Consider the following 53,740-nt stretch of genomic DNA (forward strand, 5'->3'; position numbering starts at 1 on the left):
TAACGATGGTTCAGGTTTCGTTAGACAAGATACAACAAACGGTTCAGGCGGCCTTGCTTGCCCATGGAGCTGACGGGTTTCCCGCTGCTGAGGTCGCGCGGGCCGTGGCAGAAGCCGAAGCCATCGGGAACAAGATTTGCGGGCTTTACTATGTTGAAAGCTATTGCCTGCAACTCAAGTCCGGTCGCGTGGATGGCAGCGTCACGCCAACGGTCAACAAGGTGCGCAGTGCCAGCATTCATGTGGACGCGCATTTTGGCTTTGCACAGCCTGCCTTTGCCTATGGCCTACCGGTTGCTCTGGATGCGGCGCGTCAATCGGGGATCGCCTCACTTGCGGTGGGTCATGCCCATACCTGCACCTCACTGGGCTATTTTACCGAACAAATCGCCCGTGCAGGTTTTATCGGCCTTGGCTTCACCAATGCTTCGCCCATTGTGGCCGCACCGGGGGGCAAGACCCGTGTGATCGGAACCAATCCGATTGCGTTTTCCGTCCCCGATGGCGCGGGCGGCATTGCAATGCAGTTTGATCAATCTACCTCGACCGTGGCGCTGGGCAAGATCACCATGGCCAAAGCCGCAGGCGAAAGCATCCCAGAAGGCTGGGCGGTGGATGCACAGGGCAATTCCACAACAGACCCTGCCAAAGCCATAGAAGGTTCGCTGGTTTCGATGGGCGGATACAAGGGCTGGGGGTTCGGTTTGATGGCCGAAATTCTGGCGGCTGGTTTGACCGGCGGTGTGCTTTCGCGCGATGTCAAACCGCTGAAGACCCCCGAGGGCAAACCACATGATCTGGGGCAATATTACATTGTGATCGACCCCGCCAATGCGCCTGATTTTGCCGACAAACTCGAGATATTGAGTGCCGAGGCCAGCGCCGATGAAGGTGCGCGGATGCCCGGCCAGAACAAGCAACGAATGGATCCGGTAGAGGTGCCGGATGCGCTTTGGGATCAGATGTTGGCGCTGGCCGGTTAAACTTGGCGTGGCCTGCTGGTTCTTCCTGCCGGTTCGGCAATGCCTGTTACAGCACCCGGTTCCGAATGTACTGCGAGCTTGCGACACATCCGGTAAACCGTCACCAACGCCCCGCGCAGCACACTACCGGTGAGTTGCCTTATTGCGCGATTTTTCGGCATCGTATTGATGTGGATCATGGACCTAGTCACCGCACCGGCAGAATGTGACCGGAATAGCAACTTAGGAGAATTTGCCATGCCCGTCCTTCGCACATCTCTGGGTGCCGGTATCGGTCTTGTCCTGCTGGCGGCCTGTGCACCGAATTCCATGCCCGACGCGCCTGAAGGGGCGGCGTTTTTTGCGGCAAATTGCGTGGCCTGCCATGGTGGCGATGCGCGTGGTGCGGGGGCTGCGGATACCTGGCTGACTGCGCGGCCACCGGATCTGACGGTTCTGGCGCGCGACAATGGCGGTGTGTTCCCGACGGCGCGGACACTCAGCACGATTTGGGGGGATCCCGAGCAAAGCCATCTGGCCCGCGTGATGCCCCAATTCGGCGGTGCGATGGCGGATGATCTTGTGCCGGTCGAGGTCGACGGTGTGCTGACGCCGACACCGCGTGCCCTGGCCGGTGTGCTGGCCTATCTCGAAAGCCTGCAACGCTAGCCACAAATCCCGCGCGGATCGACCCCGTCCCAGGGCAGGCGCAGATTCCATTCTCGCGACTGGGGCAGGGGCGTCACCGGCATGACCTGGGCGATCAGCCCGTGCAGGCGCTCGGTGCGCGGTGCTGTCGGTGCCATGGCACGGCAGCAGACATATTCCTCGACAATCGACCCTTGCTGTTCATAGGCAAAATCGCTGAATTTGCGGTCGTCGTCGATTTCAAACAGATAGGGATCGGCGCTGCCGCTGTGTTCGGATGCGGCGCGCAGCGGTGAATATCCAGTTGTGGCGCGGTTCTGCCATTGCCAGACATGGGTCAGCTCATGCGCGAACAGCATCGCGGCGATCAACCCGATGGTGTCAGGATAGTCGGGCAGATAGTCCTCGATATACCAGTCCTTGTCGAACAGGATGCGGTTATATAGCGCCACAGCGGCGGGCTTGCTTGTCACGATTTCATCTGTGGGGGGCGGCAGGATCAGCTCACGGCAGGTGGTGCGCGGACGCGGCTTGCGCCGGAACGTCACGGCGCGGGTCGGTGCCCCGTCATGCAGCCGAACCCGATCATAGTTCAGCGTGTCACCGTGTATCGTGCCGAGGAAGGCGCGTTCATTCTCGGTCAGAGGGCGGCTGCAGGCAGTCAGCAGCAGACAGACCAGCATTATTAGCGCAGTCGTCCTCATCACCGTGCAAAGGTAGCCGTGGCCATGGCAACGGCTTTGCCCGAAGGTTCGGCGATCAGGGTGCAACGGGTAAACATCATGGACTTCCCCGCCCGGGTGACTTCGGCCTCACAGCGGATGCTGTCGCCCGTTGCCGGGCGCAGAAACTGTGTGTCCAGCGTGACGGTGCCCACGGGCTCGGGCGCGTCCAGATGCCCGAAACAGGCCAAGACCATCGCGGTATCGGCCAGCGCGGTGAGGGCCTGTCCACAGACAATGTCGCCAATGCGTTTGATGTCGGGCGTGATCGGAATGGTCATGACGGTGCGCGCGGCGGAGATTTCGCTGATCACGGGGGACAGGGCCTTGATCCAAGGGGCGAACCCCTGATCAAGGATGGTCTGGGCGGTTTCGGGTGTCATGTCTGCGGTTTCCGTTATGCGTGGGTTGCACCCACCCTACGGCGTCATTTCGGGGATTGGTAGGGTGGTGCAACCCACGCTGCGCGACACTTGCCCACATGGGGAGGGGCTTTAGGCAGGACGATAGTTTGGGATGCAAAGCCAATCAAGAGCCATCAACTGGCTTAGAGGCGTTCTGACTCATCAAGTTTAATCTATCGCGAAAGGCACGAATATCAGCTTGATGGCCAATATGAGAAATACTCTTTGGTCTGATGCATAGCCCTCGTTCAGCGACTTGAAGCACGCCGTCATGGCCTCTTACTCCCCACATCAATTTCCCCAATAGACCTACAAGTACAGTGCCAACCTTATCTTTATCAGGCTCGTTAGCTACGAACCGGAACGCCCCCACTACGATGTCTGTTATTGATGAAAGATGTGAGTGATTTGTTCCTGTGTTATCGATTGAAACGATGTGCTCCAATCGTTTCCTAGTTTCTTTGAATTCCATTCCGAACTGGAAAATCTCTCTGAAATACTGAAGCTGCTTAAAGTCAGTGGTTTGATCGAAAAATGCTATCCCTCCAACCTTTCCATTTTCCCGCAAGAATTGGTCAAACTTCAACAATAATGTGTTCGTGCCGAATTTCATTCGATCGCTATGTTCTTGGCCCTTTGCTATCGCGTGTGGGACGACATAGCAGCAAATTTTGCAACCTTGATCTCCCGCAAGTCTGAGAACCTCGTTCTTAATTTCGGCGTGAGCTGAACGCTCGACAATTTTTGGGTTTGGTGCTCGGGTTAGATTTTAAATCGTCTGCGTCTTCGAAACCATACTTTTTCCGCAAGTCGGCTATGCCACGATGTAGATTAAGGACCTTGTCGGTATCATAGAAAACACCTGCAAAAACTATGAACTGCTTTGAGCCGTCTTGGTCAGCCTCGTCCGCAACCATCAGATACAATACAGGCCCCCCTCAAACATCCAGTTCCTCCATATCCGCAAACTTCGCGTTCTCCTGAATGTACTGGAACCGCAACTCCGGCTTCTTCCCCATCAGCCGCTCTACCAGATCACCGGTCTCGCCGGGTACATCCTCCTGCACTGACACGCGGATCAGCTTGCGTGTGGCGGGGTCCATGGTGGTTTCTTTCAGGTCCTTCGCGTCCATCTCGCCCAGCCCCTTGAAACGTTGCAAGTCGATCTTGCCCTTGCCGCCCAGGCCTTTTTCCAGCCAGTAGTCCTTCTCTGCGTCATCGGCGACATAAAGCCGCTTGGCCCCCTGTGTCAGGCGGAACAGCGGCGGGCAGGCGAGGTAGAGGTGGCCGCCATCAATCAATGGCCGCATCTGGGTGAAAAAGAATGTCATCAGCAAAGCGGCGATATGCGCACCGTCGACATCGGCATCGGTCATGATGATGATCTTGTCATAGCGCAGATCATCAAGGTTGAATTTGGTGCCCATGCCTACGCCCAGGGCCTCGCACAGGTCATTGATTTCGGCATTTGTCGTCAACTTGTTTGACGCCGCCCCCAGCACGTTAAGGATCTTGCCTTTCAGGGGCAACAGCGCCTGCGTCTTGCGATCGCGCGCGCCCTTGCCAGACCCCCCCGCGGAATCGCCCTCCACGATGAATAATTCCGTGCCGACGCGGTCCTTTGAGGTGCAGTCGGTCAGCTTGCCGGGCAGGCGGAGCTTCTTGGTTGCGGATTTGCGTGCGGTTTCCTTTTCCTGACGCCGGCGCAGGCGTTCCTCGGCCCGCAGCACCAGAAAATCAAGGATCGCACCGGCGGATTTGGTGTCGGAGGCCAGCCAGTTGTCAAAGTGGTCGCGCACCGCGTTTTCCACCATGCGTTGCGCTTCGACCGTGGCCAGTCGGTCCTTGGTTTGGCCCACAAATTCCGGCTCTCGGATAAAGCAGGAGACCAGCGCGCAGCCCCCTGTAATCAGGTCCTCGCGGGTGATCGTGCCCGCCTTGCGGTTGCCTGCCAGTTCGCCATACGCCTTGATGCCCTTGAGGATCGCGGCCCAAAAACCGGCCTCATGGGTGCCGCCCTCGGGCGTGGGGATGGTGTTGCAATAGGATTGGATAAATCCGTCCCGCGAGGGGGTCCAGTTGATCGCCCATTCCACCTTGCCCGGCGTGTTGAACTTGTCCTTGAAGTCAACCATGCCTGCAAAGGGTTCTTCGGCATAAGCCATTGCACTGCCAAGGCTTTCCTTCAGATAATCCGACAGGCCACCGGGAAAATGGAACTTGGCCTCTAGCGGTGTATCGCCGTCATTCTGCGCGGTTTTCCAACGGATTTCGATGCCCGAGAACAAATAGGCCTTGGAGCGGGCCATCGCAAACAAACGCGCCGGTTTCAACCGCAAGGGACCAAAGATTTCTGCATCCGGATGAAAGGTGACGGAGGTGCCGCGCCGGTTGGGGGCGGCCCCGACCTTTTCCAGCGGCCCCTGCGGAATCCCGCGCGAAAATTCCATTGCGAATAATTCACGGTTGCGCGCCACTTCGACGCGCAGATGGTCTGACAGGGCATTCACAACCGAGGATCCGACCCCGTGCAGACCGCCCGAGGTCTCATAGGAATCGCCCGAGAATTTGCCACCTGCGTTCAGGGTGCAAAAGATGATTTCAAGCGCGGATTTGGACGGATCCTTCGGGTGCGGTCCTGTGGGAATGCCGCGCCCGTTGTCCCGCACGGTGACATGGCCGTTTTCGTGCAATTCAAGCTCGATCCATGTGGCATGACCTGCCACTGCTTCGTCCATCGAGTTGTCAATGATTTCGGCGACCATGTGATGCAGGGCGCGGTCGTCCTTGCCACCGATATACATGCCGGGACGCAGGCGAACATGCTCCATATCCTCCAGCACTTCGATAGAAGAAGCGTCATAGTCACTGGGGTCTTGGCCGGACAAAAGATCGGTCATTAAATCGCCTGTATGTTATTGCTCACCGTCGTCTGGGATTATGTCAGAGCGCGCAGCCATGGGAAAGGGGGACAAGGGTGATCCCGTCAGGGAGTTTCCGGGGGTTTCCAGCACGGTTCCAACCTTAACAGCGCTTTGAATACTGCGGCTTTCCAGAGCCTGATCAAACTGCGTAGAGGATCCATTAACTAAATTCGGGCTACTTCTGAGCGATGGATGTTCAAGATCTCCAGATTTCTATCGCCGGAAAGGTTGCTCATTGTCGTTGATCGAAAAGTACCGGCTTGCTTTCGGGATCTCACCCGTTCCAATGCTTCTGGTTGCGCAGGACGGCAAGATATTGTTGGCCAATGCCGATTTCGAAGCGCTTTTTGAATATGATCTGGATGAATTGACGGGCATGGATGTCGAGGTGCTGATGCCTGTACGCCATCGCAACCATCAGGCGGCGCTGCACAGTGCCTATGTACAGGCTTTCACGCAACGGCACCCGGGGACCAGCCGCGATCTGCATGGGGTGACGAAAACCGGGGCCTTGATCCCGCTCGAACTCAACCTCGAATATATATCCGAAGGCAGCGAAACCATGATGCTTGTCGTGGCCATTGATCTGCGTCATCGCAAGTTTCACGAGGAATTGTTGCACAGTGCCATGGATGCTGCCGCCAGCGCCATGATCATGGTCAATGAACGGGGGGAGATTGTCTTTGTGAACCGCTCCGCCACCTCGCTGTTCGGATATGAAGAAAACGACATGCTTGGCCAACGGGTTGAAATGCTGGTCCCCAAGGAATTCCAGCGTGTGCATCAGATCTATAGCGGCAATTTTATGGACAACAGGACGGCCCGTGCCATGGGACTGGGACGCGATCTTTATGCCTGCCGTCAGGACGGCAGCCGTTTCCCTGTCGAAATCGTGCTGACCCCGGTGGATGCGCCAACGGGGAAAATGGTGATGAGCACCATCGTTGATCTTACCGAACGCTTTGCTGCAGCCAAGGCCGTGGCGCAAAAGAACGCGGAATTGGCCGCGTTGAACATCGAGCTTTCGCATTATGCCTATAGTGCCAGTCATGATCTCAAGGCTCCCTTGCTATCCATCACCGGCCTGTTGAGCCTGAGCATCGAAGCGATGGAAGAAGGACAGATTGATGAGCTGCGTGAAAATCTGACCCGGGCCATCGAAATCAGCCGCCGCAGCGCACATAAGGTCGAAGGGGTGTTGCAAATCGCGCGTGTCGGCCGTGATGGCATGCCGAAAACGCCAGTGTTGCTTGAACCGACGATTCAGGAAATCTGGCTGGATCTGACCGGAGGCAACAGCCGCGCCAGGCTTGCATTGGATTTGCGGCACAGGGATCCGGTGGTGACCGAACTGCCGACCCTGAAAGTGATCATCGAAAACATGCTGTCCAACGCATTGCGCTATGTTGACACGGCAAAATGCGAACATCTGATAGGTATCACCAGCACAACAGAGGGCGGCCATGTCCGCATCACCATTTCAGACAATGGAATCGGCATCCCCGCCAGAAATGTGCAACAGGTTTTTCAGATGTTCAAAAGGCTGGATGAACGCAGCGGCGACGGCTTGGGGCTTTCATTGGTCCAGAAACAGATTGAACGGTTGGGAGGACGGATTGCAGTGGAAAGCACTGAAGGAGAGGGCACAAGATTCACCTTTACCCTGCCTTCGGAGGAGAACGGGCATGTGTAGGGTTTCCGTCATGATCGTCGATGATAACGAAGCCGACCGTTTCATCGTCAGAAAAAGACTATCGAAAGCCGGCGTATTCGAAGAGCTGCGTGAAGCCACCAATGGGGAGGAATTCCTGCAAAAGGTGTCGCGCGATGCAGGAGAATTGCATGTCGCGGATCCACCACTGGTTATCCTGATGGACGTCAACATGCCGCGCATGGATGGGTTTCAAACCATTGAGGAATTACAGCGTCGCGTCGCGAAGGGTACAGCACATGCCTGCGTGGTTGTCATGATGTTCACCTCGTCCAGCAACCCTGAAGATCTGGCGCGGGCCGAACAGATCGACATTGTCAAAGGCTATCTTCATAAGCCCCTGGAAAAAGAGGGGGTGGAGAAGATACTGGAAATCTATCATTCCTGACATTTCGCAATCATGCCATTGCATCCGCAGCGATTTGGGACAGGTGCGAAACCGATGTTTCTTTGAATCAGGTTTTACCCTGTACTGGATCGGCCATGGTTTGTGCATGCGGTTTAGGGCAGACTTTGCCCATGCGCCGCGTCAGGCGCGAAACTGCCCGTTTCCTCCAGATCAGAAAGCCACCGATATGCCCTGGATCAAAACCATCCCCTTTGACGCCGCCACAGGCAAACTACAGGCGCTCTACAAGCGTGTCACCGGACCTGGCAATAACGTCGACAACATCATGATGATGCATTCCCTGCGCCCCCACAGCATGGAGGGACATATGGCGTTATACAAATATGTGCTACATCACCGCGACAATACCGTGCCAAAATGGTTTCTGGAAACGCTGGGCGTTTGGGTGTCTTCGCTGAATCACTGTGACTACTGCATCGCGCACCATTTTGCCGGTCTCAAACGCCTGATGCGCGATGATGCGCGTGCAGATGCCCTGCGGCATGCCATTGACGCGGGTGACATCGATGCTGCGCCGCTTGACGCGCGTGAGCAGGCGGCATTGACCTATGCAAGGAAGCTTACCATCGCGCCGCAGGAGATGGTTGAGGGTGACGTGCAAAAGTTGCGCGCAGCAGGCTGGGATGATGGCGAGATACTTGAGATCAATCAGGTTTCTGCCTATTTCGCCTATGCCAATCGAACAGTGTTGGGGTTAGGTTGTTCCACCAGCGGTGACGTGATCGGCCTGAGCCCCGGCAATAACGATGACCCCGACGATTGGGGCCATGCCTAGGGCGCTGTGCATCTGGTTTCAATCGACCCAACCCAGAATGGCATCTGCAACGGCCTGTGGTTTCTGGTGGTGCAGCCAGTGATCTGCTCCGGGGAACTCGACCCGGGTCAGATCCTTTGCAAATGCCTCAAGTCCCTCGGTCGCCTCGGGCAGCAATGCAGTGTCCTCGCGCCCCCAGATCAGCAAATGCCGACAGTGCACATGCAGCCTGTCCAGCGGCAAATCAGGCAGGGTCGCGGTCTCGCCGCTCTTGGGTACAACCAGCGGCGACGCACGATACCAATTGAGCATGCCCCGCATCCTGCCCTCACGTCCCCATTCGCGTTTGTAGGCCGCAGCGGTCGCGGCATCAGACCAGGCGTGATCCATATTGGCCGAAAACAACGCGGTCAGTTTGGCGAAGTCATCTGCCATCAGCCTGTCCTCGGCACCTTCGGCACGAAGATAATGAATATATTGCGAGGCGTCGGTCTGTGGTCCCCCGGCCGCCAGTGCGCGTTGGAAAGGCACAGGATGCACGCCGTTCAGGATAATCAGATCTGACACCAGTTCGGGGCGGAACATGGCGAGCCCATAAGCCACTGCCGCCCCCCAATCATGTCCCAGAACATGCACCGGCCCTTCCCCGATCAATGTCGCCATATCACCGATGAGCCTTGAGGTGGCATAGGCAGAGACCTCGGAGGGGGCCCAGCTTTGACCAAAACCGCGCTGGTCGGGGGCAATACAATGAAAACGTTGCGAGAGCAGCGGGGCCAATTGCGCCCATGCCCCTCCGTATTCGGGAAACCCGTGCAACAACAGAAGCCTGGGGAGGTCTTCATTCCCCCAGTGACGCACAAAAAACGGACGGCCATCCAGGTCCACAAACTCTGATTTTGGCTCGGTCATCACGGCTCCTTTCGCCTACATCACGGCTGGCAGGTGGGTTTTCAGGTGGTCAAATACCCGTCTGATACGCGCCACATGGGCCTGATCTTCGTGGACCACCAGCCAAATCGGCATCTTGTATGATATTTCGGGCAACACCCGCACCAACCCCAGTCGCGCAGCCAGTTTGGCCTGGCAAACGCCAACACCCAGACCCTCCACAATATGTGCGATCTGCGCCAGAGGATCGTCACAGCGCACCACGAGGCAGCCAGGCGGCGCCACCCCGGCCGCGATCAATCCTGGCAGGATCAGATCCTCGCGGTCGTCGGCGATAAAGGGGATGGTGGTGATCTCTTCCACTGTTTGCGGCGCGGGGAAGCCCGGCGCGGCAAACAGGCCGATGTCAACCGGGGACAGGGATTGGGCTACCATCATCTGTTGGCGCGGCGGCGTAAACCGGATGGCAATGTCGGCGGCACGCTGGGCCAGGTTTTCCGCCTGATCGGTTGCGGCAATTTCAAATCTCAAACCGGGCGTGCGCGTGCGCAGGGTGGCCAGTACGGGTGGCAGGACATGGGTGGCAACGATGCGGCTGGTGGTGATACGTACAACGCCGCCCAGGGTATCGGCGGTGGTGGTCGCCGCGCGATGCATTGCGGCAGCCTGTTCCAGCACGGCTTGCGCCATCGGGTACAGGGTTTGTGCCAGCTCTGTCGGGGTCAACCCATTGGCGGCGCGCGTAAAAAGTGCCGCGCCGATGTCGGATTCGAGGGCTTCGATATGGCGGCGCACCGTGGGCTGGGCCAGCCTCAGCGCACGTGCCGCCGCGCTGAGAGAGCCGTGACGCATCACAGCGTGAAAGGCGGGGATATGATCCATCGCAGGTACGCTCATCAAAATATGTTAGCTGACTGAACTCAAATAGACAATTTCATTCGACCGATGGCTTTGCAAAGATGCCCCGTAAGTGCAAAAAGGACAGTCACATGACGGCATCACTCTCGACCCTGACACCCCATCAAACCGGTCCCATTGCCCTGACGCTAAGAGCAGAGGGGCTGGTCATTGCATTCGCGGCACTGGCAGCGTTTTCCCAGACCTCCGCATCCTGGGTGCTGTGCGCAGTGCTCTTCTTTGCACCGGATCTGGCCATGATGGCCTATTTCGCAGGCAACCGGTACGGTGCATTCTGCTATAATCTGTTTCACAGCTATATTGGGCCGATCGTCTTGTTGGGCATATCGATGATAGCACAAACTTTGTGGCTTGCTCCCGTTGCTTTGGTCTGGATCGCCCACATCGGCTTTGACCGTGCGCTTGGGTATGGTTTGAAATATGGCTCGGGATTCAAACAAACCCATCTCGGACGGGTCTGATCCCCTCTTTTCCTCTGCATCTTCCCGGCGTAAGGCTGAAGCATGAGTATTCCCATGACCAAAAGCAGCCATGTTCGCGCCATTCTGACCCTTGGCCTCCCCTTGATCGGGGGGCATCTGGCGCAGATTGCGATTACCGTGACCGATACGGTCATGGTGGGCTGGTATTCCATCGAAGGCCTGGCGGCGGTGACGCTGGCGGGCACCTATTTTTTCGTGCTGTTCATTTTCGGATCCGGCTTTGCTTTTGCGGTGATGCCCATGGTCGCCGCCTTTGCCGCCGAAGAAGACGAAGTCGCCATCCGTCGCACCACGCGCATGGGTTTGTGGTTGTCGCTGGCATTTGGCGCTATTGCGCTGCCATTGTTGTTGTTTGCGCAACCCGTCTTGCGGCTTTTGGGGCAGGGCGAAGCGGTTGCACAACAGGCCGCATCCTATCTGTCGGTTGCGGGCTGGGGCATATTGCCGGCGCTTCTGGTGATGGTGCTGAAATCCTATCTGGCAGCGCTTGAACGGACGCAGGTGGTTTTGTGGATCACGCTACTGGCTGCAGCGGTGAATGCGCTGGCCAATTATGCCTTCATCTTCGGCAATTGGGGCGCGCCGGAACTGGGCGTTGTCGGTGCCGCCCTTGCCTCGCTCAGCACGCAAATCGTCTCGCTGGTGGGGGTAATCCTTTACATCCTGATTGTCGTGCCGCAACACCAGTTGTTTGTCCGTTTCTGGCGGGCGGATTGGCAAATGCTGGCGCGGGTGTTCCGACTGGGCCTTCCAATCGGCCTGACCACCCTTAGCGAAGTAGGGTTGTTTGCCGCATCGGCAGTGATGATGGGCTGGCTGGGCACAATCCCGCTGGCGGCGCATGGGATTGTGATGCAGTTGGCGTCGATGACCTTCATGGTGCATCTGGGGTTCAGCAATGTGGCAACGATCCGTGCAGGCAATGCGCTGGGGCGTCGTGACGCGCCGCATATGGCACGTGGGGCATTGATCGTGACAGCAATGTCAATCGTGTTTGCCGCTGTCACCATTTGTATCTTTGTGATCTGGCCAGAACCGCTGATCCTCCTTTTCATGCAGAATGATGAACCTGCGCGCGCTGAAATTCTTGCTGTTGGCGTCGGCCTTCTGGCCGCTGCTGCACTGTTTCAATTGATGGATGGCACACAGGTCATTGCCCTGGGGTTGTTGCGTGGGGTGCAGGATACAACGGTGCCCATGTGGATGGCCGCGTTCAGCTATTGGGTTGTTGGAGTCCCATGCTCCTACTTGCTGGGCTTTGTGCTGGGCTGGGACGGCATCGGCGTCTGGGCCGGTTTGGTAATCGGGTTGGGCGTGGCTGCTGTATTGCTGAATTTGCGGTTCTGGCGTGTGACAATGCCCGGGATGCAGCGGCTGCAGCAGCAAAGCTGACAGGTCATTTCTTTTTCAACAGCCTGTCGGCTTTCTTGCGCACCAATGTACTGCGCAGGTCGTGCATCGCCAGCAACAACTGATCTGTCACCGCCTCCAATTGCGCGTCACTGGCTTTGGATTGGGCCCATTGCGTGGTCAGGTTCATATAATCCACCGCACGATAGATATCGTCTATGTCGCGATGGGCAAGCACTCGCATGCGCTCTTCCATCCAGTCCTGGATGGTGGCGCGGTCCTCTTCGGACAGGGTGCGATCGCCATGCGGCTTGATTTCGCCGTTCTTGATGTTGACCACCGCAATCTGGTCCATCTCGATCCGGCGCTGGCGGTTTTCCGTATCGACACGAAACACCGCCGCGCCATTCTCGCGCACCCGGAAGTAATATTCAGGCAGTTCTGCGGACATGATCGTTCCTTATTATGTCAAACCGGCACAGAATGACTGAATTCTCTCGCACGCCTCCTTCAGGGCGGCATCTGACGTAGCGTAACTCACCCTAAAGTTTGGGGAAAGCCCGAAAGCGGCCCCAAATACCACCGCAACACCTGTCTCCTCCAGCAAGGCGGTGGCGAATACTTCGTCATCGGTGATCCTGGTCCCAGCCGCCGAAGTCTTGCCAATACATCCCGCGATAGAGGGATAAACATAAAATGCGCCGTCGGGAACCGGGCACCGGATGCCTTCGGCGGCGTTCAGCATCTCGACCACCAGATCGCGACGTCGCGCAAACATCTTGTTGTTGGCGGCGATGAAATCCTGTGGCCCGTTCAGCGCCTCAACAGCCGCCCATTGACTGATGGAGCAAGGGTTTGATGTTGATTGCGATTGCACCTTGCGCATCGCGCCAATCAACTTTTCCGGTCCTGCCGCATAACCAATCCGCCAGCCAGTCATCGCATAGGCCTTGCTGACGCCATTCATGGTCAACGTGCGATCATACAGGCGCGGTTCGACTTCAGCAGGGGTGCAGAATTCGAAATCATCATAGACCAGATGTTCGTACATATCGTCGGTCAGCACCCAGACATGAGGATGACGCATCAGCACATCGGTCAGTTGTTTCAACTCATCCCAAGTATATCCGGCCCCCGTCGGATTGGACGGCGAATTGAAGATCAGCCATTTCGTCTTGTCCGTGATTGCCGCTTCCAGCTGGTCGGCGGTCAGCTTGAACCCAGTCTGCAAGGAGGCCTCGGCAATGACCGGCGTGCCCCCGGCCAGCAACACCATATCAGGGTAGCTGACCCAATAGGGTGCCGGAATGATCACTTCATCGCCTTCGTTCAGGGTGGCGACCAGCGCATTGAACAGGATTTGCTTGCCGCCCGTGCCGACGCTGACCTGTGAGGGTACATAGGCCAGTTTGTTGTCGCGTTTGAACTTGGCGCAAATCGCCTGCTTCAGTTCAAGTATCCCGTCGACATTGGTATATTTCGTGCGCCCTTCGGTGATGGCTGCGATACCGGCATCCTTGATGTTCTGCGGGGTGTCAAAATCCGGCTCGCCTGCGCCGAGACCGATTATATCCTGCCCTGCCGCCTTCATTTCTGCGGCCTTGTTGGATACGGCGATGGTTGGTGACGGTTTGACACGAGCGAGAGTCGCGGACAGCAGTTCCATTTTGGGCCTCGGAGCGTTATGAGTTCGTGCATACTCATACGGTCCGTCCCTGCGTCGGGCAAGCCTATAGCGGCGCATCCAAAAGGAGAGAGAGTGCAATGACAGACGAAACCGACTGGTACAGCCCTGATGCAGCAACCTTTGGTGACCGCGTGGCCGCTGCGCGCGAAACAGCAGGCATGACACAGGGCGTGCTGGCCAAAAGACTGGGCGTGCAACTGTCGACCCTGCGCGCCTGGGAAGAAGACCGTTCAGAGCCGCGTGCAAACCGGCTGTCCATGTTGGCGGGACTGCTGAATGTCTCGATGATGTGGTTGATCAACGGTGAGGGAGAAGGTCTTGACCCGCCACAGGATGCCCAGGGTGTGAGCGAGGACATGCAGGCGATCCTGTCGGATATGCGTGTATTGCGCGCTGAAATGTTAAAAAATGTTGAAAAGATGGGACGCCTTGAGAAACGCCTGCGTCTGGCGACCGAGGCCCCCCGGCATGTCTGAAGAACTGCGCGAACATAAGATCAAACGCCTTTACATGCGTTCGATCCGTCGCGGAATCAAGGAAATGGACCTGATCCTGAAATCCTATGCGGACAGGCATCTGGCACAGATGGACGATGCAGCCCTCGATCTTTATGCGGTGATGTTGGATGAAAACGACCATGACCTGTATCAGTGGATCACGGGTCAGCAGACAGCGCCGGATCGTTTTGCCGCCTTGATGGCTGATATTGCTGCGGATTTTCCACCTGTGAAGTGACCCCCGGTAGATCGGGAGGGTTTAACGAAATATTCTGTTTTGTTCTTCAGGTTCAGGCTCATTAGATGAGTCGGAGACCTCGCATGAGCATTCAAGACACAATTGGGCAGGGCGTCCGAAACAAGGACTTCATGATCGGCTATCTCGAAGCCCTGTCATTGGTTGAACGGTTGCACCGTCTGTTGTTGGACGTGATCAAGGATGAATTCGAACGGGTCGGCGTGTTGGAAATCAACGCGGTGCAGGCGCTTTTGCTTTTTAACATTGGTGACAACGAAGTGACCGCAGGCGAATTGAAAAGCCGCGGCTATTATCAGGGAAGCAACGTCAGCTATAATCTCAAGAAACTGGTCGAAATGGGGTATATGCACCACCAGCGTTGCGAGATCGACCGCAGGTCGGTGCGCGTGCGCCTCACGGAAAAGGGCCGAAATATCCGCGACGTGGTCTCGGACCTTTTTGCCCGCCATGCGGATGCCCTGAAAGACAAGGGTGTGCTGGGTGTTGATGGTGTCGCCGACATCACAGGCTCTCTTAAACGGATGGAACGGTATTGGACCGATCAGATCCGGTATATTTATTAGACAGGCTACGAATGAACATATCTTTGAACGCGGAATGCGACCTGCACATTGGTCAGTTCTTTATCCGGAAATGCGTCGTCAAAGTCGTGAAAGCACCAATCCGTCCAATTCCCGGATCAGTTTTTCCGTCATGGCGCGGCTATAATCGTTAAACCCCATGGCAGTCTGCACAAATGCATCGGGCCCCAAAATCACCTCGGCCTGAAAATATGCCGACAATTCGGCAATTTCGGCCTGACGTATATCTCCGAGTTGGGGATCATCGACGCCAATCACCAGTGCATTTATCGTGAGGCCACTTTTCGCAAGGCGTTGACCAATGTCACGCGGACGCGGCCCGAGGTTGGATTTACCGTCACCTGACAGATCCAATGTCCGTTTCCAACAGTCCGTCTGACTGCGCAGGTGACGTGCCCCTTCGTTCATCGCGACGCCCAGGGCAGTGCCGGGACTGGCATCACGCCGTGTTGTCGCACGCAGGGTGGCAATGATCCGGTCAAGGGCTGCAGGGTCATCAATGGTTGTCCAGGGAAGGACAATCATTTGATCGGCGACACCGGACCATTCATAGACCATCATGCGTAGGGGGGCGTCAGGCATTGCCAGTATCTTTTTGCGTACTTCAGGGTGATCAAGTGCTGTCGCAAGACCAGCCATCTGCAACCGGTATTCGCGGGCGTCGACTGAGCCGGAGACATCCAGCCCCAGTGCCAGCGCCTGACGGCAGGCCGCCTCTGCCGCTGCGCATGGCATGGCCAAAATCGCGGCGATGGCAACAGCCCGGATCATCCTTGCGATCCCTGCCGCGCCTCGAATTGCCCGATCATCGCCGGCGACAGCTCGCGTTCCAGCTTGCGCCGCATGGCCCGTTCATAATCAGCAAAACCATTGGCTATCTCAATAAATGCCCCCGGCCCATGCAAAACTTCGGCGTGATAAAAAGGGATCAAGCCCAGTTCCCCTTCGAAATCAGCGGCGTTCACCACCAAACCATTCACGGTCACACCCTCAAAAGGAAAGGCGCGGTAGGCCTGTTGCGGACCAAATCCTTCGTTGTTCTGCCCGTCCCCTGCCATATCCAGTGTTTGTCTGGTGCATTGCGGGGCTCTTTCAAACATCCGTGCACCATAGCCGAGCGCATATCCCATGGCGGTCGGATAATCGGCATGCTTGCGGGTTGATCCGGCAATCGTTTCGGCCGCCACAACCAAGGCGCGGCGGCTGTCAATCGTGGTCCAGTCCAGCAAAACATCCTGCTGATAGCGGCCCGACCATTCATAAACCGCCAGCGCAACCGGTTGATCAGTTGCGAAAAATGCTGCGACAACTTCGGGGGCGGTAAGCGCCGCAACGACACCGCCACGCTGCAGCGTATCCTCCTCCGGATCAACCGAACTGGACACATCCAGAGCCAGTAACAGCGCCAGCCGACAGTCGGCATCAGCAATGCCGGGCAGGGCAATGAACATTGCAAAAAGCGCCGCCCCAGAGAGCGCCCGCTCCCTGCTTCTATCGCGCCAGATCATTTTCATGCCGCCTCCCGCCTGCTCAGGGCCGCCAGAAGCTTCCCGCTTCAATCCCGGACAATGGCACCGGCGCTGCGCCTGCAATGGCACGTTTTTACCAATGTCCGATGTTCTCCATACTGGCCCATGGTTCTGCCACCTCAAGTGGATCCCCCTCCTGCAACAGTTCGACAGAAATGTTGTCTGGGCTGCGCACAAAGGCCATGCGCCCATCGCGGGGCGGGCGGTTCATCACAACACCGTTGTCCATAAGATGCTGGCATGTCTTGTAAATATTTTCGACCGAATAGGCCAGATGGCCAAAGTGGCGACTGTCCGAAGGCAGGTCGTCATCACCGTCCCAGTTGTAGGTCAGTTCAATATCGGCATGGCCACCTTCCATCCCGGGGGGGCAAAGAAAAACCAGGGTGAAGCGTCCGCCGTCATGGTCAATGCGCCGCCGTTCGATCAGGCCCAAGAGTTTGTAAAAGGCGATCGAAGCATCAAGGTCTTTGACGCGCACCATCGTGTGCAGAAATTTTATTGGCATCGGGGTACTCCTAAGATCCGGTTACCCATGATCCTAGCATAGCCATCTGTCGTGGCCAGTGGCTCGCAACAAGTTGACCCTAGAAGGCTGATTTGATTCCGATGTTCAGGCCAACACGGTTTACATCATACAGCCCGATATTGCTGTCGGTACGCGACGCGGACAGTGTCAGCGATGGATTGAACCCGTAATAGTCGATGTCTGTGAAGGTGGCGGTTACATCTGCAAATATCCGACGGTCCTGCCGACCGTCGCGGGAATCGCGCGATACGTCATAATCGCGCCAGCTTGCGCCCAGACCGAATTGTACCGCTGCCCCCATGACCGGTTTCTTCAACGAAAAACCAGTGCGCAAAAGCACCTCTGTATATTCAATGGTCGCGTCATCCGATTGTGTTGCGGTCAGGTAAAGCCCCGCAAAGCCACTGTTCCCTGATGCAAACCCATGGGTGACGCTGCTGGATAGACCAAATAGGTCGCGATCCGGCGTGCTTTGGCCCCATTGGCGTTCTACTTCCACACCGAACCGCATTTTCTGTCGGGCACCGGTCGCGAGGGTCTGTTGCGCCTGTCCGCGCAGGAAACTGGCATATCTCGCCCCACCATACCAGGTTTGACCCGCTTCGACATCAGCCGCAAACTCACCTTTGCGCGCCATGTTGAAGGTGCGAAACCCGTATCCCAAAGAGGCTGCCCCAAAGGCAAAGTCCGACCCCGAAATAGCGGAAGAACCCAGATCATCAGTGATGGCAAAGGTCCGATAGGAAAGGGCGAATTTTACATCATGGGCAGTATCCGGAGTCTGGTGAAACCGGTAGCGCGTGCGCAGCGCACCGCCAACTTCAAGCCCGGCAATTGCTTGCGCTTCATCATTTAGTGAGAATTCAATCGACTCGCCGAACAGAAGTTCCGAAATAGCATAGTTCAACCGAGACCGATCTCGCGCCGATCCGTTGTTGATGTTGGAGTTGGGTGCAAAGGTAAATGTAACGTCGGTCTGCCAGGGATTCTGCTGTTTGACATATCTGAAATCGCGTTCAGCACGCGCGCGCAAAGCATCATTGGGAGCATGCTGCGCGGCGCGACGCAGCCACAGTTGCGCCCGTGTGCGTTTGCCTTCGGAAGATAAAACCTGTGCTGTGATCAGTGCTGCGGAATATCGTTGCGCATCGGTGTTGGACAGATCCCAGGCTTTGCGTGCCGCTGCGCGGGCAGGGGGCATATCCCCCAGATCCCGCGCGGCGCGGGCAAGTATCAGATAGGCATTCCGGTCCTCGCCGTCCCTTGTCAGCAAAGCTTCGGCAAAGCGCCGTGCGGTCTGTGCATCACCACCGCCCAAAGCGACCATAGCCGCCTGACGCAGTTCATCAGCAGTCAGGGCAGTCTGGGCCTGTACCGCGAAGGTGCAGCAGCAGACCGACACTGCAGCACCGGCAATCAGTCGCCTGAGGGCAGGGTGCATTACTCACGCGCTTCGCGATAGATCGTAAAGCCGGTGGTGTCGCGCACCCCATCGGGCGAGGCGGGGTCAATCCCGGTTTCAGCTACAATCACGCCAACAAGCTCTTCGCCATTGTCACCGGCAAGCACACCGTAGTATTTGCCTTCTTCGTAGTTCACCGCTTGCCCCGCAAGGCTGCCAAAGGTCGAGAAGACTTCACCCGTCAGCTCACCATTTGCGTCAAGCGAATCCTGCGTGATGAAGAAACGGATGGTGGGCAACCGCCCGCCAAGATCGGCGTTGTTTGCTTCACCGATCCGCTCCGCAATATCACCGGTGATCTCGTTCCCGCTCAGATCAAAAACCCGCCGGTCAAAGACAAATCCGTCAACGGCACCTTCATAGCGGCCGGTTTCGGCATTGAAATCGTCAAAATCAATCACGATCTGTACGCTGGATGTCGTATATTCCAGCAATCCGGTGCTGTTGTAGTCGCGCAGACCCGCCCCCTTGCCATTGTAAAGCCCCTGGCCAGAGGTCGGCATCTGAACCGATCCGTTGCGCTGGTAAACAAAACCACCGAAACCATATTGGACATAGGCACCTGTGCGCACAATCGCGAATTCGGTATTGCCTGTCCGGCTCACGCCATAGATGGCGCGATGGGTGAACTGGTTGATCGGTGCGGCGGTCTGCGTGTCAGGATATTGGTCGACCGCTTCATAAACCGCATAGTCCCCCAGACTGCCGACAGCGACGCCGCGCACATATGGCGTGTCGTCGCTGCCATCAAAGGGCAGGTTGTCGACATAGAATGTATCGTTTTCCGCGATATAGCGAATGCCCTCGGCAAACCCGTCACCGGAGTCACCGTCCTTCGGCTCCTTGCGAAAGATCGAGTCATTCGGCTTTGGAGAAACGGTGCCCGGTGGCACCACGCGGTCGCTTACGATCCCGCCATCGCCGCCGTCTGAACCGGAATCCGGATCGGTTGCATCTTGGCCAAAGGGCGCTTCGCCACCACACCCGACAAGAAACGTGCAAAGCATCAGCCCCGCGATATTGATTTTCATGTATCCCAGCCTACCCAGAAGAATTCGTTGGACAATCCCAAGAACCGGTCCTCCTTGTCAACGGTGCGGCAGGCATTAAAGCCAAAATAGTTGATTTAGGGTTCTCTCGACACAATACCTCATATCGCTGTTCCTGCTTTGCCTGCGCCCAGATATAGTAGCCGACGAATCTTAGCCGCTTTCCAAGGACGCCCCAATGCCCCTCAGCCTCGAACAACAAGCCGAAATCGACGAACTGCGCTTGCACACCATGCCAACCCTGCGTGCCACCGTACCGGGGATGGAGGCGCATCTTTACAAGGCCTATGATGTGCTCGATCACGGTTTCATCCGCGTCATCGACTATATGGGCGACGATTCTGCCATCTGTCAGGCGGCCCGCGTATCTTACGGCAAGGGCACCAAATCGGTGCAGAACGACGAGGGGCTGATCCGTTACCTCATGCGGCACTGGCATTCGACCCCCTTCGAGATGTGCGAGATCAAGCTGCACGTCAAACTGCCGGTCTTTGTCGCGCGCCAGTGGATTCGCCACCGCACTGCCAACGTCAACGAATACTCTGCCCGCTATTCGATCCTTGACCGCGAATTCTACATCCCCGCGCCGGAACATATCAACGCGCAATCCGTCGTGAACAATCAGGGCAGGGGCGGCGTGCTGGAGGGCGAGGAAGCGGCGAGAGTTCTGGAAATCCTGAAGTCAGACTCGACGCGGGCCTATGATAATTACGAATCCATGATCTCGCAGGACGGGCAAGACGGCCTTGCCCGCGAACTCGCCCGCATGAACCTGCCTGCGAACATCTATACCCAATGGTATTGGAAAGTGGACCTCCATAACCTGTTTCATTTTCTGCGCCTGCGGGCAGATAAACACGCACAATATGAAATAAGGGTTTACGCCGACGCGATCTGCAAGGTCGTCGCCGACTGGGTGCCCGCGGCCTATGGCGCGTTTGAGGACTACCGCCTGGGCGGTGCCACGATGTCCGGCAAGGCTTTGGATTGTGTCCGCCGGATGTTGAAGGGTGAGGAGGTGACGCAGGAGACGTCTGGGATGAGCAAGGGGGAATGGCGGGAGTTTATGGGTGTGATTGGGTGAAGGCGGGCCAATGGATAGGTACTGTTCAGGCGCAGGTATCGGGGCGAATTGTACTGAATTTAGACAGTGTCCCAAAAGGTCAGTTATACGGTTTCTTGTATTATTACCCAGAGGGCTTGCCTATCGGGGCATCGATTCAGATTGATGAATCTGAAACATTCGATGGAAGAGAAACTACCTACCAAGTTGCGTATTTTGATCCGTTGATTGGTGCTATCATAGATCAGCGGCAAGTAGACCTCGCTGCGAAGTTTCCTGGATTCTCCTTTCCTGATGAGATCAGAATCGCCTTTTCTGATCCCCAATTGGACGAGAACTCTCTTAGACTAAATGTGACATTTGTAGATGGAACGTTTGTCAAAGTAGACCTTGAAAAATCCGAGCCTCCGGAATTTTCAGATATGGAAGCAGAAAATATAAGCTGGACTGACTTCAAGAGCGTGGTCACCGCCTACGAACCGTACCAATACTTGTTTCGCGGCCAAGCCCTACCTTGGTCTTTGCAGTCCTCGTTTCACAGAACGAACAGAAGCTGCTTACATCGCTTCCTTGGATATGACCTACAAGAAATCCATCGCGCTGTCACTTCCCACACCAACCATATTTTTAATCTGGATCGTGCAGATGAACTCGGAGCAATTACTGCGCTTGCTCAACATCATGGATATCCAACACCATTAATTGATTGGAGTTGGTCTCCGTATGTGGCCGCGTGGTTTGCTTTCGAGAAACAGTTTCGGCCAGAGGCTGAAGCTAATCGGCCAGTTAGAATATTGGCACTTGATCAAACAGCACTTGAAAAATTCAGGTCATCATTCTTTCTGACCTATTCGATCCAGCACATATCCAAACTAGAATCGTTGGCAATCGAGAACCCCCGGATGGCTCCGCAGCAAGGTATCTTGACGTTGACTAATGTGCGAGATGTAGAACGTCACATCTTTTGGCTGGAAAAATCCTCTGGGATCAAGTTGCTCAGAGCATTTGATATTCCATATTTTGAGAGAGAAAATGCTTTGAGAGAACTCCGACTTATGGGGATAACTTATGGGACTCTGTTTCCGGGAATTGATAGTTCTTGTGCGGAGTTAAGAAGTAGGAATTTTTGATAGTTCGCTTGACCAAAATTAGATTGGATTAAGCCCATATTTATCGAGACCTGTTGCCTTGATAATAGTTGATGAGATGCCCACCTGCCTCTCAAACACGTCCGGCACCGCCGGACAGCGCCCGGACCTCCCCCATGGGGAGGGCGCTTCGCACCCACCCCGAGGTCCAAGCGCTGCCCTTTGCTGCAAAGCCACGCCCAGCCAAACACCACATCTAGTAGGTCAAAATCGCCCCCAAGCCAAAAACCACCAAAAACGCGCATGCACCGGGGGGTGTACGGGGGGTGCACAGGGGGTGTACGCTAGACACCCCCCTCTAAAACCCCCAAACTCACTGCATGTTTGACCTCGCCAATCCCCCCGCCGGTTTCATCGAAAACCCCTTTCCGCACTACGATGATTTGCTGCAAAATAGCCCCGTCACGCCGCAGCCTGACGGCTCTTTCCTCATCACCAGACACGCCGATCTGAACGCGATCTACCGCGACACGACCACCTATATTTCCGATAAAAAACAAGCCTTTGCGCCGAAGTTCGGCAAAGGCACCCCGCTTTATGAGCATCACACGACCAGCCTTGTTTTCAACGACCCGCCGCTGCACACCCGCGTGCGCCGCATCATGACGGCGGCCCTCACGCCCCGCGCCTTGGCCCGCATGGAACCCGGCCTGATTGCTACAGTGGACAGACTGCTTGATGACATGCCTCAAGCCCCTGATCTTATTGAGGACTTTGCCTCCACAATCCCCATCCAGATCATCGGTAACCTCCTTGATATTCCCATGGCCGAACGCGCCCCCCTGCGCGATTGGTCCCTCGCCATTCTGGGCGCACTGGAACCCACGCTCACGGACGCGCAACTGGCCAAGGGTCACACCGCCGTTGAGGAATTCAAAGTCTACTTACAAGACCTTATCGCCCGCCGCCGCGTTGATCCGGGCGATCCGGAAACCGACGTCCTCACGCGGTTGATCAATGGGGATTCCAACGGCCAACTCACCGAAACCGAATTGCTGCACAATTGCATTTTCATTCTCAACGCCGGCCATGAAACCACCACCAACCTCATCGGCAACGGCCTTGCCCTTTTGCACGATCATCCCGATCAAAAAGCTTTGCTGCAGAATGACTTAACCCTGATCGACACGACGGTGGAAGAGGTGCTGCGTCTGCGCGCGCCCAATCAGTTCGGCAATCGGGAAACCACCGCCACCGTGACATTTCGCGGTCATGAGATCCCGCCCCACACCAACCTGCATCTTTGCATCGGTGCGGCCAACCGCGACCCGGATGTCTTTGACGATCCGACAGAATTCGACATCACGCGCCACCCCAACCGGCATCTTGCCTTTGCGGGTGGTCCGCATGTCTGTGTCGGGCTGACCCTTGCCCGGATGGAGGGGCGCATCGCCATTGAACGCTTCCTGCGCCGCTATCCTGGCTACACCCTATCCGACAGGCGTATATCTGGTGGACGGATCAGGTTTCACGGCTACACGTCGTTGCCGGCAAGCCTCTAAGTCCAAGAAAAGGCTGGACTTGGGCAATTCATCGCGGCAAAGTTACGGCAACAAAAATTGCGGTAAATACAATAAAACGAGGGAACCTCATGCGTCTCACAACCTCAGCACTCGCAGGCGTCGGCCTGATGTTGGCCACACTGATGCCCGCGCAAGTTGCGGCACAGCCTAAAATTTATCCTTATAACGGTGCAAATTATTGCCCCGCCGGTTATCAGCCAGTGCAGCTGGGCGGGGTGATCTGTTGCGGTCAGCCTAACCAAAGCATGAGCTATAGCCAGGCGATGGCGCATCCGGTCGCGAAAAAGAAATATCGCAAGGTAGTGCGCAAGGTGCGTTCCGCCCGGCCAACCTGCCCGGCAGGCACAAAGGGTTGCTCAAGCTACTGATATTTATGGCCCTCGGAACCGGGTTGAATCGGCAAAATCTGTCGGTTCAGCGCCCGGCGCAGGGTGGCACCTGTCACAGATGCAAAGCTTGATTGCCGGTCATGCGATTTTCGCAAAATTGTTTTGACGCCTCTGCGGTGATCTGTCGGTGCGCTGGATTCCTGTCCTGTTGTGTCCTTTCCTTTATCTGGTGATCTGGTCGCTGCCCCGGCATGGTGAAAAGGTTTGTTAAGGCGTCGATTTAGCCGTTGTGATGGGGGCTTTGCGCCGGGGCTCCCCAATGCCTTGGGCTTCACGTTGAAAATGTGAAAACCGAAACCTGAGCCAACCTCGTTGGACTGTCCCAAAGGAGACGCACAACCGTGATCATCTATGGCCTTAAGAACTGTGATACCTGCCGTAAAGTGATGAAAGCACTGCCAGGTGCGGAACTGCGAGATGTGCGCGTTGACCCGGTGCCCGAAGCGATTTTGACAGCAGCCCTGGCGCACTTCGGGGAGGCGTTGGTTAACAAACGCTCAACGACGTGGCGCGGGCTGAACGAAAGCGAGCGTGCGCAACAGCCAATGACTTTGATCTTGGCCTATCCTGCAGTGATGAAGCGACCTTTGATCGCTGTGGATAAATCCTTTTTTCTAGGTTGGAACAGTGCGATAGAGCTTGAAATTAAAGCTTTGCTTTAAGGGGTGAGACATCTTTACCTTTCGAGTGTGTCACGATGTTGCAGGGGCCAATGCCCGGTCAAAGGAAAGCGGGCCTGCACCCTTCACAACCAACACCAACAGCAGGAAAATCCACAACGCGCGCTGATCCATGATCGTGGCGTCGGGAAAGCGATCGAACCAGCTGCCAAGCGCATCTGAAGCCCCGTGTCCGTGAATATCCGTCAGGGATTGAACAACGACAAAGCCGATCATCCCCAATGCAGCCAAACGCGTCAAAAAGCCCAGGACAATGAGCACCGGCAGGATGAATTCCGACCAGGTGCCCGCGAGGACGACAAGCTTGTGAAACAACGACAGAGCCTCCACATCATAGCCTGCGATTTCGATCACGCGTGGAAAAATCTGTGCGTAGGCACCCACTGACGGAGTCCAGATACCGGCAAGACCTTCCCCCAATTTGGTCAGGCCGGAGTTCAAGAAATACACCATAAGGATGGCTGCGAACAGGAACCGCGCCACTGTGGAAAGCAACCAGTCGGCGCGCTCAAGCTTGCTGGTAAGCGATGCGTATAAAGCCAGAAGTGCAGTCATGTCAGCTCCTTATGTTTCAATTTGGCCAGTGCGCCGCTACGCAGTGCAAGGGCCAGGCTGGTCGTCAGATCGAATTCGGGAGTGGTGATCATGACCTTGTCATATGCCTCACCAAATGACATCCCCCGATCCAGCGCCCCGAGCCATTGCGCGGCACCGGACGGGAGCGGCTGCGGGGCGGGATCAAAGGCCGGTCGGGTGATCAACACGTCTTGGGATATGCTACGCGGTTTCCCAGCCTCGGGGTTTTGATTGAAATTCCAAATATCGTAGAGCGGCCAATCGGATCGGATTATGCGTGTTGCCGGCGCAAGGGTCACCGTCGTCGCCAGCAGGGCCTCCGGTGAAAGATTTTGCAGGCTATTGTTATCAAAGACAGGGGCGTCTGCCGCATGATATGATTGGCGGAATGCAAGATCGAGAGCCGCTGCGTCAGGCAGGCAGCCGATATGTTTGAGCGGCTCAAATGTTTTCAGGAACTCAGGGAACTCAAGGCCATAGAACATCATGACCGGCGACGTCGGTGGATGGCGGCGGACAAAGAGACCGGCCAGGTTCGCGAAATTCCCAGGTCCGATCAGCTTGGATACCAGAGGAAAGGCGGTTTTCATCGATTCAATCAGCGATACCGTCACATTGTTGCGATAGACCGCATAACGTTTGCCGGCAGGCCGTGCTGCGCCATCCACGAGCCCCTCCGGAACCGCCTGCGACGGGTCGAGAAGGCCGGCGTGAAATGCCTTTTGGTCGGTCACGGTGTCAACGCAAGTGCGGCGCGTCCGGCTTCATCGCGCAGGACGGGCCATTCAGGCACATCGTTGTCCCATTCGACAAGGATCGGAGCAGTGCCTGTCTGAGCAAGAGTATAGTCCAGCAGTGCCCAAACCGGATCGACAACGGGTTTGCCATGGCTGTCGATCAGCAGGGGCGCACCATGATCGTCTTGGTCTTCGTCGTGGCCACCCACATGAATTTCCCCCACCTTGTCTGTCGGGAAAGCATCAATATAGTTCTGGGCCGAAAGTCCAAGATTGGTGGATGAAATGAATACATTGTTGACATCCAGCAAGAGACCACAGGAAGTTCTGTGGGTAACTTCCTTTAAAAAGTCGGTTTCAGAGAAGGTTGATTCCGTAAAGGCCAGATAGCTTGAGGGGTTTTCCAACAACATTTGCCGCCCCAGGAGATCTTGTACCTGATTGATGTGATCCACCACACAATCCAGCGTCGCCGTTGTATAGGGCAGGGGCAGCAAGTCATTCAAGAAAGCCGTACCATGTGTCGACCAGGCGAGATGTTCGGAAAAACTGGCCGGGTTGATCCAGTCGCACAGGCGCTTCAGGCGTTTGAGGTGGGCGCGATCCAGGGGTGCTTCGCCGCCAATCGACAGACCGACACCGTGGACAGAAATGGCGAATTGTTCTGACAATGCCGCGAGTTGCGCCAGGGGGCGGCCCCCATCCCCCATGTAGTTTTCTGCATGCACCTCTATCCATTCGACCGGACCGGGATCCGATTGCAGGTCCTTGAAATGCTGGGGTTTGTACCCCACGCCGGCAGCGTGGGGCAGTTTTTCAAAGTGGCGTGACCTATCCAGCATAGCGTCTGTTCCTCTTTGAGCGGGGTCCCGGGGCGAACAAGCCGCCCGAGACAGGATGTTTATGCCGGCAGGTCGCGATCAAGAGCCTCCAAAGAGCCTTTTCGCTCTGATCCGTCGGCCATTTCCGGTAGTTCGATGTCCTGACATGTACCGGAATCAACCAAGGTCCATGCGTTGCCCTGATAGTCGGTGACAGAGGTCCCGGCGCAGGTGGTGCCGGGCCCGGCGGCGCAATCATTTTCACCTGCAAGGGAGACGCCATAGCATTTCTCTTTGGAGGCTGCTTCGGCGGTTGTGGTGGATTGGGCTGTCATTGCGGCAGCGACCGCGCCGGCAATTGCGACTGATTTCATAGCGTTTGACATGTGAACTTCCTTTTTCTTGGCTTGGGTCACGGGTAATGTGCTTACTAAACCATCAGAATGGCCTGCACTCCAGTCACGAGCCAGTGTTTCACGATCCTGTCAGGGATTGGCCCGTAATGTTTGTAAATATTACAGGAACGGGTGGGCAAGTACCTCTGTTTGTTACAATTCCCCCCGCCCTCGGCGGTGCCACCGTCGCGCGGAGGGGGGGGATGTTACAATGGATTCAGGCCCGCAAATCGGGTGGGGTGGCCTCAATGCGCAGTTCTGCGGCGACATCCTGCAAGGCCTGGACAGAGGTTTGCTTTTGACCCAAACGACGGACCGAGACTGTCTTTTCCTCAACCTCGCGTGCGCCTACAGCCAGGATCACCGGCACCTTGCCCACCGAATGTTCGCGAACCTTATAGTTGATCTTTTCGTTGCGCATGTCAGCTTCGGCGCGCACCCCCGCTGATTTCAGGGTCTCGACGACCTCCATGACATAGTCGTCCGCCTCGGAGGTGATGGAGGCCACGACAACTTGGCGCGGTGCCAACCAGAAGGGCAGTTTGCCCGCGGAGTTTTCGATCAGGATGCCGATGAACCGTTCAAACGACCCAAGGCAGGCGCGGTGCAGCATATAGGGGCGGTGTTTTGCACCATCTTCGCCGACAAATTGCGCGTTCAGACGTTCGGGCAGATTTGGGTCCACCTGAAAGGTGCCACATTGCCATTCGCGGCCAATCGCATCGGTCAGTTTGAAGTCGAGCTTGGGGCCGTAAAAAGCGCCTTCCCCTGCATCCAGCGTATAGGGGTAGCCGGTGGCCTTGATCGCGTTTTCCAGCGCGTTTTCGACGTGATCCCAGCTTTCCTCTGATCCAACCCGCTTTTCGGGGCGGGTGGCAAACATGATTTCGAATTTTTCAAAGCCGAGGTCTTTGTAGACAGAGGCCAGATAGTCGATGAAGGCGGCGCATTCGGCCTCAATCTGGTCCTCACGGCAGAAGATATGGCCGTCATCCTGCGTAAATCCGCGCACGCGCATGATGCCGTGCAACGCGCCGGAAGGTTCGTACCGGTTGCAGGATCCGAATTCGGCCATGCGCAAGGGCAGGTCACGGTAGGATTTCATGCCTTGGTTGAAAATCTGCACGTGGCAGGGGCAGTTCATCGGTTTCAGCGCATTCACGGCCTTTTCGCGGGCGTGTTCCTCATCCACCTCGACGATAAACATATGTTCTTGATATTTGTCCCAATGGCCTGAGGCCTCCCACAGTTTGCGATCAACAACCTGCGGGGTGTTCACTTCGACATAGCCTGCCTTGCGCTGTTTGCGGCGCATGTAATCTTGTAAGGTGGTGTAGATCGACCAGCCGTTAGGGTGCCAGAACACCTGACCGGGGGCTTCTTCCTGCATGTGAAACAGGTTCATCTCGCGGCCCAGCTTGCGGTGATCGCGTTTTGCGGCTTCTTCCAGCATATTGAGATGCGCGCGCAGCTTTTCCTTGCCGGTAAAGGCAACGCCGTAGATGCGTTGCAACATGGCGCGGTCACTGTCGCCGCGCCAGTAGGCACCGGCGATGGACATCAATTTGAAGGCATCGCCGGGCACCTGGCCTGTGTGCTGCAGGTGAGGGCCACGGCACAGATCCTGCCAGTCACCATGCCAGTACATACGCAGCGGCTCATCGCCCGGAATGGCGTTGATCAGTTCGACCTTGTAGGGTTCGCCGTTGTCTTCATAATGTTTGATGGCGCGGGCGCGGTCCCAGACTTCGGTGCGCACTTGATCCCTCTTGTTGATGATTTCCTTCATCTTTTTCTCTATCAAGCCGAGATCTTCGGGAGTGAAGGATTCCTTGCGGTCAAAGTCGTAATACCAGCCATCCTTGATCACGGGGCCGATGGTGACCTTGGTGTCGGGCCAGATCTCCTGCACGGCGCGCGCCATGATATGGGCCAGATCGTGACGGACCAGCTCATTGGCTTGCTCCTCATCCGCCATCGTGTGGATGGCGATGTCGGCATCCCCCTCAATCGGCCAGGCCAGATCGGAATGTGTGCCGTTCACCGTGGCGCTGATTGCCTTTTTGCCTAGGGATTTCGAAATGTCGGCAGCAACTTCGCCCGCGGTGATACCTGCGTCGTAGTTTCGGACATTGCCATCGGGAAGGGTGAGTGAGATTTGCGCCATCAATGGGCCTCCTCGTCAGTTTGGCGCCTACGAGACGCCCGGTTGCGGGTTATGTGTTTGGTCTATGTGGCGGGACGGCCAAGGGTTGTCAACGTGGCAGGCACGTGAAAACGTGATGGAAACAAACCTGAGGAGTCTGCGCAATGGTCGAAGTGGAATGGCAACGATTGAAAGCGCAGGAACTGCGCAATTTGGCAGATCAAGATGCCGTGGTGATCCTGCCCGTCGCGTCAATTGAACAGCACGGACCGCATTTGCCGACCATGGTGGATACGCGGTTGGGTCACGAAGTTGCGGTGCGTGCCGCGCGCAAGGCCTATCCGACACGTCCTGTTGTTGTGACCCCGGTGGTCTGGGCCGGGTTGTCCGAACATCATATGCCTTTCGGCGGGACGCTGACAGTCAGCCATGCGACGTTTCACGCGGTTTTGCGCGATCTTGTTGATTCCATCACGCGCCACGGGTTTCATGACATTGTGATTTCCAATTCTCACGGTGGCAACATGACCGCGATGCAGCATTTCTGTGAGGAGATGTCACCACGGTTAGATGCGACGCTTGTGGCTGTTACCTACCCGGCAGAGGCGGCGGATGAGATTGGCAAGATACTGGAAGATCAGGAAAACCTGTCCCATGCTTGCGAGGCGGAGACCTCGATGATGATGGCTGTCGAAGGCGAGCTGGTGGATACCTCCGACCTTGCGGCGCTGAACAATGCTGACGGGGCAGGTGCTGGGTTCCTTGGGGCGGGCAAGGCGGCCTATCGCTGGCGGCCTTATACGCAAACCACATCACATGGGGCGACCGGCATGCCGGGACGGTCCAGCGCGGACAAGGGGGAGCGGTTGTTCGAGGCAGCGGCCGAAGCGATTGCGGCGATGATTCTTGATGCCGATACATGGGCCGCACCGGTGGACCAGCGCGGAAGCGGTGCAGGTGGTGTTCCGTTTCGGCGCTGAACAGCGACGTAATGTAATGGCAGAAACACATTGACCATGGCAGGGGGGCGTATAGTTTCAGCCCATCACAGCGCAAGGGGAACTTGATGTCCGGCTACAATAGTACCTTCCAACTGACCGTTGATGACATGGAACTGATCGAAGAAGCACTGCGGGCTCATGCGCGGGAATTGTCGATGCAAAAGCTGGTGAACCCTGACGCGAATGCAGAGCGGGCCAAGACCAATCGCGAGATTGAAGAAAACCTGCGCAAAGGTGAGGCTTTGTTGGGCCGGCTGCATGATCAAAAGATCTTTTACCGGCCCAAATCAGACGTTTACGTCAGCGGTTGAGCCAGACCCGCTACGAAAACCGCATAGCCCATCAACAAGCAGCACACCCAGCCGATGTTATGAAGCATTGGACGCAGAGGCATACGTGCCATGCCACTGATCATGCCGATTGCATGGGCGACCCTGACCCAGAAATATACAATCGCGGTCCAGTAGGTTAGCGTGCCAAAGCCGTCGACGCGATCCACGATCAAAACCAGAACCGCAAAAGGCAAAAATTGTTCCAGTAGGTTCAGATGGGCACGGTGCGCGCGGTGCACCCATGCCGGTAATTGGCGCAGATCTGCAGGTCGCTGGAAAGGATCCAGCGTACCGCCGGTTTCGGTTTGGCGTGCGGCACCGACCACATAGGGTAGCCAAAGGGAGGCCGCGAACAGGCTGAGGCAGGCAAGAATACCAAGTTCCGTTGGGAAAGCATCCATAAAACCAGTCCCTTACATTGAAGATTTCAAGGCTGTGCCAGTCTCGAGCCAGGACTTGAGAGAAGCGGCCAGACGCGCCCATCCTTCACCAGAGCCTTCTTGCCCCTCGGGCAGGTCGTAATGTTCGATGGTGAGCTTGCAGATGTCTCCCTGTGGTTCGATCAAGAATGCCATGCGTGATGCCGCAGCATCGGGCCCGAAGAAATGCGGTTCGAAGGTCGCTTCGATCCGCGTCTTTGGCACAACTTTGGTCGGTTGCTGCGTCAGCATCGAATTGCCGTCAGGCATGATCCAGTTCAGTTTACCGCCAACACGGGCTTCGCCCTCTACCCGAGCGCCAAGAAAATGGTAGGCAGACATGCTTTCGGGATTGCTCAACGCGTCCCATAACGCATCTTGCGTGCAGCGGATAAATGTCTGCATCATAAAGTCTGGTTTGGTCATTTGATCGTTCCTTTCGAGGGATGATTTGAGGTCTAGTACCGCTCGTGCTACCGGTTTGGAGCGCATCGGCTCAATCCAGCGATCTATGGTCTGTTGCAGGGTCACTGCGTTCAAATAGTGGTATTTGAACCGGCCTTTCTTGTGGGTCACGACCAGATGGGCTTCTGCCAGCACATTCAGGTGCTTCATCACGCCAAATCGGGTCATATCAAGCAGTTCCGTCAACTCTTGCAAAGTTTGTCCGTCCTTTTGGCGCAACGCGTCCAAAAGGGTGCGACGGGCCGGATCGGCAAGTGCTTTGAAGACTGCATCCATATAGGGCACTATAGGTAATAAATTAGTCACGTGACAATAGAGTCACGTAATTATCTGAAGGTTGTGTCTGTGGAAAGTCGCGCGCATGATCGCGTAAAGCAGGAGGGCATTCATGGTCGAAACATCGTTTTTATCAACAAAACAAGGGCGCAGGTTGGCCTATCACCGCACTGAAGGGCACGGTCCATGTGTGGTTTTTCTTGGGGGATTGAAATCCGACATGCAGGGCACCAAGGCGGTTTTTTTAGAACAATGGGCCAGAAAGGAAGGCCGTGCATTCCTGCGGTTTGACTATTCCGGTCACGGCGAATCGTCGGGTGTGTTCACAGATGGATGTATCGGCGACTGGGCAGACGACACTTTGGCAGCGATCGATGCCTTGACCGATGGAGCGATCCTTCCGGTAGGCTCGTCAATGGGGGGATGGCAAGCCTTGCTACTGACGCGGGCTATTCCAGAACGCATTGCCGGGCTTGTTACAATCGCAGCGGCCCCGGATTTTACCGAGGATGGCTATTGGGCATCTTTCAGCGATGCGCAAAAAGAGGCAATGCAAACCACCGGACATGTGGAACTCCCGTCTGACTACATGGAGCCCTATGTGATCACCAGACGGATGATCGAGGACGGTCGCAAACAGCTGGTCCTGCGCGATCCCTTGCCTTTGCCCTTTCCTGTACGTTTTTTGCAAGGCACGGCGGACACGGCCGTCAGCGTCGAAACTGCCGTGCGCTTGTTGGAGCACGCGACCGGGCCGGACATGCGGTTGCAATTGGTCAAAGATGCGGATCACCGGTTTTCAGATGGTCCGTGTCTTGGATTGATCGTTGATGCGATAGATCAAGTTTTGTCGGTAGGCGATTGAAAGGTAAAATTAAATGGAGCAACGCATTTCACTTATCACACTTGGTGTAAGAGATGCCGCAGCACTGTCGGCCTTTTATGATGCACTGGGTTGGGTGCGGGTCGAGACACAAGACGGGGTGATTGCCTATGATCTGATCGGGCAAACCCTGGCGCTGTACCAGTTGGAAAAACTGGCCGAGGACATCGGGGTGGATATAAATAGCCTTGGTCATGGAGCCATGACATTAAGCTACAACGTGCGCACCAAAGAAGAAGTTTCCCGCCTGATGAATCTTGCCCAAACCGCGGGCGCAAAGGTGTTGAAAGCCGCAGGCGATGTCTTTTGGGGCGGACACATCGGATATTTTTCGGATCCCGAAGGACATATCTGGGAGGTCGCATATAACCCGTTTTCGCCTCTCGGGGACGCGGGTGAGTTCCGTTGGAATGGCTTTGGCTGATGCGCAAGCCCGCGAGTATGTGGAGCCTTGAGACCTTCGGCCGGCAACGGCTGTCGCGGTACTTTTTCATGCGGGATTTCATGTATTCGGAAATTTCAGGTTTTCATGGTGTGCCGAACGTTCCGGATGATCCAGAGCTGGCGCTGGCGAATGGCCGTGCGTTTTGTGCTGCTTTGATGGACCCGCTTGAAGAAACCTTTGGCCGGATTGCGGTGCGTTCCGGCTATCGGTCCCGGCAACTCAATCAATTTGGCAATGAAAACAAACTGAATTGTGCCGCGAATGACAACCCGCTTGAATGCCACATCTGGGATTGGGGGCAGGATGCGCAGGCAGTGGCGGGTGCGTCGATCGTGGTGCCCTGGTTTGCTGATCAATATGCGCAAGGCCGCGACTGGCGCGATCTGGCATGGTGGATTCACGATCACATATCCTATTCGGAGATGTGGTTTTTCCCCAAACTGGCCGCGCTCAATCTGGTGTGGAGGCCAATGCCCAGGCGCACTATCTCAAGCTATATCAAGCCACGTGGCATGTTGTTGCACCCGGGGGCGGACCCTGATGAAGCTCTGGCAGATCGGCAGTCACGATACGCGGATTTCCCCCCTTTTCGGGGGTTGAGGCATCCCGTTGCCCCGGCGTATGCTGCGTCAAAATCGCCTTGAGGTCATGACAGATCCAAGGCTTGGGCAGGGCAGTACTTACATGCATTTTCAAATGGGTATCTTTTGATGGCCGAACCTTTGGTGCTGCTGCCCGACATGATGTGTGATGCGCGGGTATTCGGCCCTCAGATTGCCGAACTTTCATCGGATATGGCAGTGATGGTTGCCCCGATTACGCAGGGTGAGCGGATCGAGGAAATCGCTTCTAGTCTGCTCGATCTATTGCCTGCGCGCTTTGCCCTGGCCGGTCTGGCAATGGGGGGTGTTGTAGCAATGGAACTGCTGCGCCGCGCACCTGATCGTGTTTCGCGCATTGCGTTGATGGATACGAATCCCTTGGCCGAAACACCGGCGATTGCCGCCAACCGGGAGCCGCAAATCGTCAAAGTGCGGTCTGGTCGGTTGCTTGAGGTCATGCGCGACGAAATGAAGCCGCAATATCTGGCTCCCGGACCTTTCCGCGCCGAGGTGATGGAACTGGTGATGGACATGGCTGAAACCCTGGGGCCAGAGGTTTTTATCCGACAGTCGCGCGCGATGCAGCGGCGGCGCGACCAACAAGCAGTGCTGCGCAAGTGCCGGACACCCGCCCTGGTGCTTTGTGGGGAACATGATCAGTTATGTCCCGTCAAACGGCACACATTCATGGCGGAACTGATTCCCTATGCCGAATTGGTCGTTCTTGAAGATGCGGGGCATCTGCCAACCCTTGAACAACCGGCGCAGACTACGGCAGCCCTACGCAAATGGATGAAGCAACCTCTGGTCCTGCAATAGTCCTGTAGAATGCTCGTGCAGTGCTACTTCAGTATATCGTGGCGGGCACCTTCGGGCAGGACCCGCACCTCGGCAACTGGCCGTGACGTGCCAAGATCAAAGAAAGGTGTTTGTTTCCAGCGCCCTGTGAGCCGCGCAAACAGTGAACGTCCGATCATGCCCAGAACCAGATGTCTCATGCCTTCATGACGATGCCTGCCGTTCTTATCTGGAATAAACCCACGCGAGCGGACCGGGCCCAATCGGTCAGGTTCTGGGATTCGGCTTGTACGAAGGGCGGCAAAGGGCACATGTGGTGTTCGCAAGGTGTTGAAAAGCAACGCACCACAGCACTCGGCCTGCCAGCGCAACAGGTTCTTGGGACCAAAGGAAAAGCAGACAAGTTTGTTTTGTCCGGTCTCAAAGGTAATCTTGTCAGGAGTCGTCTGAAACACGGTGATGCCGCCATCCCCTGGATCAGGATCACCGGTATGAATGTCGGCAGCACGGCAAGACTGGCAAAAGCATCTCGCGTGATTTCCCCAACCGACATTATGTAACGTCCCTTTCACACCACCGCATCGGCATGTAAAAGGGACATCAGCCATGGCTTAGGCGATTTTTTTATTTGTATTTGCGGATTTGGCTACTGACGGCTTTTGGTCGTTGCTATGGGCGTTGATGAAATCCAGCACCATGGGTCTGATATTTTTCCGCCAGCTCTTACCTGCGAAGATACCGTAATGGCCGGCGCCTTCTTCGACGTGGCTGGCCTTTTTGCTGTCGGGCAGGCCGGTGCACAGATCAAGGGCAGCAATGCATTGGCCCGGTGCCGAAATATCGTCCTTGCTGCCTTCAACGGTCTTGACCGCAACATCCGTGATCTTTCCGAAATCGACCTTTTTCCCGGCGACGACAAATTCATTCCTGGCGATTTCGCCTGCTTTGAAAATTCGGTCTACGGTTGACAGGTAGAATTCCGCTGGCATGTCCATGACAGCAAGGTATTCGTCATAAAACTTGTTGTGTTTGTCATGCTCATGGGCTGTTCCGTTTACAACAGCCGAAATTTGGTCCGTGAAGGCATTCGCATGTGTTTCGGAATTCATCGAGATGAAGGAAGAAAGTTGCAACAGACCGGGATAGACCAACCGCCCCGCGCCAGCGAATTTGAAACCAACGCGCTGGATCATGATTCTTTCAAGTTGGCCCATCGTTACGGAATGACCAAAATCGGTGACTTCGGTGGGGGCCGCGGAGGGATCGATTGGCCCGCCGATCAAGGTCAATGTGCGCGGCTGGGCCTTGGGATCTTCTTCGGCGAGATACGCCGTTGCGGCAAGAGTCAGCGGTGCGGGCTGGCAGACTGCGATAACATGCAGATCAGCGCCCAGTTCGCGCATGAAATCCACGAGGTATAGTGTATAATCCTCGATATCAAACTTGCCCATTTTTACAGGAATATCGCGGGCATTGTGCCAATCGGTAATATAGATGTCGCAATCAGGAAGCAGGCTGATCACTGTTGAGCGCAGCAAGGTTGCATAGTGGCCCGACATCGGTGCCACCAACAGCACCTTGCGTTTGGGCAGCGTACGCCCCTGCACACGGAAATGTAACAGATTGCCAAAGGCACGTTCCATTACAACTTCTTCGACGACGATACGGTCCTGGCCGTTCGAACCAACGAAAGGAGGGATGTCCCAGTCAGGTTTCATCGCCATGCGCGAAAAACTACGTTCGGTAACTTCACCCCAAGCGGCCATCCATTCAAGCGCGGGGTTTGGAAACATTGCGAAAGCGGGGTAGGATGCCATAGCAAGCGCAGATGCACCGAGCCATTGGTTGGTATTCCGTACCGTTTCCATAAGGTCGTAAGTTGCCATTTGTCGCATGTGGGGTCTCCTGTTCAGGCCCGGGTTTGGGCACACTGCCAATCCAACCCCTGAATATGGATGACATTATGCTGCAACTGCGAAGATAGGAGCAAAAGATTAAGATGACAACTAATACCACAGATCAGAAAGCAGCAACCGAGGCATCCATGACACGGATGGCCGAGAACCTTAAGAAAGTAGAGGCCCTGACCGAAAGATTGGGGCAGGTGATGAGTAATCGCCAGACCCATCAACAAGCACTTGATGGCCCAAATCAGGAATTGTTCACAAAAGCAGGGCAGGCCTATATGTCCGAGGCGCTGACGAATCCCGCTAAACTGATGGAGCATCAGATGGGGTTCTGGACGAAAACCGTCACACATTTCATGGATGCGCAACAGGCGCTGGCCAAAGGTAAAATGACCGCGCCCGAAGATAAAACAGGGACCGATCGCAGATTTGCCAACCCGCTTTGGGAAACGCACCCCTATTTCAACTTCGTCAAACAGCAGTATTTGATCAATGCCGAAGCTGTGAAACAGGCGGTCGAAGATGTTTCCGACATGGACCCGCGCGAAAAACAGCGGCTGGCCTTCTTTAGTGGCCAGATTATTGATCTGATGAGCCCAACCAATTTCCTTGCCACCAATCCCGATGCCTTGCAGCGCGCTGTTGATACCGAGGGCGAAAGTCTGATCAAGGGGTTGGAAAATCTGATTTCCGATCTCGAGGCCAATGACGGGGAATTGATTGTCAAACTGGCAGACGAATCAGCATTTGAGTTGGGGCGAAACATCGCCACGACTCCGGGTAAGGTTGTTTTCCGCAACCGGATGTTCGAGCTGGTACAATATACACCCACGACCGAAACCGTGCACAAGACACCATTGCTTATCTTTCCGCCGTGGATCAACAAGTTTTATATCCTTGATCTAAAGGAACAGAATTCCATGGTCAGATGGCTTCTGGATCAAGGGTACACGTTGTTCATGATCTCTTGGGTGAATCCGGATGCGACCTATCGCGATGTGGGCATGGAGGACTATATCGAGGATGGCTACCTCGCGGCGGTGAATGAGGTAAAGGCAATTACCGGCGAGAAACAGGTGAATGCGGTCGGCTATTGTATCGCGGGCACGACCCTGTCGCTGACGCTATCGTTGATGAAACAGCGTGGTGATAAATCGATCAAATCAGCCACATTGTTTACAGCCCTCACAGATTTTGGGGATCAGGGCGAATTCCGACCGTTCCTCACCGATGACTTCATCGACGGTATTGAGGCAGAGACCGAAGACAAGGGTATCCTGCCGTCGCTCATCATGGCGCGCACCTTTTCCTTCTTGCGTTCAAATGACCTGGTCTATGGGCCTGCGGTCAAAAGCTACATGATGGGTGAGACCCCGCCGGCCTTTGACCTTCTTTATTGGAACGGGGATGGCGCCAATCTGCCCGCAAAGATGGCGATGCAGTATTTGCGCGGTCTGTGCCAGCGCAATGAACTGGCGGAAGGCGGTTATGAGCTGATGGGTCATCGTCTGGGGCTGGAAGATGTTGATGTGCCGCTGTGCGCGATTGCATGTGAAACCGATCATATCGCGCCCTGGAAGGACAGCTATCGCGGAGTTCAGCAAATGGGGTCGAAGGACAAGACCTTTATCATGACCCAATCGGGCCATATTGCGGGTATCGTCAATCCTCCCTCCAAGGGAAAATACGGTCACTATACCAATGAGGATTTGAACCTGGGTTACGAAGATTGGTTAGAGGGGGCCGAATTCCACACCGGATCATGGTGGCCGCGTTGGGGCAAGTGGCTGGATAAACAGTCAGGAAAGATGATTCCCGCCAGAAATCCGGGTGACGGTGGTCGAAAAATAATCTCGGATGCGCCGGGAGAATATGTGGCCAAGAAGGCAAATCGCTGAATGTATTGACGATTTTGTTGATATGACTGGCAATGCTGCAGTGCAGAATAACCCTTGCATTGCTGCATTGCAGCATCTATATAGTTTGCAGACGCAGCATGACGGGGCATCCCGGAGCGCCGAAAGATAGAAAACGCAAACTAAGGATAGAAAAATGACAAAGACACCAGACATGACAGCAATTCTCAAAGACGTAATGGCTTCTTTCCCGGTTGATACAGCCGCGATGGGCGATGCGTTCAAGACAACAGCAACACTGAACGAAAAACTGTCCGGCGTTGCGCTGAACGCAGTTGAGAAGTCCACCGAGATTTCTTCAAAGTGGACAAAAGACACCGTTGCCAAGATGGCAGAAATGGCAAAAGCCAAAGCCGAGCCTGCTGACTACGCAAAAGCCATGACAGACTTCGCTTCTGCTTATTCCGAAGGCGCAGCCGAGCACATGGCAGCATTCGCAGAAATCGCGAAAAAAGTTCAGATGGAAACTGTTGAACTGATGATGGCTGCTGGAAAAGACGTGCAGGAAGAAGCATCTGCGGCCGTCAAGAAAGCCACAAGCGACGTACAAGCTGCTGCGAAAAAAGCGACAGCAAAGTAATAGCCGCTCCCTCGGCTAGATCATCTCACGCAATTCCTCCCTGATACGCGTGGGACAGGGCGGGTTCTTTGGAACCCGCCCTTTGTCGTTTGGAGGGCTGGAAAATTTCTGAAATTTGAAAAACACTTGGCGTTCCTTGACCGGAGCTTTGGTTTCTCTGCATATCAGGCGCAGATTGAAGTGAGAGTTTTCATACAAATCTGCCAGACGATGGCATCCTGCGGCACGAATGATCCGGACAAGGAAATCTTTTGGGGTTTCAACAACGAGCGCGCAGCTTTGTGGTGACGTGAAAAAGTGTGGGCCATTTTGATCGACAGAAAGACAATGAAAACGCCTTTCAGCTTGAACTTGTCGACAGTGGGGGCGGCAATGTTCAGATACGGTCTGGACATTTCGACATCAACCCGGCGCCTGGTGATCCGTCATTGGTTAAGGATCACCTGACAGATGCAAATACGCGCGCCGGATTCGCGTTTGGCGAGGATTGGAGTTTCGAAGCGTTCGGGTCATGTGTTGAAACCGCAATGCATGGACTTGAAAGCAGGGTTGGCACTGCTTTCGTTGTTGGCGGCTGGGTTTATGACGTGCGTGACGGGGATGATCGCCTTTACGGTCCCGCCCGCATCCACGTTGCCAAACAAAAGGCGGGCAGTTTGCCCTTTGCAAAGTGGCCTTTCATTTTCCTGCGTCCCGCCCTAAGCTGCGTTGCAGCACGTATTTCGGGAGGAACACCGTGGCGGATACATCCAAACCCCTGTTGATCAAACGCTATGCGTCGCGGCGGCTTTATAATACCGAGACAAGCGATTACGTCACCCTTGAGGATATATCCGGTTTCATCCGCGATGGCCGCGAAGTGCAGATTGTTGACCTTAAATCCGGTGATGATCTGACCCGCCAGTATTTGCTGCAAATTATTGCGGAACACGAAAGCCGAGGCGAATCCGTTTTGCCGGTTGGTGTTTTGAACGATCTCGTGCGCAGCTATATGACGGGGAAAGTGTCGGGTATGCCACAATTTTTGCAGGCTTCCTTTGATATGCTGCGTGACGGCCAGACCAAGATGATGGAAAATATGACCTCGGCCAATCCCATTGCCAAGATGCCGGGGTTGGAAGCGATGCAAGCACAGCAAGAAGCCTTTATGAAGGCAATGACCGGCGGCTGGGGCAATGTTGCCAAAAGCGCGCCAGCGCCCGAGGCCAAGGCAGAAGCAGAACCTGCAGAAGATCTGGAAGCGATCAAAAAACAATTGGCCGACCTTCAGGAAAAGCTGTCAAAACTCAAGTGAGCCCAAGCTTTTAGATTCCCAGCCGATCCCGCATGGCATACCAGCTCATCGCGAGGGTCAAGAGCGGTGTGCGCAGGGCGCTACCGCCAGGAAAGGCTGGCGTCGGGATCAGCGACATGGTGTCAAAGCCGTCGCTGTCGCCTTGAATCGCGCGTGCCATCAGCATGCCTGCATGTGTAGCGGTGCCGACACCGTGCCCGGAATATCCAGAAGCAGACAGAATGTTTCGTCCGACCCGCGCCATATAGGGGAGCCGTTTCATCGTGATGGCCAATGTGCCGCCCCAAGCATAGTCGATCTTGACGTTTTTGAGTTGGGGAAACACCACTGACATCGGCTTGCGCACCTTGGCTGCGATGTCGATGGGAAATTTGTAACCATAGGTTTCGCCCCCCCCAAACAGCAGCCGTCCGTCGTGGGACATGCGGAAATAATTTACGACAAAACGGCTGTCGGCGACGGCCACGTCACGGGGTAAAACGTCTTTGACACGATCGCCCAAAGGCTCAGTTGCCACGATAAAATTGTTGATGGGCATGACCCGGGCCGCGACACTTCTGTTCAACCCGCCAAGATAGCCGTTACAACCCAGAATAACATGTTTTGCCATCACGTGCCCGGCGTCGGTCTGTATCCTGGCCTGTTCACCTTCCTCGATGTGATGGACGGCGGTTGCTTCGAAAATCCGTACACCGGCGTCACGTGCGGCCCGCGCCAGACCCAGAGCATAGTTCAAGGGATGCAAATGCGCCGCCCCCAAATCAAGAAAGCCACCCAGATAGTCAGGTGAAGGGCAAACCGATTGTAAGGCGGCATGATCCAGGGTTTCGATCTGGTCATATCGGTAACGTGTGCGTAGGAAATCGGCGTATTCATGGATATGGGCAAGATCACCCTGGGTGGAAGCGGTCCAGGCGATACCGGGTTTCAAGTGGCAGTCAATCTTGTGTTTTGCAATCAGGTCCTTTGCCAGCGTGACAGCCTCAAGGCCCATGTTCCACAGCTTGGCGGCATGTGCTTCTCCTGCCATCCGCTCTAGCTGTTTCTGCTCCACCCGTTGCCCGTTGCCCAGTTGTCCGCCATTGCGGCCGGACGCGCCGAAACCGACCCGTTGCGCTTCAAGCAGGACCACGTCGCGCCCCGCTTCAGCCAGATGCAGGGCAGCGACCAGTCCGGTATATCCGCCGCCAACGACACATACATCCGCTTTGATTGCGCCTTTCAGAGGCGCAAAGCGGTCCAAAGGTGCGGCAGTGGCCGCATACCAACTGTCCGGATATTGGCCACGTTTGTCATTCGAATAAAGCAGGTTCATGTGTCAGACGTTCAGCAGCAGATGCTCGCGCTCCCAGGGCGAGATCACATGAAGGAATTCGTCGTATTCGGTGCGTTTGACGATGGCGTAGACACGGGCAAACTCAGGACCCAGAACCTCATGTAATGCGGTGGCTTCTTCAAATATATCAAGCGCCTCGCCCAGTACATGCGGGATGTCGCCATCTCCGTCATAGGCGTCGCCCTTGAAATGTTCGGCGGGGTCTTTGGCTTCCATCAGACCGAGATAGCCGCAGGCCAATGATGCCGCGATGGCCAGATAGGGATTGCAATCCATCCCGGCAAGGCGGTTCTCGACGCGACGCGCGCGAGGGTTGGAAAGCGGCACACGGATGCCCGTGGTGCGGTTGTCATAGCCCCATTCCAGGTTGATCGGCGCGGCGTGATCTTTGACATAGCGGCGATAGCTGTTCACATAGGGTGCGATCACCGCCAAAGCGCTTGGCATATGGTTTTGAAGACCTGCGATGAAATGTCTGAATGCGGTCGTTTCACCGCCTTTGGCATCAGAAAAGATGTTTTTCCCGGTCTTGAGGTCCAAGATAGAGTGGTGGATGTGCATGGCAGAACCGGGTTCATCTGCGATCGGCTTGGCCATGAAGGTCGCATAGCATTCGTGGCGCATCGCGGCTTCGCGGATCAAACGCTTGAAGAAGAACACCTCATCGGCAAGATCTACCGGATCCCCGTGCATCAGGTTGATTTCAAGCTGGCCTGCGCCCCCTTCCTGCGTGATACCGTCGATCTCGAACCCCTGCGCTTCGGCGAAATCATAGATGTCGTCGATCACGGGGCCGAATTCGTCCACGGCGGTCATCGAATAGGCCTGTCGGGCGGCGGCGGGGCGCCCCGAGCGGCCGATCATCGGCTTGATCTCCTGCGCCGGGTCAAGGTTGCGGGCAACCAGGAAAAACTCCATTTCCGGTGCAACCACTGGTTCCCAACCCTTGTCGCGGTAGAGTTGAACCACGCGTTTCAACACGTTGCGGGGCGAGTATCCGACCGGATTGTCGTGACGGTCATAGGCGTCGTGAATGACTTGCAAGGTCCAGTCGCCGGTCCAGGGTGCGGCGGTGGCGGTGCTCATGTCCGGCTTCAGGACCATGTCCTTTTCGGTAAAGCCTTCCTCTCCGGCGGCTTCGCTCCAGTCCCCGGTAATGGTTTGGTAAAAGATGCTGTCGGGCAGATGGAAAAATTTCTGCCTTGAAAATTTTGAGGCAGGCACCGCTTTACCACGCGCAATTCCGGGCAAATCGGAAATGATGCATTCTACTTCGTCCAGCCGCCTGCCTTCGAGATATTCCTGCGCTGCGTTGGGCAGGTCTTTGATCCAATCGGCCATCAGGCCCTCTCTTTCTTGAAAAAATCTCTCATTTTCTTTGCAACGGATGTGGTGTCTAGTGGGGTGTTCAGGCGCTCCATCGCGGTGGCAAGCTGATCTTCTGGTACCAGCCCCTTGCCGCGAAATTTTATCAATGCTTCGATAAAATCATGATCGTATTCCGGATGCGGCTGGATTGTCCAAAACCGGTCGCCGTAGAGCAGGGCAGCATTGGCACAAAAATCAGTTGAGCCGATCACCTTTGCCGTTTGCGGTTTTTCGACGACCTGATCCTGATGCCAGGCATTAATTGCCACGGATTCGCCGTCCAGCGTGTAATCGACGGCACCGACCGACCAACCGCCCGCAAATTTCTCGACCTTGCCGCCCATGGCCTGTGCGATGATCTGGTGGCCGAAACAGACGCCGATCATGGGAATGTGGGCGTCGTAACTCGCGCGAATGAACTGTTCGAGCGGGGGAATCCAGGGATGATCCTCATAGGCACCATGTTTGCTGCCCGTGATCAGCCAGCCATCAGCATCTGTGACGCTATCGGGCAATTCGCCGTCTACAACAGACCAATATTGATAGGTGAAACCGTCGTCACCCAGAAGGTGGCGGAAATAGGTGCCATAATGACCGTTTTGAGCGAGTTCTTCGGGTGGGTTCCCCGTGATGAGGATGCCGATTTTCATGGAATGTCCTTACACGGTTTCGAGATAAATTTCGACCTGCTCTTCGCGGCTGAGCTCGGCCATATCGCGCAGTTCCTGACGTTTGGTCATCACCAGATTGCGAATCAGATCGGCAGGAAAGATGCGCGCGACTGCGGGATCCTTTTCAAACAGATCAATCGCGGTTTGCCAATCGCCGGGGATCTGGGGCAGGTCGGCTGCATAGGCATTGCCGGTGATCGGAGCGGGGGGAAAGACAGCGTCTTCGATCCCGTTAATGGCGGCACCAAGAACGGCTGTCAGCATCAGATAGGGATTCACGTCACCGCCTGCCACGCGATGTTCGATCCGCCGTGCCTTGGGGTTTCCCGAGGGGATGCGGATGGACGAGGTGCGGTTTTCATAAGCCCAGCACACGCTTGTCGGTGCATGGGCATCAGGTACGATGCGATCATAACTATTGGCGTGCGGGGCAAAGATCAGACCCGAGCCTGCCATTGCTTCCAGACATCCGGCAACAGCATGGCGTAGTATATCGGTGCCTTCGGGGCCGCCATTGTCGAAAACGTTGTTGCCGTATTCATCCAGAATAGAGAAATGCATGTGCAATCCGTTCCCTGCATAGTCGGGATAGGGTTTTGCCATGAAACTGGCCGCGAACCCGTGTTTGCGCGCGAGGCCTTTTACCAGCATCTTGAACAACCAGGCATCATCGGCCGCCCGCAGTGCATCGTCACAATGCATCAAATTGATCTCGAACTGTCCGAGGCCTGCTTCGGAGATTGCGGTATCGGCGGGAATGTCCATTTCCTCGCAGGCGTCATAAAGCTCTGTAAAAAAGGTATCGAACTGATCCAATGCCCGCATGGACAGAATGTCACCTGCTTGGCGGCGTTTGCCGGATCGCGGCGAGGGTGGAACCTGTAGTTTGCGCCCTGAATCGTCGATGAGAAAAAATTCCAGTTCAACGGCGCAGACCGGTGTCAGTCCGCGCGCCTTGAATCTTTTCAAAACAGCGTTCAACGCGTGCCGTGGATCACCGGCAAAAGGGCGGCCGTCATCGTGATACATCCAGATCGGTAACAGGGCCGTGGGTGCTTCAAGCCAGGGCATAGGCATGAAACCGCGTTCCGTCGCCTTGAGCACGCCGTCCTTGTCGCCGCTTTCCATCACGAGGGGGCTGTCCTCAATATCCTCGCCCCAAATGTCGAGGTTCAGTACGGAAAAGGGAAACCGCGTTCCGTCTTCCAATGCCTTGTCTGCGAATCGTGTTGGAATGCGTTTGCCACGCGGCTGGCCATTAAGGTCAGCAGCGGCCACCCTGACAGAGCGGACGTTTGGATTTTTGCGTAGCCAATTGTTCATAACACACCATTTTGTCGGTGGGCCATACGGTCTGGCGCTTCCCGTCAGGGGCGCCACAACCATCCGTCGCCCACGCGCCGGATAATTTGATCAAATCTTGGATACTACCGGATAAGATTGGGACGCAAGCGTAATTTTTTGCGTTGCTCCTGTGGCAGGTGCCGGTTCAACCGCCGGTTAACCGCACCAAACACTCCGATGATCACAAGCGTCAGCAGGATGAAATAGCCGGCCAGGATCGGGTACGGGATAAAGGGGTTGAAGGTTTTGTCGGCGAAATAGCTGGCATAGTATAGTGCATCGCCACGTTGTTGGCGGGCGGGAAAACCACTGAAAAATACCAATGTCGTGGCATGAAACAGAAAAATTGCCTCATTGGTGTAGGCGGGCCAAGCAAGGCGCAGCATGGTGGGCCAGATCACCCGCTTGAAACGCGACCAGCCAGATAATCCATAGGCATCAGCGGCCTCTACGTCGCCCTTGGGAATTGACTGCAAGGCACCATAGAAAATTTCACCCGTATAGGCCGCCGTGTTCAGAAACAGTACGATCAACGCGCCGAGCCATGCCGCGGAAAAAGCGTCAAAGAGGGCTGATTGTTGTTTCAATGCAAGAAACAGAAAGTAGCCAAAGAAGAACTGGATAAACAGCGGTGATCCCCGGAATAGAAAGATGAACCAAGCTGCAGGTTTGTGTAACAGGGGGTTGCTGCTGGCCTTACCCGCACCCAAAGCGGTGGCCAGCACGAAACCAAAGGCAAGGGCGAAAACACCGAAATAGACGTTCCAGATCATACCGGAACCGATCAGCGTTACTTGTTCGCAGAGGGTGAAACCTTCGCGCGGCAGCAGGCGTTCGCCATATCCCAGCGAGCGCAGACCGTAATCCTGAATGGTTTGAATACAACTCACGCGGCTTTCCTTTGCGCTTCGCCGCCGGTCGTTGCCTGGCCGCGGGTCAGCCGCGACATCAATCGGTCCAAAACCAATTCAGACAGGCGCGTGAACGCCAGATAAAACACCAGTAACACGAGGAAGTAATAAACCCGCCAATCACCATGGGGATAGTCGGTAAATCGAGGAGTCTTGGCCGCGCCCAAATCACGTGCCCAATAAACGATGTCTTCGACACCGAGCAGGAACAGGAGCGGCGTTGCCTTGATAAGCACCATCCAGAGGTTGGACAGGCCGGGCAGGGCGTAGACCCACATTTGAGGCACTGTTATGCGCCAGAAAGTCTGTCGTCGCGTCATGCCATAGGCCTCGGCGGTCTCTACCTGAGAGCGTGGCACTGCCTGCATGGCTCCATACAGGACATTGGCAGCGAAAGCGCCGAAAACAATGGCAAAGGTAAGAACAGCAAGGGAAAATCCGTAGACCTCGTGCACCCATTGCGGAGAATTGCCAAGCGGCATCTTTGCCGCCTGACAGACCAGAAAATCGCTGCCCTGTCGAATTGGCTCATCCCAGTCCGGGCATTTGAATTTATGGCGCAGATATTCGAAACCCTGATCCAGTGCGATCACGAAAAACAGGAAAAACGCAATATCGGGTACGCCGCGGACGACTGCGATATAGCCTTTGCCGAACCAGCGCAGTGGGGCGTTGCGGGCACGTGCCGCCATTGCACCGCCGAACCCAAAGGCAAGGGCAGTCGGGGCGGTAATCGCCAGCAAGAGCAACACCGTTCCAAAAGCGCCATAAAACGCCAGATGCTTGCCAGTGGTCAGATAACAGCCGAGCCATATCAGCCCTTCAAGCGAAGGCGGATCGATACAATACTCAGGCATTGTGTTCTTTGGGTGTGTGGGTGCGGGTCATGGAAAAAAGGGCGGACCTGGCGGTCCGCCCCAAGATCATTTATTCAAAGGTCTTGGCGTCTTCGCCAAACCATTTGATGATCAATTCGTTCAATGTCCCGTCTTCTTTCATCGAAGTGATGGCAGTGTTGAACTTTTCTTTCAGCTCTGTGTCGCTTTCGCGCAGGCCAATGCCGATGCCGCCGCCCAATGGGACATCATCACCAGCGAAAACCAGTTCTCCGCCTGATTCCTCAACCGTAGGGACCAGAGCATCCTTGTCTGCAAACACGGCATCTGCTTCACCAGACATCACTGCCGCAATCGTGTCATCATAGGTTGCGAATTCCAACAGGGTCGCACCTGATTCTGCGACGTGACCGGCCTGGATCGTGCTGGTCTGTGCAGCGACCACGCCACCAGTCAGATCGGCACCTTCCGATTTTGCGGCATATGCAGAGGCTGCTGGTGGAAAATAGTTCTGGGTAAAGTCGATGACTTCGTCACGTTCATCGGTGATCGACATGCCCGCGATGATGGTGTCATAGTTTCCGGATGTCAGGTTTGGGATGATGCTGTCCCATTCGTTGGTGACCCATTCACATGTCAGTTCGGCACGTTTGCACAACTCATCTCCGACGGCGCGCTCGAAACCGTCGACTTCGCCGGCGTCATTCAAGAAGTTATACGGAGGGTAGGCACCTTCGGTGCCCATACGGATGGTTTTTCCATGCCCGTCTGCCATTGCGAATGTAGCCGTCAGCGCCAGGGCCGCGGTGGTAAGGATTAAAGATTTCATATTTTGTACTCCCTTGGTTTTGTTACGTTGCGAGGGTTGCAGATAGAAACCCGCGCAGGCGTTCGGATTCGGGCGCGCCGAACAATTTGTCCGGTGCCCCTTGTTCTTCGATCAGGCCTTGATGCAGAAAAATGACGTGGTCAGACACGTCAGCGGCCAGTTTCATGTCGTGTGTTACAATGATCATGGTGCGCCCTTCGGTTGCCAAATCCTTGATCACCTTGACGACTTCCTGTTCCAGTTCAGGATCCAGTGCCGAGGTCGGCTCATCAAACAGCAACGCTTCCGGTTCCATGCAAAGTGCGCGGGCAATCGCAGCGCGTTGTTGCTGTCCACCAGACAGTTGCGCCGGATAGACATCGCATTTGTCACCGATACCGACCTTTTCGAGATAGGCGCGCGCCGATTTCTCGACCTCCGCACGGTCACGGCGCAGTACGGTCAGGGGGGCCTCCATGACGTTTTGCAGGATCGTCATATGGGCCCACAGATTGAACTGTTGAAACACCATCGACAGATTTGTGCGGATACGCAGCACCTGTTCCGGATCCGCGGGGCGGCGGTCGTGACCTGTACCCACCCAGGTCAATGGTTCGCCCTTGAACAGGATTTCGCCCTGTTGGCTGTCCTCCAGCAGATTGCAACAGCGCAGCAGCGTCGATTTGCCAGAACCGGACGAACCGATCAGCGAAATGACATGGCCGCGCGGGGCCTGCAGGCTGACACCTTTCAGCACCTCCAGCTCGGAATAGGCCTTATGCAGTCCGTCGATTTGAATAACGGGGGGCTGTGTGGTCACAAAGGTATACTCATGTTGATTCCATCGCCAATAAGGCGGCAGATTGTCAAAAATTGCAACGCATTCCGTCATTTCGGGGCGAAATGACCCAGGGTTATGCGGTGATCAGTCGGTACGGGCCACCCTTTGACGCGCCATCGCGCTATCAGTGTCCGCAACACCCAGGAGACTGGCGACCAGACGCAACAGTGCATTTTCTTCATCAGAACGTGTCCCGTCGGCAAGCGCAACTTTCCACAGTGCCTCGATCACGGCGACCCGTTCTTCGTAAGCGACAGCGTCCTTGATTGCGCGGGTAAAGCGAACTGTATCCGGTGCTTCACGCTCCAATGCCTCGGCGCGACTGCGCAGGGCGCGGGCATCTGGTGCCGGCAAGTTGTAGCGTGTGGCAGTGATGTTTTCGATCAATGAAACTTCGGCTGCCGCATAGTCGTCATCGGAACGTGCAACACGCACCAAAAGCGCCGTCAGCGCAAGACGGGCATCTTCATCAACCAGCGGGACGGGGTCGGGCTGTGTCAGCCTTTTCAGGAAATCACCAAACATGTTGTGCATATAGGCCTGTGAAACCAAAAGGCCAAGTCATAGCGCGCGCACGGCCTTTTCGCGCAGGTCCTTGATGTCCTGCTCCGTAAGGCCAAGCGCCGTTTCAATGGCCAGAAGTTGAATTTCTTCTTTTTCGTGGCGATGGCCGTCGGCCAATGCAACGGACCACATTGCTTCGCCCAGTGCCAGACGTTGCGCATAATCCACCTCTTCGCGCAAGATTCGGGCAAATTCAGGCGTTTTGGGCGCATCGCGTTCCAGGGCCTCGCAGGTAGCGCGCAATTTTGCGGCATCGATGGGGCCGAGATCAAAACTCTGCGCCAGTATGCGGTCGATCTGGCCGATCTCGGTGGCGCGGTAATTTCGGTCTGCAAAAGCCACACGAACCAGCAATGCGCCCAAGGCAAGCTGGGCGTTGGGTTGCGGCAGAGGTTGGCGGACCGGCGGGCGGCGGGGGAAAAGACGTTCAAACATTATTGATCGTTAACTCAAGTTGGGCGGTTTTCCAAAGCGTAAAGTGTCCATTGCCAGCCCTTGCGGGTCAGTATTGGTCACGACAAAGCCCGCAATATCGGCGCGACCTTCTTCGCGCAAGAACCCGACGGCAAATTCGCCGGTAGGCTGCACCTGAACAGGTCCGATAAATGTGCCGTCCCGCCTAAAGACGAGCACAAGAGCAGCCCCCTGTTCACCGCCACGCAGATCAAAGGCAAAGGCGGATTGATCCTCGTCAAACAGTACCGCAATCGCACCTTCGCCCTGTGCGTCCCGTTTGGGGAAACCCGCACCACCATAGCCGTTCAAAAAGGTGTTGCCGGAGAAATGCACCAATGACAGATTTTGTCCCGCAGCCCCCGGAAGCATGGTCAACGGGGCAATGGCTTCACCGGAAATTTCGTCATGGGAACCGCGCATCGCCACGCTTTGCCCGGCAAATCGTTCACCAAAGCGGGCACCCTTTAGCGCAAGGACTTCATCAACGTTGTATCCAGGACCAGCGCCCGAACGGACATCGTCGAAAGTAATGACTTCGGTCAAGCTCAGGCTTTCAGGATCGACAAGGCAAACAGGTTGTCCGCAAGCAAGTGCTGCCAGCGGGGCAAGGAATAGAAACAGGGCTGCCATGCGGATCATGGCGCCAGAATAGCACAGAATTTAGTTTTCGTATCCCTCAACGATCACCATGTTGTTGTCGGCGACCGGCAGGCGGATGTCCTTGGCGGCTTTGTAGGCATCGCTTTCGTAGCAGGCGATAGCGTCCGCATAGCTGGCAAATTCGATGACCACCGTACGACCGCGCCAGGTCCCCTCGGTCTGTACCTGCGTGCCACCGCGCACGATAAAGCGGGCGCCGTAATCGGCAAGTGGCTTGGCGTTGGCGGCGCGGTAGCTGTCATATACGGCGGCGTCATGGACATCCATAGTCGCGATCCAGTATCCTTTTGGCATCCGGAGTCTCCTTTATAACGTGTTGAATTTTTTGGCTAAGGTCTTGGCTTCGGCTTCCAGTCCGTAGGGGGGATTTATCACGAAAAGCCCGGAACCCACCATGCCATGACCAGGACGAGCCGGCGGAAAGGTGACTTCATGCTGAAGCGCCTGTGGGTGGCTGGCTTGCAGGGTGGACAGCATCGGGACATGCGCTTTGTTGGTCAGAATTGGGTACCACAATACAATGATCCCGACGTTCCAGGCCCGTGTAATTTGCGCGATGTGACGTGGGATCGTGGTGTAGTCGTCCTTGATCTCATAGCTGGGATCAATCAGCATCAAGCCGCGCCGTGGCGTGGGCGGCGTCAAGGTATGGGCCATTTCAAACCCGTCGCGCAGATGGATTTTTGCCGGATAGGGGGACATCGCCAGTGTGAGGGCCGCATGTTCCTGCGGGTGAAGTTCGGCCAGATGAATGCTGTCGGTCGGGCGCAAGAGCGAAGCAGCAAGGAGGGGGGACCCGGGATAGCTGTTTGACCCGTCTTGCGCGATTGTCTGCGCCAGGATCCGGGCATAGGGATGACTGTCAGAAAACCATTTTCGTGCTTTTTCAATGCCCTGCGCGGCTTCGCCGGTTTTCAACGCTGCCGCGTCAGTCAGGTCGTATATGGCGCGGCCAGCGTGGGTTTCGATATAGCTTAGGGGCTTATCCTTGACCGTCAGATAATCAAGCATCCATGACAACAGACTGTGTTTATGAACATCAGCAAGGTTTCCGGCATGATAGATATGTTGATAGGAAAGCATGTCGGCCCCTTTGGTGTCAGACCAGTCGCGACATTTCCTTGGCCGCACGCACAAAATCCTTGAACAGCGGATGTGGATCAAAGGGCTTGGATTTCAGTTCAGGATGGAACTGTACACCGATGAACCAGGGATGATCGGACCATTCGACGATTTCGGGCAATTTGCCGTCAGGGGACATGCCAGAAAAGGTCAGGCCGGCTGCTTCAAGTTGGTCTTTGTAAGCAATATCAACCTCATAGCGGTGGCGGTGGCGTTCATCAATGGTGGTGGTGCCATAGGCTTGTGCCACGCGCGAACCCGGCTTGAGGGTCGCATCATATGCACCCAGACGCATGGTGCCGCCTTTGTCATCGCCGACTTTGCGTTCTACCTTGTGGTTGCCCTGCACCCATTCCTTGAGGTGATAGACCACCGGTTCAAAACGCTTTTTACCCGCCTCGTGATCAAATTCTTCCGAGCCTGCGGTTTTCACACCGGCGACGTTGCGGGCCGCTTCGATCACCGCCATTTGCATACCCAGACAGATGCCAAGGTAGGGCACCTTATGTTCGCGGGCATATTGCGCGGCCTTGATCTTGCCTTCGGTGCCGCGTTCGCCAAAACCGCCGGGTACTAGGATGGCGTGGTACCCTTCAAGTGCAGCAGCGACGTCGTCGCTTTTGTCAAAGACCTCGGCATCAACCCATTCGACCTTGACCTTGACGCGGTTGGCCATGCCACCATGGGTCAGCGCCTCGGCGATGGATTTATAGGCGTCTTCCAACTGGGTGTATTTGCCCACGATTGCCACGCGCACTTCGCCTTCGGGATTGTGTACGCGGTCATAAACATCGTGCCAGACGGCCAGATCGGGGCGGGGTGCCGGCGAGATGTCAAAGGCATCCAGAACCGCCTGGTCTAGACCCTGTGCATGATAGGCAAGCGGTGCCTCGTAGATGGATTTGAGGTCGTATGCCGCGACGACAGCCTCTTTGCGCACGTTGCAGAACAGCGCGATTTTCTCGCGTTCTTTTTCGGGGATCGGGTGTTCGGAACGGCAGACCAGAATATCTGGCGCGATGCCGATGCTTTGCAATTCCTTGACCGAGTGTTGGGTTGGCTTGGTTTTCAATTCGCCGGATGCGGCAAGGTAGGGCAGCAGTGTCAAATGCATAAAAATGCACTGGCCACGCGGTTTGTCATGGGAGAACTGGCGGATCGCTTCGAAGAACGGCAGTCCTTCGATGTCGCCAACGGTGCCGCCGATTTCACACAGCATGAAATCGACTTCGTCATCGCCGATTTTCAGGAAGTCTTTGATTTCATTGGTGACATGGGGAACGACCTGGATGGTCTTGCCAAGGTAATCGCCGCGCCGTTCCTTCTCCAATACGGTTGAATAGATGCGACCGGATGAAACGGAATCGGTGTTTCGCGCCGGGACACCGGTGAATCGTTCATAGTGGCCCAGATCCAGATCAGTTTCGGCCCCATCGTCGGTGACAAAGACCTCGCCATGTTCAAAGGGACTCATCGTGCCGGGATCGACGTTCAGATAGGGGTCGAGTTTGCGTAGTCTGACCGAAAAACCGCGCGCTTGCAGCAAGGCACCCAATGCGGCCGAGGCAAGACCCTTGCCCAAGGATGATACCACACCGCCGGTGATGAAAATATAGCGTGCCATGTGCCCGAAGACCCCCCGTAAACTCAATTATTTTGCGGAATCTCCGCAGCTGGTGCCGGGTCAAAAACCGCACCATCACGGGATTTAAGAATAACAGGATTCGCCGCAGCAAAGCAAGGCACCCCCGCAACATCATGTTGCAACAAGCGGGCCAAACTCAAGGTGTTGTTGTCGTTGTTTAATCCGCTGCCGGAACCAGTGGTGCATCGCTGTCGGTTGGCGGCAACAGCAAATCGCCCGATGGCAACCCGGTTTCATCCTGCGTCGCAGCAGGCGGTGTCGCGCTCAGCCGGTCGATCACGGAAGACCCGGCTGATTGCTGCGCCACAATCACGGTCAAGGTGATCGATGTGATGATGAAAGCCGCGCCCAAAAGCCAAGTCAGTTTGCCCAGGGCTGTCGCCGCTGAACGGCCAGATATGGCACCGCCGCCGCCCATTCCAAGACCACCACCCTCAGAGCGTTGCATCAGCACAACGGCAATAAGGCCGAGGGCCAATAATAGATGGATGATCAGAACGACGTTTTCCATAGATAGGCTGCTTTCGTTTTTCGTTTGCGGTTATCTAGGCATCTTTGGCCTGCGGGGCAAGGGAGGAACGTCCGCCAAGGGCAGCAAAAGAAAATGGACACTGCGATCAAGCTGAGGCAGGGTTTGCCCATGCCACATGATCATGATCACCACGATGACCCGCACGCCCTTTTGCCGCCAGAACCCGCCTTGCGCGTCAAGGCATTGGAAACCCTGTTGACGCAAAAGGGATTGATCGATCCTGCGGCATTGGATGAGATCATCGACACCTACGAAAACAAGATTGGTCCGCGTAACGGTGCGCGGGTCGTGGCGCGGGCGTGGTGTGACCCCGATTTTCGCGCGGCTTTGCTGGAGAACGCGACCGCGGTCGTTTCGGACCTGGGTTTTTATGGCCGTCAGGGTGAGCATATGGTTGCGGTTGAAAATACCGATGCAGTCCACAATATGGTCGTCTGCACCCTGTGCTCCTGTTATCCATGGCCGCTTTTGGGAATTCCGCC

The 53,740-nt window shown here is 55.8% G+C and carries 63 protein-coding genes (1 of these 63 cut by a window edge); 26 read left to right on the forward strand and 37 right to left on the reverse strand.

The window, feature by feature from the left end:
- Window positions 1-5: 5 nt before the first annotated feature.
- The gene (locus OS190_RS06130; RefSeq protein ID WP_267157778.1) at window positions 6-983 is read left to right on the forward strand and encodes an Ldh family oxidoreductase; all 978 of its coding nucleotides are present in this window, start codon (window positions 6-8) and stop codon (window positions 981-983) included.
- Window positions 984-1,220: 237 nt separating this feature from the next.
- Complete coding sequence (locus OS190_RS06135) at window positions 1,221-1,631, forward strand: c-type cytochrome (RefSeq protein ID WP_267157779.1); 411 nt, start codon at window positions 1,221-1,223, stop codon at window positions 1,629-1,631.
- Here OS190_RS06135 and OS190_RS06140 read toward each other — a convergent pair.
- The 4 genes from OS190_RS06140 to OS190_RS06155 all read right to left on the reverse strand — a co-directional run bounded on the left by OS190_RS06140 (window position 1,628) and on the right by OS190_RS06155 (window position 5,636).
- Window positions 1,628-2,293, reverse strand: coding sequence for a hypothetical protein (locus OS190_RS06140; RefSeq protein WP_323370616.1), 666 nt, complete (start codon window positions 2,291-2,293; stop codon window positions 1,628-1,630). The genes OS190_RS06135 and OS190_RS06140 overlap by 4 nt on opposite strands.
- Before the next feature lie 20 nt (window positions 2,294-2,313).
- Entirely contained in the window at window positions 2,314-2,715 is a 402-nt protein-coding gene (locus OS190_RS06145) for a PaaI family thioesterase (RefSeq protein WP_267157781.1), read from the reverse strand.
- Window positions 2,716-2,860: 145 nt separating this feature from the next.
- Window positions 2,861-3,349: a hypothetical protein gene (locus OS190_RS06150; RefSeq protein ID WP_267157782.1), complete on the reverse strand. Its 489-nt coding sequence runs from the start codon at window positions 3,347-3,349 to the stop codon at window positions 2,861-2,863.
- A 325-nt stretch (window positions 3,350-3,674) separates the two neighbouring features.
- Window positions 3,675-5,636: a DNA gyrase/topoisomerase IV subunit B gene (locus OS190_RS06155; RefSeq protein ID WP_267157783.1), complete on the reverse strand. Its 1,962-nt coding sequence runs from the start codon at window positions 5,634-5,636 to the stop codon at window positions 3,675-3,677.
- Between the two features lie 259 nt (window positions 5,637-5,895).
- On the opposite strand from OS190_RS06155, the gene OS190_RS06160 reads away from it, so the two are divergent.
- The 3 genes from OS190_RS06160 to OS190_RS06170 all read left to right on the forward strand — a co-directional run bounded on the left by OS190_RS06160 (window position 5,896) and on the right by OS190_RS06170 (window position 8,555).
- Window positions 5,896-7,353 carry a sensor histidine kinase gene (locus OS190_RS06160; protein ID WP_267157784.1) on the forward strand — a complete coding sequence of 486 codons (1,458 nt, stop codon included), beginning with the start codon at window positions 5,896-5,898 and terminating at the stop codon, window positions 7,351-7,353.
- On the forward strand, window positions 7,346-7,759 hold the full coding sequence (locus OS190_RS06165; RefSeq protein ID WP_267157785.1) for a response regulator: 414 nt from the start codon (window positions 7,346-7,348) through the stop codon (window positions 7,757-7,759). The genes OS190_RS06160 and OS190_RS06165 overlap by 8 nt, the downstream gene beginning before the upstream one ends.
- Before the next feature lie 187 nt (window positions 7,760-7,946).
- Entirely contained in the window at window positions 7,947-8,555 is a 609-nt protein-coding gene (locus tag OS190_RS06170) for a carboxymuconolactone decarboxylase family protein (RefSeq protein ID WP_267158311.1), read from the forward strand.
- Window positions 8,556-8,573: 18 nt separating this feature from the next.
- Here OS190_RS06170 and OS190_RS06175 read toward each other — a convergent pair whose 3' ends face one another.
- Window positions 8,574-9,446: an alpha/beta fold hydrolase gene (locus OS190_RS06175; RefSeq protein ID WP_267157786.1), complete on the reverse strand. Its 873-nt coding sequence runs from the start codon at window positions 9,444-9,446 to the stop codon at window positions 8,574-8,576.
- A gap of 15 nt (window positions 9,447-9,461) precedes the next feature.
- The gene (locus OS190_RS06180; RefSeq protein WP_267157787.1) at window positions 9,462-10,307 is read right to left on the reverse strand and encodes a LysR family transcriptional regulator; all 846 of its coding nucleotides are present in this window, start codon (window positions 10,305-10,307) and stop codon (window positions 9,462-9,464) included.
- Window positions 10,308-10,414: 107 nt separating this feature from the next.
- Between OS190_RS06180 and OS190_RS06185 the strand changes: the two genes are divergently transcribed.
- Complete coding sequence (locus OS190_RS06185; protein ID WP_267157788.1) at window positions 10,415-10,804, forward strand: DUF4260 domain-containing protein; 390 nt, start codon at window positions 10,415-10,417, stop codon at window positions 10,802-10,804.
- 42 nt (window positions 10,805-10,846) lie between these two features.
- Window positions 10,847-12,217 (forward strand): MATE family efflux transporter, encoded by a 1,371-nt coding sequence (locus OS190_RS06190; RefSeq protein ID WP_267157789.1) that lies wholly within the window; start codon window positions 10,847-10,849, stop codon window positions 12,215-12,217.
- Between the two features lie 4 nt (window positions 12,218-12,221).
- On the opposite strand, the gene OS190_RS06195 is transcribed toward OS190_RS06190, so the two are convergent.
- Together OS190_RS06195 and OS190_RS06200 are read right to left on the reverse strand one after the other, a co-directional pair.
- A complete protein-coding gene (locus tag OS190_RS06195; protein ID WP_267157790.1) occupies window positions 12,222-12,626 on the reverse strand; it encodes a hypothetical protein in 405 nt (134 codons plus the stop codon).
- Between the two features lie 12 nt (window positions 12,627-12,638).
- Entirely contained in the window at window positions 12,639-13,841 is a 1,203-nt protein-coding gene (locus OS190_RS06200; protein ID WP_267157791.1) for a pyridoxal phosphate-dependent aminotransferase, read from the reverse strand.
- Window positions 13,842-13,939: 98 nt separating this feature from the next.
- On the opposite strand from OS190_RS06200, the gene OS190_RS06205 reads away from it, so the two are divergent.
- From OS190_RS06205 to OS190_RS06215, 3 genes are all read left to right on the forward strand, one after another.
- Complete coding sequence (locus tag OS190_RS06205; RefSeq protein WP_267157792.1) at window positions 13,940-14,338, forward strand: helix-turn-helix domain-containing protein; 399 nt, start codon at window positions 13,940-13,942, stop codon at window positions 14,336-14,338.
- On the forward strand, window positions 14,331-14,597 hold the full coding sequence (locus OS190_RS06210; protein ID WP_267157793.1) for an FAD assembly factor SdhE: 267 nt from the start codon (window positions 14,331-14,333) through the stop codon (window positions 14,595-14,597). The genes OS190_RS06205 and OS190_RS06210 overlap by 8 nt, the downstream gene beginning before the upstream one ends.
- A gap of 83 nt (window positions 14,598-14,680) precedes the next feature.
- Window positions 14,681-15,181: a MarR family winged helix-turn-helix transcriptional regulator gene (locus tag OS190_RS06215; RefSeq protein WP_267157794.1), complete on the forward strand. Its 501-nt coding sequence runs from the start codon at window positions 14,681-14,683 to the stop codon at window positions 15,179-15,181.
- Between the two features lie 78 nt (window positions 15,182-15,259).
- On the opposite strand, the gene OS190_RS06220 is transcribed toward OS190_RS06215, so the two are convergent.
- The 5 genes from OS190_RS06220 to OS190_RS06240 all read right to left on the reverse strand — a co-directional run bounded on the left by OS190_RS06220 (window position 15,260) and on the right by OS190_RS06240 (window position 19,750).
- Window positions 15,260-15,970, reverse strand: coding sequence for a DUF1194 domain-containing protein (locus OS190_RS06220; RefSeq protein ID WP_267157795.1), 711 nt, complete (start codon window positions 15,968-15,970; stop codon window positions 15,260-15,262).
- Window positions 15,967-16,713, reverse strand: a complete 747-nt coding sequence (locus OS190_RS06225; protein WP_416237375.1) for a DUF1194 domain-containing protein — start codon at window positions 16,711-16,713, stop codon at window positions 15,967-15,969. Before OS190_RS06225 ends, OS190_RS06220 begins: the two co-directional genes overlap by 4 nt.
- 88 nt (window positions 16,714-16,801) lie before the next feature.
- Window positions 16,802-17,236, reverse strand: a complete 435-nt coding sequence (locus tag OS190_RS06230) for a VOC family protein (protein ID WP_267157796.1) — start codon at window positions 17,234-17,236, stop codon at window positions 16,802-16,804.
- Between the two features lie 79 nt (window positions 17,237-17,315).
- A complete protein-coding gene (locus OS190_RS06235) occupies window positions 17,316-18,698 on the reverse strand; it encodes a tetratricopeptide repeat protein (RefSeq protein ID WP_267157797.1) in 1,383 nt (460 codons plus the stop codon).
- Window positions 18,698-19,750: a hypothetical protein gene (locus OS190_RS06240; RefSeq protein WP_267157798.1), complete on the reverse strand. Its 1,053-nt coding sequence runs from the start codon at window positions 19,748-19,750 to the stop codon at window positions 18,698-18,700. Before OS190_RS06240 ends, OS190_RS06235 begins: the two co-directional genes overlap by 1 nt.
- 196 nt (window positions 19,751-19,946) lie before the next feature.
- Between OS190_RS06240 and thyX the strand changes: the two genes are divergently transcribed.
- The 5 genes from thyX (at window position 19,947) to OS190_RS06265 (ending at window position 24,553) form a co-directional block, all read left to right on the forward strand.
- Window positions 19,947-20,852, forward strand: a complete 906-nt coding sequence (gene thyX / locus OS190_RS06245; protein ID WP_267157799.1) for an FAD-dependent thymidylate synthase — start codon at window positions 19,947-19,949, stop codon at window positions 20,850-20,852.
- Window positions 20,822-21,961 carry an FRG domain-containing protein gene (locus OS190_RS06250; protein ID WP_267157800.1) on the forward strand — a complete coding sequence of 380 codons (1,140 nt, stop codon included), beginning with the start codon at window positions 20,822-20,824 and terminating at the stop codon, window positions 21,959-21,961. Before thyX ends, OS190_RS06250 begins: the two co-directional genes overlap by 31 nt.
- Window positions 21,962-22,299: 338 nt before the next feature.
- Entirely contained in the window at window positions 22,300-23,481 is a 1,182-nt protein-coding gene (locus OS190_RS06255) for a cytochrome P450 (RefSeq protein WP_267157801.1), read from the forward strand.
- An 89-nt stretch (window positions 23,482-23,570) separates the two neighbouring features.
- On the forward strand, window positions 23,571-23,870 hold the full coding sequence (locus OS190_RS06260; RefSeq protein WP_267157802.1) for a hypothetical protein: 300 nt from the start codon (window positions 23,571-23,573) through the stop codon (window positions 23,868-23,870).
- Between the two features lie 362 nt (window positions 23,871-24,232).
- Window positions 24,233-24,553 (forward strand): ArsC/Spx/MgsR family protein, encoded by a 321-nt coding sequence (locus OS190_RS06265; protein WP_267157803.1) that lies wholly within the window; start codon window positions 24,233-24,235, stop codon window positions 24,551-24,553.
- Window positions 24,554-24,583: 30 nt separating this feature from the next.
- Here OS190_RS06265 and OS190_RS06270 read toward each other — a convergent pair whose 3' ends face one another.
- From OS190_RS06270 to thrS, 5 genes are all read right to left on the reverse strand, one after another.
- Window positions 24,584-25,126, reverse strand: coding sequence for a DoxX family protein (locus OS190_RS06270; RefSeq protein WP_267157804.1), 543 nt, complete (start codon window positions 25,124-25,126; stop codon window positions 24,584-24,586).
- Window positions 25,123-25,881 (reverse strand): HvfC/BufC N-terminal domain-containing protein, encoded by a 759-nt coding sequence (locus tag OS190_RS06275; protein ID WP_267157805.1) that lies wholly within the window; start codon window positions 25,879-25,881, stop codon window positions 25,123-25,125. The genes OS190_RS06270 and OS190_RS06275 overlap by 4 nt, the downstream gene beginning before the upstream one ends.
- On the reverse strand, window positions 25,878-26,726 hold the full coding sequence (gene bufB, locus OS190_RS06280; protein WP_267157806.1) for an MNIO family bufferin maturase: 849 nt from the start codon (window positions 26,724-26,726) through the stop codon (window positions 25,878-25,880). Before bufB ends, OS190_RS06275 begins: the two co-directional genes overlap by 4 nt.
- A 59-nt stretch (window positions 26,727-26,785) precedes the next feature.
- Entirely contained in the window at window positions 26,786-27,091 is a 306-nt protein-coding gene (locus OS190_RS06285) for a BufA1 family periplasmic bufferin-type metallophore (RefSeq protein ID WP_267157807.1), read from the reverse strand.
- A 226-nt stretch (window positions 27,092-27,317) separates the two neighbouring features.
- On the reverse strand, window positions 27,318-29,267 hold the full coding sequence (gene thrS / locus OS190_RS06290) for a threonine--tRNA ligase (protein ID WP_267157808.1): 1,950 nt from the start codon (window positions 29,265-29,267) through the stop codon (window positions 27,318-27,320).
- 143 nt (window positions 29,268-29,410) lie between these two features.
- On the opposite strand from thrS, the gene OS190_RS06295 reads away from it, so the two are divergent.
- Complete coding sequence (locus OS190_RS06295; RefSeq protein ID WP_267157809.1) at window positions 29,411-30,226, forward strand: creatininase family protein; 816 nt, start codon at window positions 29,411-29,413, stop codon at window positions 30,224-30,226.
- Window positions 30,227-30,312: 86 nt separating this feature from the next.
- A complete protein-coding gene (locus tag OS190_RS06300; RefSeq protein ID WP_267157810.1) occupies window positions 30,313-30,558 on the forward strand; it encodes a hypothetical protein in 246 nt (81 codons plus the stop codon).
- On the opposite strand, the gene OS190_RS06305 is transcribed toward OS190_RS06300, so the two are convergent.
- Window positions 30,543-30,980 (reverse strand): MAPEG family protein, encoded by a 438-nt coding sequence (locus OS190_RS06305; RefSeq protein ID WP_267157811.1) that lies wholly within the window; start codon window positions 30,978-30,980, stop codon window positions 30,543-30,545. The genes OS190_RS06300 and OS190_RS06305 overlap by 16 nt on opposite strands.
- A gap of 12 nt (window positions 30,981-30,992) precedes the next feature.
- Window positions 30,993-31,739 carry an ArsR/SmtB family transcription factor gene (locus OS190_RS06310; protein WP_267157812.1) on the reverse strand — a complete coding sequence of 249 codons (747 nt, stop codon included), beginning with the start codon at window positions 31,737-31,739 and terminating at the stop codon, window positions 30,993-30,995.
- 112 nt (window positions 31,740-31,851) lie between these two features.
- On the opposite strand from OS190_RS06310, the gene OS190_RS06315 reads away from it, so the two are divergent.
- From OS190_RS06315 to OS190_RS06330, 4 genes are all read left to right on the forward strand, one after another.
- Window positions 31,852-32,604 carry an alpha/beta fold hydrolase gene (locus OS190_RS06315; protein WP_267157813.1) on the forward strand — a complete coding sequence of 251 codons (753 nt, stop codon included), beginning with the start codon at window positions 31,852-31,854 and terminating at the stop codon, window positions 32,602-32,604.
- Window positions 32,605-32,617: 13 nt separating this feature from the next.
- Window positions 32,618-33,046, forward strand: coding sequence for a VOC family protein (locus OS190_RS06320; RefSeq protein WP_267157814.1), 429 nt, complete (start codon window positions 32,618-32,620; stop codon window positions 33,044-33,046).
- Window positions 33,047-33,063: 17 nt separating this feature from the next.
- Window positions 33,064-33,711, forward strand: a complete 648-nt coding sequence (locus OS190_RS06325; RefSeq protein WP_267158313.1) for a hypothetical protein — start codon at window positions 33,064-33,066, stop codon at window positions 33,709-33,711.
- 66 nt (window positions 33,712-33,777) lie between these two features.
- Window positions 33,778-34,488: an alpha/beta fold hydrolase gene (locus tag OS190_RS06330; RefSeq protein ID WP_267157815.1), complete on the forward strand. Its 711-nt coding sequence runs from the start codon at window positions 33,778-33,780 to the stop codon at window positions 34,486-34,488.
- 23 nt (window positions 34,489-34,511) lie between these two features.
- Here OS190_RS06330 and OS190_RS06335 read toward each other — a convergent pair whose 3' ends face one another.
- Together OS190_RS06335 and phaZ are read right to left on the reverse strand one after the other, a co-directional pair.
- Window positions 34,512-35,075 carry a DUF6151 family protein gene (locus OS190_RS06335; protein WP_267157816.1) on the reverse strand — a complete coding sequence of 188 codons (564 nt, stop codon included), beginning with the start codon at window positions 35,073-35,075 and terminating at the stop codon, window positions 34,512-34,514.
- A gap of 3 nt (window positions 35,076-35,078) precedes the next feature.
- On the reverse strand, window positions 35,079-36,362 hold the full coding sequence (phaZ, locus tag OS190_RS06340) for a polyhydroxyalkanoate depolymerase (protein ID WP_267157817.1): 1,284 nt from the start codon (window positions 36,360-36,362) through the stop codon (window positions 35,079-35,081).
- A gap of 104 nt (window positions 36,363-36,466) precedes the next feature.
- Between phaZ and OS190_RS06345 the strand changes: the two genes are divergently transcribed.
- From OS190_RS06345 to phaR, 4 genes are all read left to right on the forward strand, one after another.
- Window positions 36,467-38,272 (forward strand): PHA/PHB synthase family protein, encoded by a 1,806-nt coding sequence (locus OS190_RS06345; RefSeq protein WP_267157818.1) that lies wholly within the window; start codon window positions 36,467-36,469, stop codon window positions 38,270-38,272.
- A 154-nt stretch (window positions 38,273-38,426) separates the two neighbouring features.
- A complete protein-coding gene (locus tag OS190_RS06350; protein ID WP_267157819.1) occupies window positions 38,427-38,870 on the forward strand; it encodes a phasin family protein in 444 nt (147 codons plus the stop codon).
- Between the two features lie 299 nt (window positions 38,871-39,169).
- Window positions 39,170-39,634, forward strand: a complete 465-nt coding sequence (locus OS190_RS06355; protein WP_267157820.1) for a hypothetical protein — start codon at window positions 39,170-39,172, stop codon at window positions 39,632-39,634.
- Window positions 39,607-40,164: a polyhydroxyalkanoate synthesis repressor PhaR gene (phaR, locus tag OS190_RS06360; RefSeq protein WP_267157821.1), complete on the forward strand. Its 558-nt coding sequence runs from the start codon at window positions 39,607-39,609 to the stop codon at window positions 40,162-40,164. The genes OS190_RS06355 and phaR overlap by 28 nt, the downstream gene beginning before the upstream one ends.
- A gap of 10 nt (window positions 40,165-40,174) precedes the next feature.
- On the opposite strand, the gene OS190_RS06365 is transcribed toward phaR, so the two are convergent.
- From OS190_RS06365 to secG, 15 genes are all read right to left on the reverse strand, one after another.
- A complete protein-coding gene (locus OS190_RS06365) occupies window positions 40,175-41,479 on the reverse strand; it encodes an NAD(P)/FAD-dependent oxidoreductase (protein WP_267157822.1) in 1,305 nt (434 codons plus the stop codon).
- A 3-nt stretch (window positions 41,480-41,482) separates the two neighbouring features.
- Window positions 41,483-42,841, reverse strand: coding sequence for a glutamine synthetase family protein (locus OS190_RS06370; protein ID WP_267157823.1), 1,359 nt, complete (start codon window positions 42,839-42,841; stop codon window positions 41,483-41,485).
- Entirely contained in the window at window positions 42,841-43,518 is a 678-nt protein-coding gene (locus tag OS190_RS06375) for a type 1 glutamine amidotransferase (protein ID WP_267157824.1), read from the reverse strand. The genes OS190_RS06370 and OS190_RS06375 overlap by 1 nt, the downstream gene beginning before the upstream one ends.
- Window positions 43,519-43,527: 9 nt before the next feature.
- Complete coding sequence (locus OS190_RS06380) at window positions 43,528-44,862, reverse strand: glutamine synthetase family protein (RefSeq protein ID WP_267157825.1); 1,335 nt, start codon at window positions 44,860-44,862, stop codon at window positions 43,528-43,530.
- A 104-nt stretch (window positions 44,863-44,966) separates the two neighbouring features.
- Window positions 44,967-45,773 carry an ABC transporter permease gene (locus tag OS190_RS06385; protein WP_267157826.1) on the reverse strand — a complete coding sequence of 269 codons (807 nt, stop codon included), beginning with the start codon at window positions 45,771-45,773 and terminating at the stop codon, window positions 44,967-44,969.
- A complete protein-coding gene (locus OS190_RS06390) occupies window positions 45,770-46,651 on the reverse strand; it encodes an ABC transporter permease (RefSeq protein ID WP_267157827.1) in 882 nt (293 codons plus the stop codon). Before OS190_RS06390 ends, OS190_RS06385 begins: the two co-directional genes overlap by 4 nt.
- 70 nt (window positions 46,652-46,721) lie before the next feature.
- A complete protein-coding gene (locus OS190_RS06395) occupies window positions 46,722-47,459 on the reverse strand; it encodes a transporter substrate-binding domain-containing protein (protein WP_267157828.1) in 738 nt (245 codons plus the stop codon).
- Window positions 47,460-47,481: 22 nt separating this feature from the next.
- Window positions 47,482-48,258, reverse strand: a complete 777-nt coding sequence (locus OS190_RS06400; protein WP_267157829.1) for an ABC transporter ATP-binding protein — start codon at window positions 48,256-48,258, stop codon at window positions 47,482-47,484.
- Window positions 48,259-48,363: 105 nt separating this feature from the next.
- Complete coding sequence (locus tag OS190_RS06405; protein WP_267157830.1) at window positions 48,364-48,804, reverse strand: tellurite resistance TerB family protein; 441 nt, start codon at window positions 48,802-48,804, stop codon at window positions 48,364-48,366.
- A gap of 36 nt (window positions 48,805-48,840) precedes the next feature.
- Window positions 48,841-49,278 (reverse strand): tellurite resistance TerB family protein, encoded by a 438-nt coding sequence (locus OS190_RS06410; protein WP_267157831.1) that lies wholly within the window; start codon window positions 49,276-49,278, stop codon window positions 48,841-48,843.
- A gap of 9 nt (window positions 49,279-49,287) precedes the next feature.
- Entirely contained in the window at window positions 49,288-49,938 is a 651-nt protein-coding gene (locus tag OS190_RS06415; RefSeq protein WP_267157832.1) for a hypothetical protein, read from the reverse strand.
- Between the two features lie 21 nt (window positions 49,939-49,959).
- The gene (locus tag OS190_RS06420; RefSeq protein WP_267157833.1) at window positions 49,960-50,253 is read right to left on the reverse strand and encodes a DUF1330 domain-containing protein; all 294 of its coding nucleotides are present in this window, start codon (window positions 50,251-50,253) and stop codon (window positions 49,960-49,962) included.
- A 12-nt stretch (window positions 50,254-50,265) separates the two neighbouring features.
- Window positions 50,266-51,042, reverse strand: a complete 777-nt coding sequence (locus OS190_RS06425; RefSeq protein ID WP_267157834.1) for a 23S rRNA (adenine(2030)-N(6))-methyltransferase RlmJ — start codon at window positions 51,040-51,042, stop codon at window positions 50,266-50,268.
- 16 nt (window positions 51,043-51,058) lie between these two features.
- Window positions 51,059-52,705 (reverse strand): CTP synthase, encoded by a 1,647-nt coding sequence (pyrG, locus tag OS190_RS06430; RefSeq protein WP_267157835.1) that lies wholly within the window; start codon window positions 52,703-52,705, stop codon window positions 51,059-51,061.
- A 178-nt stretch (window positions 52,706-52,883) separates the two neighbouring features.
- Window positions 52,884-53,237, reverse strand: coding sequence for a preprotein translocase subunit SecG (secG, locus tag OS190_RS06435; protein ID WP_267157836.1), 354 nt, complete (start codon window positions 53,235-53,237; stop codon window positions 52,884-52,886).
- 129 nt (window positions 53,238-53,366) lie between these two features.
- Between secG and nthA the strand changes: the two genes are divergently transcribed.
- Window positions 53,367-53,740: the 5' portion of a nitrile hydratase subunit alpha gene (nthA, locus tag OS190_RS06440; RefSeq protein WP_267157837.1), read on the forward strand. Its footprint extends 244 nt past the window's final position; the window shows 374 of its 618 coding nt (coding positions 1-374); its start codon is at window positions 53,367-53,369; its stop codon lies beyond the right edge, outside the window.

The sequence above is a fragment of the Sulfitobacter sp. F26204 genome (assembly GCF_026410305.1).
Taxonomy (GTDB): domain Bacteria; phylum Pseudomonadota; class Alphaproteobacteria; order Rhodobacterales; family Rhodobacteraceae; genus Sulfitobacter.

What these genes read in the sequence shown, in the direction of transcription:
- OS190_RS06300 (WP_267157810.1), top strand. Translation starts at nt 30,313, where the DNA reads ATGTCCGGCTACAATAGTACCTTCCAACTGACCGTTGATGACATGGAA.
- OS190_RS06175 (WP_267157786.1), bottom strand. Translation starts at nt 9,446, where the DNA reads ATGACCGAGCCAAAATCAGAGTTTGTGGACCTGGATGGCCGTCCGTTT.
- OS190_RS06230 (WP_267157796.1), bottom strand. Translation starts at nt 17,236, where the DNA reads ATGCCAATAAAATTTCTGCACACGATGGTGCGCGTCAAAGACCTTGAT.
- OS190_RS06235 (WP_267157797.1), bottom strand. Translation starts at nt 18,698, where the DNA reads ATGCACCCTGCCCTCAGGCGACTGATTGCCGGTGCTGCAGTGTCGGTC.
- OS190_RS06420 (WP_267157833.1), bottom strand. Translation starts at nt 50,253, where the DNA reads ATGCCAAAAGGATACTGGATCGCGACTATGGATGTCCATGACGCCGCC.
- OS190_RS06150 (WP_267157782.1), bottom strand. Translation starts at nt 3,349, where the DNA reads ATGAAATTCGGCACGAACACATTATTGTTGAAGTTTGACCAATTCTTG.
- OS190_RS06170 (WP_267158311.1), top strand. Translation starts at nt 7,947, where the DNA reads ATGCCCTGGATCAAAACCATCCCCTTTGACGCCGCCACAGGCAAACTA.
- OS190_RS06140 (WP_323370616.1), bottom strand. Translation starts at nt 2,293, where the DNA reads ATGCTGGTCTGTCTGCTGCTGACTGCCTGCAGCCGCCCTCTGACCGAG.
- OS190_RS06285 (WP_267157807.1), bottom strand. Translation starts at nt 27,091, where the DNA reads ATGTCAAACGCTATGAAATCAGTCGCAATTGCCGGCGCGGTCGCTGCC.
- OS190_RS06155 (WP_267157783.1), bottom strand. Translation starts at nt 5,636, where the DNA reads ATGACCGATCTTTTGTCCGGCCAAGACCCCAGTGACTATGACGCTTCT.
- OS190_RS06260 (WP_267157802.1), top strand. Translation starts at nt 23,571, where the DNA reads ATGCGTCTCACAACCTCAGCACTCGCAGGCGTCGGCCTGATGTTGGCC.
- OS190_RS06145 (WP_267157781.1), bottom strand. Translation starts at nt 2,715, where the DNA reads ATGACACCCGAAACCGCCCAGACCATCCTTGATCAGGGGTTCGCCCCT.
- OS190_RS06205 (WP_267157792.1), top strand. Translation starts at nt 13,940, where the DNA reads ATGACAGACGAAACCGACTGGTACAGCCCTGATGCAGCAACCTTTGGT.
- OS190_RS06330 (WP_267157815.1), top strand. Translation starts at nt 33,778, where the DNA reads ATGGCCGAACCTTTGGTGCTGCTGCCCGACATGATGTGTGATGCGCGG.
- OS190_RS06375 (WP_267157824.1), bottom strand. Translation starts at nt 43,518, where the DNA reads ATGAAAATCGGCATCCTCATCACGGGGAACCCACCCGAAGAACTCGCT.
- OS190_RS06335 (WP_267157816.1), bottom strand. Translation starts at nt 35,075, where the DNA reads ATGGCTGATGTCCCTTTTACATGCCGATGCGGTGGTGTGAAAGGGACG.
- OS190_RS06225 (WP_416237375.1), bottom strand. Translation starts at nt 16,713, where the DNA reads ATGAAAATGATCTGGCGCGATAGAAGCAGGGAGCGGGCGCTCTCTGGG.
- OS190_RS06295 (WP_267157809.1), top strand. Translation starts at nt 29,411, where the DNA reads ATGGTCGAAGTGGAATGGCAACGATTGAAAGCGCAGGAACTGCGCAAT.
- OS190_RS06130 (WP_267157778.1), top strand. Translation starts at nt 6, where the DNA reads ATGGTTCAGGTTTCGTTAGACAAGATACAACAAACGGTTCAGGCGGCC.
- thyX (WP_267157799.1), top strand. Translation starts at nt 19,947, where the DNA reads ATGCCCCTCAGCCTCGAACAACAAGCCGAAATCGACGAACTGCGCTTG.
- OS190_RS06210 (WP_267157793.1), top strand. Translation starts at nt 14,331, where the DNA reads ATGTCTGAAGAACTGCGCGAACATAAGATCAAACGCCTTTACATGCGT.
- OS190_RS06215 (WP_267157794.1), top strand. Translation starts at nt 14,681, where the DNA reads ATGAGCATTCAAGACACAATTGGGCAGGGCGTCCGAAACAAGGACTTC.
- bufB (WP_267157806.1), bottom strand. Translation starts at nt 26,726, where the DNA reads ATGCTGGATAGGTCACGCCACTTTGAAAAACTGCCCCACGCTGCCGGC.
- OS190_RS06255 (WP_267157801.1), top strand. Translation starts at nt 22,300, where the DNA reads ATGTTTGACCTCGCCAATCCCCCCGCCGGTTTCATCGAAAACCCCTTT.
- OS190_RS06305 (WP_267157811.1), bottom strand. Translation starts at nt 30,980, where the DNA reads ATGGATGCTTTCCCAACGGAACTTGGTATTCTTGCCTGCCTCAGCCTG.
- OS190_RS06310 (WP_267157812.1), bottom strand. Translation starts at nt 31,739, where the DNA reads ATGGATGCAGTCTTCAAAGCACTTGCCGATCCGGCCCGTCGCACCCTT.
- OS190_RS06195 (WP_267157790.1), bottom strand. Translation starts at nt 12,626, where the DNA reads ATGTCCGCAGAACTGCCTGAATATTACTTCCGGGTGCGCGAGAATGGC.
- OS190_RS06395 (WP_267157828.1), bottom strand. Translation starts at nt 47,459, where the DNA reads ATGAAATCTTTAATCCTTACCACCGCGGCCCTGGCGCTGACGGCTACA.
- OS190_RS06180 (WP_267157787.1), bottom strand. Translation starts at nt 10,307, where the DNA reads ATGGATCATATCCCCGCCTTTCACGCTGTGATGCGTCACGGCTCTCTC.
- OS190_RS06405 (WP_267157830.1), bottom strand. Translation starts at nt 48,804, where the DNA reads ATGTTTGGTGATTTCCTGAAAAGGCTGACACAGCCCGACCCCGTCCCG.
- OS190_RS06320 (WP_267157814.1), top strand. Translation starts at nt 32,618, where the DNA reads ATGGAGCAACGCATTTCACTTATCACACTTGGTGTAAGAGATGCCGCA.
- OS190_RS06240 (WP_267157798.1), bottom strand. Translation starts at nt 19,750, where the DNA reads ATGAAAATCAATATCGCGGGGCTGATGCTTTGCACGTTTCTTGTCGGG.
- OS190_RS06190 (WP_267157789.1), top strand. Translation starts at nt 10,847, where the DNA reads ATGAGTATTCCCATGACCAAAAGCAGCCATGTTCGCGCCATTCTGACC.
- OS190_RS06135 (WP_267157779.1), top strand. Translation starts at nt 1,221, where the DNA reads ATGCCCGTCCTTCGCACATCTCTGGGTGCCGGTATCGGTCTTGTCCTG.
- OS190_RS06365 (WP_267157822.1), bottom strand. Translation starts at nt 41,479, where the DNA reads ATGAACCTGCTTTATTCGAATGACAAACGTGGCCAATATCCGGACAGT.
- OS190_RS06345 (WP_267157818.1), top strand. Translation starts at nt 36,467, where the DNA reads ATGACAACTAATACCACAGATCAGAAAGCAGCAACCGAGGCATCCATG.
- OS190_RS06185 (WP_267157788.1), top strand. Translation starts at nt 10,415, where the DNA reads ATGACGGCATCACTCTCGACCCTGACACCCCATCAAACCGGTCCCATT.
- OS190_RS06165 (WP_267157785.1), top strand. Translation starts at nt 7,346, where the DNA reads ATGTGTAGGGTTTCCGTCATGATCGTCGATGATAACGAAGCCGACCGT.
- OS190_RS06350 (WP_267157819.1), top strand. Translation starts at nt 38,427, where the DNA reads ATGACAAAGACACCAGACATGACAGCAATTCTCAAAGACGTAATGGCT.
- pyrG (WP_267157835.1), bottom strand. Translation starts at nt 52,705, where the DNA reads ATGGCACGCTATATTTTCATCACCGGCGGTGTGGTATCATCCTTGGGC.
- OS190_RS06250 (WP_267157800.1), top strand. Translation starts at nt 20,822, where the DNA reads ATGGCGGGAGTTTATGGGTGTGATTGGGTGAAGGCGGGCCAATGGATA.
- phaZ (WP_267157817.1), bottom strand. Translation starts at nt 36,362, where the DNA reads ATGCGACAAATGGCAACTTACGACCTTATGGAAACGGTACGGAATACC.
- OS190_RS06425 (WP_267157834.1), bottom strand. Translation starts at nt 51,042, where the DNA reads ATGCTTTCCTATCAACATATCTATCATGCCGGAAACCTTGCTGATGTT.
- OS190_RS06270 (WP_267157804.1), bottom strand. Translation starts at nt 25,126, where the DNA reads ATGACTGCACTTCTGGCTTTATACGCATCGCTTACCAGCAAGCTTGAG.
- OS190_RS06370 (WP_267157823.1), bottom strand. Translation starts at nt 42,841, where the DNA reads ATGGCCGATTGGATCAAAGACCTGCCCAACGCAGCGCAGGAATATCTC.
- secG (WP_267157836.1), bottom strand. Translation starts at nt 53,237, where the DNA reads ATGGAAAACGTCGTTCTGATCATCCATCTATTATTGGCCCTCGGCCTT.
- OS190_RS06390 (WP_267157827.1), bottom strand. Translation starts at nt 46,651, where the DNA reads ATGCCTGAGTATTGTATCGATCCGCCTTCGCTTGAAGGGCTGATATGG.
- OS190_RS06380 (WP_267157825.1), bottom strand. Translation starts at nt 44,862, where the DNA reads ATGAACAATTGGCTACGCAAAAATCCAAACGTCCGCTCTGTCAGGGTG.
- OS190_RS06220 (WP_267157795.1), bottom strand. Translation starts at nt 15,970, where the DNA reads ATGATCCGGGCTGTTGCCATCGCCGCGATTTTGGCCATGCCATGCGCA.
- thrS (WP_267157808.1), bottom strand. Translation starts at nt 29,267, where the DNA reads ATGGCGCAAATCTCACTCACCCTTCCCGATGGCAATGTCCGAAACTAC.
- OS190_RS06315 (WP_267157813.1), top strand. Translation starts at nt 31,852, where the DNA reads ATGGTCGAAACATCGTTTTTATCAACAAAACAAGGGCGCAGGTTGGCC.
- OS190_RS06325 (WP_267158313.1), top strand. Translation starts at nt 33,064, where the DNA reads ATGTGGAGCCTTGAGACCTTCGGCCGGCAACGGCTGTCGCGGTACTTT.
- OS190_RS06200 (WP_267157791.1), bottom strand. Translation starts at nt 13,841, where the DNA reads ATGGAACTGCTGTCCGCGACTCTCGCTCGTGTCAAACCGTCACCAACC.
- OS190_RS06415 (WP_267157832.1), bottom strand. Translation starts at nt 49,938, where the DNA reads ATGATCCGCATGGCAGCCCTGTTTCTATTCCTTGCCCCGCTGGCAGCA.
- OS190_RS06410 (WP_267157831.1), bottom strand. Translation starts at nt 49,278, where the DNA reads ATGTTTGAACGTCTTTTCCCCCGCCGCCCGCCGGTCCGCCAACCTCTG.